The sequence below is a fragment of the Serratia sp. X10 genome (assembly GCF_017811775.1).
In the GTDB taxonomy this organism is placed as follows: domain Bacteria; phylum Pseudomonadota; class Gammaproteobacteria; order Enterobacterales; family Enterobacteriaceae; genus Serratia; species Serratia ureilytica.
Map to the genome: position 1 here is coordinate 571151 of NZ_JAEIOH010000002.1, position 55040 is coordinate 626190.

Annotated in this window: 56 protein-coding genes and 3 pseudogenes (2 of these 59 running past the window's edge); 23 read left to right on the forward strand and 36 right to left on the reverse strand. The window is 60.2% G+C overall.

All coding sequences use genetic code 11. The features are described from left to right. The 11 genes in view from paaK to paaA are tightly spaced (at most 21 nt apart) and all read right to left on the reverse strand, a layout consistent with a single transcriptional unit that may run on beyond the window. A protein-coding gene (paaK, locus tag J9788_RS08075) for a phenylacetate--CoA ligase PaaK (RefSeq protein ID WP_033635108.1) crosses the window boundary here: on the reverse strand, positions 1–848 show its 5' portion. It extends 460 nt beyond the left edge of the window; 848 of the gene's 1308 nt are visible here — the first part of the coding sequence; the start codon lies at positions 846–848; its stop codon lies off the left edge, out of view. Positions 849–863: 15 nt separating this feature from the next. After that, positions 864–2069 (reverse strand): 3-oxoadipyl-CoA thiolase, encoded by a 1206-nt coding sequence (pcaF, locus tag J9788_RS08080; protein WP_182264233.1) that lies wholly within the window; start codon positions 2067–2069, stop codon positions 864–866. Beyond that, positions 2066–2506 (reverse strand): hydroxyphenylacetyl-CoA thioesterase PaaI, encoded by a 441-nt coding sequence (paaI, locus tag J9788_RS08085; protein ID WP_046896529.1) that lies wholly within the window; start codon positions 2504–2506, stop codon positions 2066–2068. The genes pcaF and paaI overlap by 4 nt, the downstream gene beginning before the upstream one ends. Further along, positions 2503–4035 (reverse strand): 3-hydroxyacyl-CoA dehydrogenase, encoded by a 1533-nt coding sequence (locus J9788_RS08090; RefSeq protein WP_182264234.1) that lies wholly within the window; start codon positions 4033–4035, stop codon positions 2503–2505. The genes paaI and J9788_RS08090 overlap by 4 nt, the downstream gene beginning before the upstream one ends. 2 nt (positions 4036–4037) lie before the next feature. Further along, positions 4038–4829: a 2-(1,2-epoxy-1,2-dihydrophenyl)acetyl-CoA isomerase PaaG gene (gene paaG / locus J9788_RS08095; RefSeq protein ID WP_097101779.1), complete on the reverse strand. Its 792-nt coding sequence runs from the start codon at positions 4827–4829 to the stop codon at positions 4038–4040. 3 nt (positions 4830–4832) lie between these two features. After that, complete coding sequence (gene paaF, locus J9788_RS08100; RefSeq protein WP_046896531.1) at positions 4833–5606, reverse strand: 2,3-dehydroadipyl-CoA hydratase PaaF; 774 nt, start codon at positions 5604–5606, stop codon at positions 4833–4835. Between the two features lie 8 nt (positions 5607–5614). Then, positions 5615–6673: a 1,2-phenylacetyl-CoA epoxidase subunit PaaE gene (gene paaE / locus J9788_RS08105; RefSeq protein WP_182264235.1), complete on the reverse strand. Its 1059-nt coding sequence runs from the start codon at positions 6671–6673 to the stop codon at positions 5615–5617. Between the two features lie 13 nt (positions 6674–6686). Continuing rightward, positions 6687–7184 carry a 1,2-phenylacetyl-CoA epoxidase subunit PaaD gene (paaD, locus tag J9788_RS08110; RefSeq protein WP_033643609.1) on the reverse strand — a complete coding sequence of 166 codons (498 nt, stop codon included), beginning with the start codon at positions 7182–7184 and terminating at the stop codon, positions 6687–6689. A 9-nt stretch (positions 7185–7193) separates the two neighbouring features. Next, positions 7194–7952, reverse strand: coding sequence for a 1,2-phenylacetyl-CoA epoxidase subunit PaaC (gene paaC / locus J9788_RS08115; protein ID WP_182264236.1), 759 nt, complete (start codon positions 7950–7952; stop codon positions 7194–7196). Between the two features lie 8 nt (positions 7953–7960). Beyond that, entirely contained in the window at positions 7961–8248 is a 288-nt protein-coding gene (gene paaB, locus J9788_RS08120; RefSeq protein ID WP_004935173.1) for a 1,2-phenylacetyl-CoA epoxidase subunit PaaB, read from the reverse strand. A gap of 21 nt (positions 8249–8269) precedes the next feature. Continuing rightward, complete coding sequence (gene paaA, locus J9788_RS08125; protein ID WP_046896534.1) at positions 8270–9208, reverse strand: 1,2-phenylacetyl-CoA epoxidase subunit PaaA; 939 nt, start codon at positions 9206–9208, stop codon at positions 8270–8272. A gap of 317 nt (positions 9209–9525) precedes the next feature. On the opposite strand from paaA, the gene paaZ reads away from it, so the two are divergent. Then, the gene (gene paaZ, locus J9788_RS08130; protein ID WP_182264237.1) at positions 9526–11592 is read left to right on the forward strand and encodes a phenylacetic acid degradation bifunctional protein PaaZ; all 2067 of its coding nucleotides are present in this window, start codon (positions 9526–9528) and stop codon (positions 11590–11592) included. A 43-nt stretch (positions 11593–11635) separates the two neighbouring features. Here paaZ and J9788_RS08135 read toward each other — a convergent pair whose 3' ends face one another. Both J9788_RS08135 and J9788_RS08140 read right to left on the reverse strand, forming a co-directional pair. Further along, complete coding sequence (locus tag J9788_RS08135; protein WP_033650811.1) at positions 11636–12529, reverse strand: Kdo hydroxylase family protein; 894 nt, start codon at positions 12527–12529, stop codon at positions 11636–11638. 494 nt (positions 12530–13023) lie between these two features. After that, positions 13024–14577 carry a sensor domain-containing diguanylate cyclase gene (locus J9788_RS08140; protein WP_033650812.1) on the reverse strand — a complete coding sequence of 518 codons (1554 nt, stop codon included), beginning with the start codon at positions 14575–14577 and terminating at the stop codon, positions 13024–13026. Between the two features lie 160 nt (positions 14578–14737). Here J9788_RS08140 and J9788_RS08145 point away from each other — a divergent pair, with 160 nt between their 5' ends. Then, positions 14738–14932, forward strand: a complete 195-nt coding sequence (locus J9788_RS08145; RefSeq protein WP_182264238.1) for a hypothetical protein — start codon at positions 14738–14740, stop codon at positions 14930–14932. A 15-nt stretch (positions 14933–14947) separates the two neighbouring features. Here the strand turns inward: J9788_RS08145 and yjdN are convergent, their stop codons facing one another. Together yjdN and J9788_RS08155 are read right to left on the reverse strand one after the other, a co-directional pair. Continuing rightward, a complete protein-coding gene (gene yjdN, locus J9788_RS08150; RefSeq protein WP_046687369.1) occupies positions 14948–15367 on the reverse strand; it encodes a VOC family metalloprotein YjdN in 420 nt (139 codons plus the stop codon). Positions 15368–15543: 176 nt separating this feature from the next. Beyond that, complete coding sequence (locus J9788_RS08155) at positions 15544–16464, reverse strand: Kdo(2)-lipid IV(A) acyltransferase (protein ID WP_182264239.1); 921 nt, start codon at positions 16462–16464, stop codon at positions 15544–15546. A 628-nt stretch (positions 16465–17092) separates the two neighbouring features. On the opposite strand from J9788_RS08155, the gene J9788_RS08160 reads away from it, so the two are divergent. The 3 genes from J9788_RS08160 (at position 17093) to J9788_RS08170 (ending at position 18038) form a co-directional block, all read left to right on the forward strand. Beyond that, positions 17093–17290, forward strand: coding sequence for a DUF883 family protein (locus tag J9788_RS08160; protein WP_046896538.1), 198 nt, complete (start codon positions 17093–17095; stop codon positions 17288–17290). Positions 17291–17304: 14 nt separating this feature from the next. After that, positions 17305–17553 carry a GlsB/YeaQ/YmgE family stress response membrane protein gene (locus tag J9788_RS08165; RefSeq protein ID WP_019453501.1) on the forward strand — a complete coding sequence of 83 codons (249 nt, stop codon included), beginning with the start codon at positions 17305–17307 and terminating at the stop codon, positions 17551–17553. 95 nt (positions 17554–17648) lie between these two features. Then, a complete protein-coding gene (locus J9788_RS08170) occupies positions 17649–18038 on the forward strand; it encodes a YidB family protein (protein ID WP_019453502.1) in 390 nt (129 codons plus the stop codon). Positions 18039–18041: 3 nt separating this feature from the next. Here the strand turns inward: J9788_RS08170 and J9788_RS08175 are convergent, their stop codons facing one another. Beyond that, complete coding sequence (locus tag J9788_RS08175) at positions 18042–18974, reverse strand: LysR family transcriptional regulator (RefSeq protein WP_046896539.1); 933 nt, start codon at positions 18972–18974, stop codon at positions 18042–18044. 110 nt (positions 18975–19084) lie between these two features. On the opposite strand from J9788_RS08175, the gene J9788_RS08180 reads away from it, so the two are divergent. After that, positions 19085–20137, forward strand: a complete 1053-nt coding sequence (locus J9788_RS08180) for an SDR family oxidoreductase (protein ID WP_046896540.1) — start codon at positions 19085–19087, stop codon at positions 20135–20137. 43 nt (positions 20138–20180) lie between these two features. Here J9788_RS08180 and J9788_RS08185 read toward each other — a convergent pair whose 3' ends face one another. The 3 genes from J9788_RS08185 to J9788_RS08195 form a co-directional block, all read right to left on the reverse strand. Continuing rightward, positions 20181–21188: an NAD(P)H-quinone oxidoreductase gene (locus tag J9788_RS08185; protein WP_182264240.1), complete on the reverse strand. Its 1008-nt coding sequence runs from the start codon at positions 21186–21188 to the stop codon at positions 20181–20183. A 156-nt stretch (positions 21189–21344) separates the two neighbouring features. Next, a complete protein-coding gene (locus J9788_RS08190; RefSeq protein WP_004935132.1) occupies positions 21345–21554 on the reverse strand; it encodes a hypothetical protein in 210 nt (69 codons plus the stop codon). 510 nt (positions 21555–22064) lie between these two features. Then, complete coding sequence (locus tag J9788_RS08195) at positions 22065–22442, reverse strand: hypothetical protein (protein WP_182264241.1); 378 nt, start codon at positions 22440–22442, stop codon at positions 22065–22067. A 375-nt stretch (positions 22443–22817) separates the two neighbouring features. On the opposite strand from J9788_RS08195, the gene cspE reads away from it, so the two are divergent. Next, positions 22818–23030 (forward strand): transcription antiterminator/RNA stability regulator CspE, encoded by a 213-nt coding sequence (cspE, locus tag J9788_RS08200; RefSeq protein WP_004935122.1) that lies wholly within the window; start codon positions 22818–22820, stop codon positions 23028–23030. 320 nt (positions 23031–23350) lie between these two features. Beyond that, the gene (gene dsrB / locus J9788_RS08205) at positions 23351–23551 is read left to right on the forward strand and encodes a protein DsrB (RefSeq protein ID WP_046896542.1); all 201 of its coding nucleotides are present in this window, start codon (positions 23351–23353) and stop codon (positions 23549–23551) included. Positions 23552–23768: 217 nt separating this feature from the next. Here the strand turns inward: dsrB and rcsA are convergent, their stop codons facing one another. Further along, the gene (gene rcsA / locus J9788_RS08210; protein WP_019453510.1) at positions 23769–24398 is read right to left on the reverse strand and encodes a transcriptional regulator RcsA; all 630 of its coding nucleotides are present in this window, start codon (positions 24396–24398) and stop codon (positions 23769–23771) included. 794 nt (positions 24399–25192) lie between these two features. On the opposite strand from rcsA, the gene J9788_RS08215 reads away from it, so the two are divergent. Beyond that, positions 25193–25834 carry a GNAT family N-acetyltransferase gene (locus J9788_RS08215; protein ID WP_033643593.1) on the forward strand — a complete coding sequence of 214 codons (642 nt, stop codon included), beginning with the start codon at positions 25193–25195 and terminating at the stop codon, positions 25832–25834. A 12-nt stretch (positions 25835–25846) separates the two neighbouring features. On the opposite strand, the gene J9788_RS08220 is transcribed toward J9788_RS08215, so the two are convergent. Continuing rightward, positions 25847–27262 carry a pyridoxal-dependent decarboxylase gene (locus J9788_RS08220; RefSeq protein WP_046896717.1) on the reverse strand — a complete coding sequence of 472 codons (1416 nt, stop codon included), beginning with the start codon at positions 27260–27262 and terminating at the stop codon, positions 25847–25849. A gap of 101 nt (positions 27263–27363) precedes the next feature. Here J9788_RS08220 and J9788_RS08225 point away from each other — a divergent pair, with 101 nt between their 5' ends. Next, positions 27364–28239 (forward strand): LysR substrate-binding domain-containing protein, encoded by an 876-nt coding sequence (locus tag J9788_RS08225; protein WP_033650819.1) that lies wholly within the window; start codon positions 27364–27366, stop codon positions 28237–28239. Here the strand turns inward: J9788_RS08225 and J9788_RS08230 are convergent. Together J9788_RS08230 and J9788_RS08235 are read right to left on the reverse strand one after the other, a co-directional pair. Continuing rightward, on the reverse strand, positions 28236–29621 hold the full coding sequence (locus J9788_RS08230; RefSeq protein ID WP_108681026.1) for a CoA transferase: 1386 nt from the start codon (positions 29619–29621) through the stop codon (positions 28236–28238). The genes J9788_RS08225 and J9788_RS08230 overlap by 4 nt on opposite strands. Before the next feature lie 61 nt (positions 29622–29682). Beyond that, a complete protein-coding gene (locus tag J9788_RS08235) occupies positions 29683–31863 on the reverse strand; it encodes a glycoside hydrolase (RefSeq protein ID WP_046896546.1) in 2181 nt (726 codons plus the stop codon). A gap of 500 nt (positions 31864–32363) precedes the next feature. Here J9788_RS08235 and J9788_RS08240 point away from each other — a divergent pair, with 500 nt between their 5' ends. Together J9788_RS08240 and mgtA are read left to right on the forward strand one after the other, a co-directional pair. Beyond that, the gene (locus tag J9788_RS08240; protein ID WP_182264242.1) at positions 32364–33062 is read left to right on the forward strand and encodes an MgtC family protein; all 699 of its coding nucleotides are present in this window, start codon (positions 32364–32366) and stop codon (positions 33060–33062) included. A gap of 243 nt (positions 33063–33305) precedes the next feature. Beyond that, the gene (mgtA, locus tag J9788_RS08245) at positions 33306–36005 is read left to right on the forward strand and encodes a magnesium-translocating P-type ATPase (protein WP_033643589.1); all 2700 of its coding nucleotides are present in this window, start codon (positions 33306–33308) and stop codon (positions 36003–36005) included. 48 nt (positions 36006–36053) lie between these two features. Here the strand turns inward: mgtA and J9788_RS08250 are convergent, their stop codons facing one another. The 4 genes from J9788_RS08250 to J9788_RS08265 all read right to left on the reverse strand — a co-directional run bounded on the left by J9788_RS08250 (position 36054) and on the right by J9788_RS08265 (position 39034). Then, positions 36054–36827 (reverse strand): DUF3307 domain-containing protein, encoded by a 774-nt coding sequence (locus tag J9788_RS08250; RefSeq protein WP_046896548.1) that lies wholly within the window; start codon positions 36825–36827, stop codon positions 36054–36056. Positions 36828–36829: 2 nt separating this feature from the next. After that, positions 36830–37426 (reverse strand): hypothetical protein, encoded by a 597-nt coding sequence (locus tag J9788_RS08255; protein ID WP_046896549.1) that lies wholly within the window; start codon positions 37424–37426, stop codon positions 36830–36832. Positions 37427–37637: 211 nt separating this feature from the next. Beyond that, positions 37638–37817 carry a hypothetical protein gene (locus J9788_RS08260; RefSeq protein ID WP_004935085.1) on the reverse strand — a complete coding sequence of 60 codons (180 nt, stop codon included), beginning with the start codon at positions 37815–37817 and terminating at the stop codon, positions 37638–37640. Between the two features lie 95 nt (positions 37818–37912). Continuing rightward, positions 37913–39034, reverse strand: a complete 1122-nt coding sequence (locus tag J9788_RS08265; RefSeq protein ID WP_182264243.1) for a YbdK family carboxylate-amine ligase — start codon at positions 39032–39034, stop codon at positions 37913–37915. Positions 39035–39184: 150 nt separating this feature from the next. Between J9788_RS08265 and J9788_RS08270 the strand changes: the two genes are divergently transcribed. The 3 genes from J9788_RS08270 (at position 39185) to arsC (ending at position 41317) form a co-directional block, all read left to right on the forward strand. Beyond that, positions 39185–39511: a metalloregulator ArsR/SmtB family transcription factor gene (locus J9788_RS08270; RefSeq protein WP_046896551.1), complete on the forward strand. Its 327-nt coding sequence runs from the start codon at positions 39185–39187 to the stop codon at positions 39509–39511. Between the two features lie 70 nt (positions 39512–39581). Then, the gene (locus J9788_RS08275) at positions 39582–40871 is read left to right on the forward strand and encodes an arsenic transporter (RefSeq protein WP_046896552.1); all 1290 of its coding nucleotides are present in this window, start codon (positions 39582–39584) and stop codon (positions 40869–40871) included. A gap of 14 nt (positions 40872–40885) precedes the next feature. Further along, the gene (gene arsC, locus J9788_RS08280; RefSeq protein ID WP_046896553.1) at positions 40886–41317 is read left to right on the forward strand and encodes a glutaredoxin-dependent arsenate reductase; all 432 of its coding nucleotides are present in this window, start codon (positions 40886–40888) and stop codon (positions 41315–41317) included. Positions 41318–41343: 26 nt separating this feature from the next. On the opposite strand, the gene J9788_RS08285 is transcribed toward arsC, so the two are convergent. The 3 genes from J9788_RS08285 to fdhD are packed head-to-tail and all read right to left on the reverse strand — an operon-like array spanning position 41344 to position 44159. Beyond that, entirely contained in the window at positions 41344–42306 is a 963-nt protein-coding gene (locus tag J9788_RS08285; protein ID WP_033643584.1) for a Dyp-type peroxidase, read from the reverse strand. Positions 42307–42340: 34 nt separating this feature from the next. Further along, complete coding sequence (locus tag J9788_RS08290) at positions 42341–43258, reverse strand: bestrophin family protein (RefSeq protein WP_033643582.1); 918 nt, start codon at positions 43256–43258, stop codon at positions 42341–42343. Positions 43259–43316: 58 nt separating this feature from the next. Next, positions 43317–44159: a formate dehydrogenase accessory sulfurtransferase FdhD gene (gene fdhD, locus J9788_RS08295; protein WP_046896554.1), complete on the reverse strand. Its 843-nt coding sequence runs from the start codon at positions 44157–44159 to the stop codon at positions 43317–43319. Positions 44160–44454: 295 nt separating this feature from the next. On the opposite strand from fdhD, the pseudogene J9788_RS25065 reads away from it, so the two are divergent. Both J9788_RS25065 and J9788_RS08300 read left to right on the forward strand, forming a co-directional pair. Next, a pseudogene (locus J9788_RS25065) lies at positions 44455–44634 on the forward strand (DNA polymerase V); the annotation flags it as partial. 107 nt (positions 44635–44741) lie between these two features. Next, complete coding sequence (locus J9788_RS08300; RefSeq protein ID WP_152665173.1) at positions 44742–45113, forward strand: hypothetical protein; 372 nt, start codon at positions 44742–44744, stop codon at positions 45111–45113. A gap of 58 nt (positions 45114–45171) precedes the next feature. Here J9788_RS08300 and J9788_RS25070 read toward each other — a convergent pair. Next, positions 45172–45405, reverse strand: a pseudogene (locus tag J9788_RS25070) (resolvase); the annotation flags it as partial. A gap of 21 nt (positions 45406–45426) precedes the next feature. Between J9788_RS25070 and J9788_RS25240 the strand changes: the two are divergent. From J9788_RS25240 to J9788_RS25205, 4 genes and pseudogenes are all read left to right on the forward strand, one after another. After that, positions 45427–45606: pseudogene (locus tag J9788_RS25240) on the forward strand (hypothetical protein); the annotation flags it as partial. Between the two features lie 188 nt (positions 45607–45794). After that, complete coding sequence (gene umuD, locus J9788_RS08305; protein WP_080350153.1) at positions 45795–46229, forward strand: translesion error-prone DNA polymerase V autoproteolytic subunit; 435 nt, start codon at positions 45795–45797, stop codon at positions 46227–46229. Positions 46230–46231: 2 nt separating this feature from the next. Next, positions 46232–47584: a translesion error-prone DNA polymerase V subunit UmuC gene (umuC, locus tag J9788_RS08310; protein WP_227414451.1), complete on the forward strand. Its 1353-nt coding sequence runs from the start codon at positions 46232–46234 to the stop codon at positions 47582–47584. A gap of 379 nt (positions 47585–47963) precedes the next feature. Beyond that, entirely contained in the window at positions 47964–49313 is a 1350-nt protein-coding gene (locus J9788_RS25205; RefSeq protein ID WP_182264244.1) for a colicin-like pore-forming protein, read from the forward strand. Between the two features lie 52 nt (positions 49314–49365). Here the strand turns inward: J9788_RS25205 and J9788_RS08320 are convergent, their stop codons facing one another. From J9788_RS08320 to J9788_RS08335, 4 genes are all read right to left on the reverse strand, one after another. Next, positions 49366–49782: an RbsD/FucU domain-containing protein gene (locus J9788_RS08320; RefSeq protein WP_046896556.1), complete on the reverse strand. Its 417-nt coding sequence runs from the start codon at positions 49780–49782 to the stop codon at positions 49366–49368. Between the two features lie 46 nt (positions 49783–49828). Next, entirely contained in the window at positions 49829–50593 is a 765-nt protein-coding gene (locus J9788_RS08325) for an SDR family NAD(P)-dependent oxidoreductase (protein WP_182264245.1), read from the reverse strand. Positions 50594–50614: 21 nt separating this feature from the next. After that, a complete protein-coding gene (locus tag J9788_RS08330; protein WP_226772921.1) occupies positions 50615–51850 on the reverse strand; it encodes an MFS transporter in 1236 nt (411 codons plus the stop codon). A 270-nt stretch (positions 51851–52120) separates the two neighbouring features. Beyond that, positions 52121–53158 (reverse strand): LacI family DNA-binding transcriptional regulator, encoded by a 1038-nt coding sequence (locus J9788_RS08335; RefSeq protein WP_182264246.1) that lies wholly within the window; start codon positions 53156–53158, stop codon positions 52121–52123. Positions 53159–53452: 294 nt separating this feature from the next. Between J9788_RS08335 and kynA the strand changes: the two genes are divergently transcribed. After that, positions 53453–54295, forward strand: coding sequence for a tryptophan 2,3-dioxygenase (kynA, locus tag J9788_RS08340; protein WP_046896558.1), 843 nt, complete (start codon positions 53453–53455; stop codon positions 54293–54295). Between the two features lie 22 nt (positions 54296–54317). Further along, positions 54318–54785: a DNA gyrase inhibitor SbmC gene (gene sbmC / locus J9788_RS08345; protein WP_182264247.1), complete on the forward strand. Its 468-nt coding sequence runs from the start codon at positions 54318–54320 to the stop codon at positions 54783–54785. Between the two features lie 172 nt (positions 54786–54957). Here sbmC and J9788_RS08350 read toward each other — a convergent pair whose 3' ends face one another. Further along, positions 54958–55040 carry the end of a hypothetical protein gene (locus J9788_RS08350; RefSeq protein ID WP_052759895.1) on the reverse strand. It continues 670 nt past the right edge of the window, so the window shows 83 of its 753 coding nt (coding positions 671–753); its start codon lies beyond the right edge, outside the window; its stop codon occupies positions 54958–54960.

The following is a 55040-nucleotide window of genomic DNA, read 5'->3' on the forward strand; positions in this document are numbered from 1 at the left end:
CCGTCCGGCAGAGCGACGCCGGTCTCCGGGCAGATGATCTCCGGCAGGAAGTGGTCTTCCCAAATGGTGGGGCCGCCGCCGCTTTCCAGACATTCCATCGCCACGCCCGGCCCCATCACCTCCGACAGGCCGTAAATATCCAGCGCCTTGATGCCCATGCGGGTTTCGATTTCGTGGCGCAGGGCTTCGGTCCAGGGTTCGGCGCCGAACACGCCGAGCCGCAGCGAGCAGCCGCGCGCGTCGCCGCCCATTTTGCGCTCCAGTTCGTCGATCAGCGTCAGGCAATAGGACGGCGTCACCATGATGATGTCGGGTTTGAAATCGAGGATCAGCTGCGCCTGGCGTTCCGTCTGCCCGCCGGACATCGGGATCACCGTCGCGCCGAGTCGCTCCGCGCCGTAGTGCGCCCCCAGGCCGCCGGTGAACAGGCCGTAACCGTAGGCGACGTGCACCTTGTCTTTGGCGGTGGCGCCGCCGGCGCGCAGGCAGCGGGCGACGATATCGGCCCAGTTATCGATGTCGCGCTGGGTGTAGCCCACCACCGTCGGGCGGCCGGTGGTGCCCGAGGAGGCGTGGATGCGCACCACCTGTTCCATCGGCACCGCGAAGGTGTCGAACGGGTAGTTGTCGCGCAGATCCTGCTTGGTGGTGTAGGGGAAGCGCGCCAGATCGCTCAGCTGCTTAAGATCGTCGGGGTGTACGCCCGCCTGATCGAACTTGCGCTTGTACATCGGCACATTGTCGTAGGCGTGGTGCAGCGTCCACTTCAAACGCGCCAACTGCAACGCTTCAATCTCATCGCGCGAGGCGAATTCGATCGTTTCGAGGGGCTGTGGATTTATTGTCATGGTTAGCCTCAGGGGTCAGACACGCTCAATGATCATGGCGATGCCTTGGCCCACGCCGATGCACATGGTGCACAGAGCGTAGCGGCCGGCTCGCCGTTCCAGTTCAAACAGGGCGGCCAGCGCCAGGCGCGCGCCGCTCATGCCCAACGGATGCCCCAGAGCGATCGCGCCGCCGTTAGGGTTGACCTGCGGGGCATCGTCCGGCAGGCCAAGCTGGCGCATTACCGCCAACGCCTGGGCGGCGAACGCTTCGTTCAGTTCGATGACGTCCATCTGCGCCAGGCTCAGCCCGGCGATCTCCAGCACCTTGCGGGTGGCTGGCAGCGGGCCGATGCCCATCAGCCGCGGCTCCACGCCGCAGGTGGCGGTGGCAAGGATGCGCGCGCGCGGCGTCAGGCCCTGGCGCGCCGCCATCGCTTCGGAGGCGACGATCAGCGCGGCCGCGCCGTCGTTCAGCCCCGAGGCGTTGCCGGCGGTGACGCTGCCGGGCTGACGGAACGGGGTTTTCAGCGCCTGCAGCTGATCGAAGGTGGTGTCGGCGCGCGGGTGTTCATCCAGGCTAAACAGGGTGACTGCGCCTTTTTTACCGGTGAGGCTGACCGGCGCTATCTCCTGCGCCAGGTATCCCAGCGTTTGCGCCCGGGCGGCGCGCTGCTGGCTGCGCAGCGCAAAGGCGTCCTGATCGGCGCGGCTGATGTTGAACTGCGCCGCGACGTTTTCGGCGGTCTCCGGCATCGAATCGGTGCCGAACTCGGCCTGCATGCGCGGGTTGACGAAGCGCCAGCCGAGGGTGGTGTCGTACAGCTGCGCCTGGCGGCTGAAGGCGCTGTCGGCCTTGCCCATCACCAGCGGCGCTCGGGTCATCGATTCCGCGCCGCCGGCCAGCATCAGCCCGGCGTCGCCGGCTTTGATGCTGCGCGCCGCCATCGCCAGCGCGTCCAGGCCCGAACCGCACAGGCGGTTCACCGTGGTGCCGGAAACGCCGACCGGCAGCCCGGCCAGCAGCAGCGCCATGCGCGCCAGGTTGCGGTTGTCTTCCCCGGCCTGGTTGGCGCAGCCGAGGATCACGTCGTCCAGCTGTGCCCAGTCCACCTGGGGATGGCGCTCCAGCAGCACGCGCAGCGGCAGGGCGGCGAGATCGTCGGCCCTCACCTGGGCCAGCGCGCCGCCATAGCGGCCGATCGGGGTGCGCACGCCGTCGCAGATAAATGCCTGATTCATGCCCGATCTCCTAAAATGCTGTGGCCGAGGCGGTGCGCGCGGCCGCGAAACCAGGCGACGGTTTTGCCCTGTTGATTGACGATTTCGACGTCATACAGCCCGGTGGCTTTGCCCTGATGGCGCATCTGCGCGCTGGCGGTGAGGCGATCGCCGGCCAGCGCCGGGCGGATGAAGTCGATGCTGCAGCCGGAAGCCACCGCCGCCAGCCCCTGGCTGTTGCAGGCGTAGGCGAAGGCGGTATCCGCCAGGCTGAACAGCTGGCCGCCATGGCAAGTCTGGTGGCCATTGAGCATCTGCGGGCCGACGGTCATGCTGACCTGCGCGTACCCGACGTCGACGGCATCGATGTGCATCCCCATCGCCTGAGCGCAGGTATCTTGCTGGAACATCTGTTCGGCGCAGCGCTGAGCCAGCGCGCGCGGCGTATTGGCGTTCATTGTTCGTCTCCTGGGAAAGCGGCGGGGGAAGCGTAGCGGCGCAGCAGCGGCATCGGGCGATAGCGGGCCTCGCCGTAATAGCGTTGCAGGTTTTCCAGCGTCGCCAGAATATGGCGCCAGCCGAGCGTGGCGCCCCAGGCGAGCGGGCCGCGCGGATAGTTGACGCCGCGCAGCATCGCCAGATCGGTATCCTCGGCGCTGGCGACGCCTTTGTTCACCACGTCGAGCGCTTCGTTGGCCAGCATGGCCAGGGTGCGCATCGTCAGCAGGCCGGGGTAATCCGGCAACGGGATGACGCGTTTGCCGAGGGACTGCAGCAGACGGATCGCTTTGGCATTGTGTTGCGCGCCGTTTTGCGCCGCGCAGCTGATGGCGATGGCGGAGGCATGCGCATAGTCGGCACAGAGATCGAACAGCACCACGGGCGTTCCACGTTCGTCGGCCAGTTGGCCGGCGGTTTTACCATTGGTTAACATCAGTGTAACGTCGTCGATCGTGACGTGCGGGCTGGTCTGGCCAGGTTGTTTGATCGCCCCCGCATTTTCGCTTAACAGCTGCGCCAAATCGGCCAGCGAAGACCAGTCGCCGTGCAGCGTAACGCGCTGCGGCAGCGCGGCCTGCGCCGGTGGCGCAAAGGCGATCATCTCTGCGGTGGGGCGTTGTGCGTCGTAGCGGTAGAAGCCGCGGCCGGATTTGCGGCCGAGGCGCCCGGCGGCCACCAGCTCCTGCTGCACCAGCGAGGGGGTGAAGCGCGGATCCTGGTAGAAGGCCTGATACACCGAGTCGGTCACGGCGTAATTGACGTCCTGGCCGATCAGATCGGTCAACTGCAGCGGGCCCATGGCGAAACCGCCGGCGTCGCGCATTACCGCATCCAGGGTGGCGGCGTCGGCCACCCGTTCTTCCAGCGCGCGCAGGGTTTCGGCGTAGAACGGCCGCGCCACGCGGTTGACGATGAATCCCGGCGTCGAACGACACACGACGCTCTGCTTACCCCAGCGCTGCGCCAGGGCTTGCAGCGCGGCGAGGGTCTCGGCCCCGGTCTCCAGACCGCTGACGATCTCCACCAGCTTCATCAGCGGCGCCGGGTTGAAGAAGTGCAGCCCGGCCATGCGCTGCGGGTGTTGCAAGGCGCCGGCGATGGCGGTGATCGACAGCGAGGAAGTATTGCTGGCGAACAGCGCCGTGGGCGAGCAGACCGCTTCCAGATCGCGGAACAGGCTCTGCTTGATCGCCAGATTTTCCGCCACCGCTTCAATCACCAGCGCGCTGTCGGCCAGTTGCTCGAGCGAATCGGCGCGTTCGAGACGCGCCAGCAGCGCCTCGGTGGCGTTGGCGTCGGCCTTGCCGCCGTCGACCCGCTGGCGCAGGCGGCGAGCGAGTTCGTCGATCGCGCGCTGGGCGGCGGCGGGGGCGATATCGAACAGCCGCACCGGGTGACCGGCGGCGGCGGCCACCTGCGCAATGCCGATGCCCATGGTGCCGGCGCCGATCACCGCTACCTGGCCGTTAAGAAGGGACGCGTTCATGGCTATTTCCCGCTGAAGTTTGGCGTGCGTTTGGCGAAGAACGCGCTGACGCCTTCGCGGTAGTCGTCGCTGCGGCCGCCCAATCGCTGCAGATCGCGCTCCAGATCGAGTTGTTGATCGAGGCTGTTGGTGGCCGAACTGTAGATGGCTTTCTTGATTAGCCCCAGACCGTAAGTCGGCTGGGTGGCCAGATGGCGCGCCAGCGTTTGCGTGCGGTCGGCCAATTCATCCGCCGGCACCACCTGCCAGATCATGCCCCACTCCAGCGCCTGTTGGGCGCTGATTTTATCGCCCAGCATGGCCATGCCCATCGCGCGGGCGTGGCCGGCCAGCCGCGGCAGGAACCAGCTGCCGCCGGAATCCGGCACCAGCCCCAGGCGGCAGAACGACTGAATAAAGCCGGCGTTGTCGGCGGCGATGACGATGTCGCACGCCAGGGCCAACGCGGCGCCGGCGCCGGCCGCCACGCCGTTGACCGCGCACACCACCGGTTTGGGCAGGGCGGTCAGGCGACGGATCAGGGGGTTGTAGAAACGTTCGACCGACAGGCCGAGGTCCGGCGCCTGTTGATCGGCGCTGACGTTGCGATCGTTGAGATCCTGCCCGGCGCAGAAACCGCGGCCGGCGCCGGCGATCAGCAGGCAGCGCACGCTGTCGTCGCGCTCGGCTTGCGTCAGCGCCTCGCTCAGCTGGCGATGCATCTCGTCGTTAAAGCTGTTGAGCCGATCCGGACGGTTGAGGGTCAGCGTCAACACGCCGGCGTCGAGATGACTGAGAATCAATGCGTTATCCATAAATCAGCGCCCCTGATAGTTTGGCGTACGTTTTTCGAAAAAGGCGGCGATGCCTTCGCGGCGATCGTCGGTGGCGGCCAGGGTGACGAACTGCTGACGCTCCATCGCCAGCCCCTGGCTAAGGCCGGTTTCCTCGGCCTGTTTCAGCGCCTGCTTGGCGGCGCGCAGCGCCAGCGGCGCCTGACGGCTGATGCGATCGGCAATCTGCTGCGTGCGCTCCAGCGTCAGGGCATCGACGCACACTTCGCTGATAAGGCCAGCCTGCAGCGCGGTGCGGGCGTCGATGGCTTCGCCGGTCAGCACCATCTGGCTGGCGCGAGACTTGCCGACGCAGCGGATCAGGCGCTGGGTGCCTCCGGCCCCCGGCATCAGGCCGAGGGTGATCTCCGGCAGGCCGAAGCGGGCGCTTTCGCCGCCGATAACGATGTCGCAGGCCAGCGCCAACTCGCAGCCGGCGCCCAGGGCATAGCCGTTCACAGCCGCCAGCAGCGGCTTGCTGAACTGCGCCAGCCGCTGCCACAGCTGCGGACGGCTGTCCGCCAGCGCGGCCGGCAGATCCTGCCGTTGCAGCTCGTGCAGATCGGCCCCGGCGGCAAAGAAACGCGCCGCGCCGGCGATCACCACGGCGCCCACGCCGCTGTCGGCATCGGCCTGCTCCAGCAGAAACACCAGCTGTTCCAGGCAAGGGGTGCTCAGGGCGTTGCGCGCCTCCGGGCGGTGCAGCGTCAGCGTGACCACGCGGTGCTGCTGCTGGCGCAAAATAAAGGGGGTATCCATCGCGGCTCCTAGACGTCGAAGTCCAATACCACGCCGTCGCCTTTCGGCCACGACTGGCAGCTCAATACATAGCCCGCCGCCAACTGGTCCGGCTCCAGGCTGTAGTTGACGCCCATCTCCACCTGGCCGGCCTTCAGCCGGCATTTGCAGGTGGCGCACACGCCGCCTTTGCAGGCGTAGGGCAGGTCGGCGCCCTGGCGCAGCGCCGCGTCGAGAATGCTGTCGTCCTGTTCGCCGAGCTCGATATCCAATTGGCGGCCGTCGAGCAGGATTGTCACCCTGGCGGCGTTGCGATCGCCGCTGTGGCGCGGGCGGGCGACCAGGCCGCTGGTGTTGAAGCGTTCGCTGTGGATGCGGTTGGCCGGGACGCCGGCCTGTTCCAGCACGGTCTGCGCGTCGTCCATCATCGATTCCGGCCCGCAGATGAAGGCGTGGTCATAGTCGCGGAAATCCAGCAGCGCGCCGCCGATCGCCGTCAGGCGTTCACGATCGATGCGGCCGCTGAGCAGCGGGCTGTCGAGGCTCTCCTGGCTGAACAGGTACAGCGGCTGAAAACGCTGCGGGTAGCGGTTTTTCAGATCCGACAGCGCTTCTTTGAACATCATCGAACGGCTGTTGCGGTTGCCGTAGATCAGGGTAAAACTGCTGCCCGGTTCGAGCTGCAGCGTCGCCTTGATGATCGACAGCATCGGCGTGATGCCGGAGCCGGCGGCGATCGCCAGGTAGTTGCCGTGGCGCTCCGCCTGCGGCTGATAGCCGAAGCGCCCCTGCGGCACCATCACTTCCAGCGCATCGCCGACTTTCAGCATGCGGTTGACGAAGCCGGAGAAACGGCCCTGATCAATCGCTTTTACGCCGATCTGCAGCAGGCCTTCCTGCGGTGAACTGCAGATGGAGTAGCAACGCCGCAGCTCTTCGCCGTTGACCCGCGCTTTGAGCGTCAGGTGCTGGCCGGGGGTGTAGCGGTATTGGTTTTGCAGCTCTTCGGGCACCCGCAGGGTGATGGCTACGGCGTCCGGTGTTTCGCGCTCGATGGCGGCGACGTTCAGGCGATGAAAGACCGTCATGGTGTCAGCGCTCCTATATGCATTTGAAGTAGTCGAACGGTTCCCGGCAGTCGCAGCAGCGGTACAGCGCTTTACAGGCGGTGGAGCCGAACTCGCTGATCTTCTCGCTGTGGGTGCTGCCGCAGCGCGGGCAGGCGACCGGGCCGTGGGCGTGCGGCCGATCGCAGGTGTGGCCCTGCGGTGGCGCTACGCCGTATTGCCGCAGCCGCTCGCGGGCGTCGGCGTTCATCCAGTCGGTGGTCCAGGCTGGGCTGAGGCGAATGTCCACCCGCACCGGGCTGAAGCCGGCGGCCGTCAGCCGCTGCTCGATGGCGTTGAGCAAAAATTCGGTGGCCGGGCAGCCGGAATAGGTTGGGGTGAAGGTCACGCGCCAGCCGCTGCCGTCGCGCACCACGTCGCGCACCATGCCCAAATCGGTGATCGACAGCACCGGCAGCTCGGGATCGCTGATCTGCTGCAGGCAGTGCCAAATCTGCGGGATTTCGGCGGGTTGCAAACGAGTGACGTTCATCGCGGCCTCCTACCACTGACTGTTTGGATAGGCGCGCTGCAGGAACTGCATCTCCGCCAGCAGCGGGCCGAGGTGTTCGCTGTGCTGACCTTGCTTGCCGCCGTGACGGAACGCCTGCTCGGCAGGCAGCGTCAACGTCGCCTGGCGCAGCGTTTCTTCCACCAGCGTCTGCCAGGGGGCCTGCAGCTCACGCGGATCGACGGCGATGCCTTGTTCTGCCAACGTCAGCTCCAGCGCGTCGGCATGGAACAGTTCGGCGGTGAAACGCCACAGGTTATCCAGTGACTGCTGGATCTTGCGGTGGCTGATATCGTTGCCGTCACCGAGGCGGATCATCCAGCCGCGGCTGAATCGCAGGTGGTAATCGGCCTCCTTCAACGATTTGGCGGCGATGGCGGCGATCTGCGCATTGCGGCTGCGGCTTAGCGCCTGGTGCAACTGCACGTGGTAGGCATCGAGCAGAAACTGGCGCACCAGCGTGTCGTTGAAACCGCCGTTCGGCTGTTCCGCCAGCAGCAGGTTATGGAACTGGCGCTCGTCGCGGCCAAAGGCCAGGCTGTCTTCGCTGCAGGACGGGCCGGCCAGTTCGGCGGCGTAGCCCAGGAAGTGGCGCGCCTGGCCGAGCAGATCGAGTCCGATGTTGGCCAACGCCAGATCGATTTCCAGCTCGGGCGCGTGGCCGCACCAGGCGCACAGGCGCTGGGCGAGGATCAAAGGCGTGTCGCCCTGGCGAAGCAAATAGCTGATGCGCGGATCGTTAACCGTCATGGTCGCCTCTACATGTTCTTGATGCCGTCGGGGATGGTGTAAAACGTCGGATGACGGTAGATCTTGTCTTCGGACGGATCGAAGAACGCGCCGCGATCTTCCGGCTGCGAGGCGATCAGATGGCGGGATTGCACCACCCAAATCGAGCAGCCTTCGTTGCGGCGCGTATAGGCGTCGCGGGCGTTTTCCAGCGCCATTTGGTCGTCGGCGGCGTGCAGGCTGCCGACGTGGCGATGCGCCAACCCTTGTTTGCTGCGGATAAACACTTCATACAGCGGCCATTCAACGTGGCTCATGATCTCGGTTCCTTATGTTGGCTATGCGGCGGAAGCGGCGTTTTTCGCGGCGTGGGCCATGGCGCCGTCGCGCACCCAGGCGCCGTCTTCCCAGGCGCGGCGTTTGGCCTGCAGGCGTTCGTGGTTGCATTGGCCGCGTCCTTTGATCACTTCATGCAGTTCGCTCCAGTCGATCTCGCCGAAGCGATAGTGGCCGGCGGCCTCGTCCCAGGTAAGACTCGGATCCGGCGCCGTCATGCCCAGCGCCTCAAGCTGCGGCACGGTGTTGTCGACGAACTTTTGCCGCAGTTCATCGTTGCTGTGGCGTTTGATTTTCCACGCCATGCTCTGGGCGCTGTGAGGGGAGTCGGCGTCGCTCGGGCCGAACATCATCAGCACCGGCCACCAGAAGCGATCGATGGCGTCCTGCAACATCGCGCGCTGCGCATCGCTGCCGTGGGCCATCGCCATCACCGCCTCGTAGCCCTGGCGCTGGTGGAAGCTTTCCTCTTTGCAGATCTTCACCATCGCCCGCGCGTAGGGGCCGTAGGACGCGCGGCACAGCGCCACCTGGTTGACGATGGCGGCGCCGTCGACCAGCCAGCCGATCACGCCGATATCCGCCCAGTTGAGCGTGGGGTAATTGAAGATTGAGGAGTACTTCATTTTGCCGTCGAGCATCTTTTGGTAGATGTCCTGGCGCGAACAGCCGAGGGTTTCGGCGGCGCTGTAGAGGTACAGGCCGTGGCCGGCCTCATCCTGCACTTTGGCCAGCAGCACCGCCTTGCGGCGCAGCGTGGGGGCGCGCGTCAACCAGTTGGCTTCCGGCAGCATGCCGATGACTTCCGAATGGGCGTGTTGGCCGATCTGCCGAATCAGGTTCTGACGGTAAGCGTCCGGCATCCAGTCTTTGGCTTCGATAGCGATATCCGCCGCGATCTTGGCGTCGAAATGCTGCTGATACTGTGCTTCAGTTGTCATGCTTGCCTCTTGGTGATTCGTATTTTTCACATTGAATATAAAAATGTGAATCACTTTAACTAACCATAAGGCTACAAACTGATAACAAAAAGATCAAACGAGATTTATGTGGTTTTGCGAGCTCAATCACAGGGTTTGCAGTTAATTTATTGATTTAATTTAATAATTAAAGCGTTCAACTCCGCATTAATGGCAAGATGAGTGGCTTGGCGGTGCGTTTTGTTCTCTTTTTGTTAAAATTTGGCTTGGCGTAAACTGGCATTTATATGATACGTAATTAAGCTGTATGGTGAAAATTTATGAATTTTGGAGGGCACATGCAGCAGTTACACAGTTATCTTTCTGGCGCCTGGGTGTATGGGCAGGGAGAGGGCCGCGAGATCCGCCACGCCGTGACCGGCGAGGCGCTGTACCAGGTCTGCTCCTACGGCCTGCCGTTAGCGGCGAGCCTGAGCTATGCCCGCCGCCACGGCGGCCCGGCGCTGGCGCAAATGACGTTCCAGCAGCGCGCCCAGATGCTCAAAGCGGTGGCGAAACACCTGCTGGCGCACAAAGAGGCGCTGTATCAGATTTCCTATCAAACCGGGGCGACGCGCAGCGACGGCTGGGTCGATATCGAAGGCGGCATCGCCACGCTGTTCGCCTATGCCGGCATGGCCGGCCGCGATCTGCCGGATGATACCCTGTGGCCGGAGGATGAGCTGATCCCGTTGTCGAAACAGGCGCAGTTCGCCGCTCGCCACGTATTGACCTCGCGCCCGGGCGTGGCGCTGCATATTAACGCCTTCAACTTCCCTTGCTGGGGCATGCTGGAAAAACTGGCGCCGACCTGGCTGGCGGGCATGCCGGCTATCATCAAGCCGGCCACCGCCACCGCGCAGCTGACGCAGGCGATGGTCAGGCTGATCGTCGACAGCGGGCTGGTGCCGGAAGGGGCGCTGCAGTTGGTATGCGGTGGCGTCGGCGACATGTTTGCGCACCTGGATTATCAGGATGCAGTGACGTTCACCGGTTCGGCGCAGACCGGGCAGCGGCTGCGCGCGCACCCGCGGCTGTTGGAGAAATCGATCGCCTTCACCATGGAGGCGGATTCGCTCAACTGCTGCGTGCTGGCGGAAGACGTAACGCCGGAGATGCCGGAGTTTGCGCTGTTTATCAAAGAGGTGTGCCGTGAAATGACCGCCAAGGCGGGGCAGAAATGCACGGCGATCCGCCGCATCATCGTGCCGGCGGCGCAGGTGATTGCGGTGCGTCAGGCCTTGTTGCAGCGCCTGGCTGGGGTGACGGTGGGCGACCCGCAGCTGGAGCAGGTGCGCATGGGGGCGTTGGTCAGCCACGAGCAGCGTGATGATGTGCAAAGCAAGGTGGAGTTCCTGCTGCGCAACGGCTGCGAGCCGCTGTGCGGCGCGGCGCTGGATACGCTGGAAATCCTGGGCGACGGCGCGCGCGGCGGGGCGTTTTATCCGCCGACCTTGCTGTATTGCGCCGATCCGTTCACCCATCAGGCGGTGCACGGCACTGAGGCCTTCGGCCCTGTGGCGACGCTGATGCCGTATGCGGATACCGAGCAGGCGATCGCGCTGGCGTTGCTGGGGCAGGGCAGCCTGGCGGGATCGCTGGTGACCGCCGACCCGGAGCTGGCCAAGCGCTTCATTCGCGCGGCTGCCTGCGCCCACGGCCGCATGTTGATTCTGGATGAGCAGGCGGCGGCAGAATCTACCGGCCACGGTTCGCCGCTGCCGATGTTGGTGCACGGCGGCCCGGGGCGCGCGGGCGGCGGGGAAGAGCTGGGCGGATTGCGTGCGGTGAAGCACTACATGCAGCGCACGGCGATCCAGGGCAGCCCGGCGATGCTGGCGGCCATCGGCGGCGAATGGGTGCGCGGCGCGCCGGTCGCCGAGCACCCGGTACATCCGTTCCGGAAATACTTCGAGCAGCTGCAGCTGGGCGACAGCCTGTTGACCGCGCGCCGTACCGTGACCGAAGCGGATATCGTCAACTTCGCCTGCCTGAGCGGCGATCATTTCTACGCGCACATGGACAAGATCGGCGCCGCCGATTCGCTGTTCGGCGAGCGGGTGGCGCACGGTTACTTTGTGGTGTCCGCCGCGGCCGGGCTGTTTGTCGATGCCGCCGTCGGGCCGGTGATCGCCAACTACGGCATGGAGAATCTGCGCTTTATCGAACCGGTGAAGATCGGCGACACCATTCAGGTGCGGTTGACCTGCAAGAAGAAGATCCGCAAGCCGCAGAAAACCGCCGAAGATCGGCCGCACGGCGTGGTGGTGTGGGATGTGCAAGTATTGAATCAGGAACAGCAGCCGGTGGCGCTGTACAGCATCCTGACGTTGGTGGCGCGCCAACAGGGGGACTTCGAGGCGTGATGCGCGCTTGCCGCCGCCGGAGCTGCCGGCGGCGGCAATCTATTCAGATCAGCGGCTGACCGCGCAGCTGTTCCAGCACTTTCAGCGGCGAGCGCTGCGGATCCTGCATCTTGTTCACCGGCAGCAAGAAGGTCTGTTCCAGCATAAACTGGCCGCCCATCGCGGCGTGCGGCGTTTGATCCGAGAAGCAAATCCAGCTGCTGCCCGGCGGAAACGCCAGCGCCAGCTGCGGCCCCTGTTGTTGATAATCGCCGTCGGCCTTCATGGCGTCATGCAACTGCAGCATCAGGTGGTCATAATGGCTGCGGCGGGTTTTGGTGATGCGTACCCGGTGCTGCAGCCAGCTGCTGAAGGCGGAGTAGCGCGCCAGACGCGGCATGAAGCGTTGCGCCAGCTCAGGGAACGGTTCGCCGACGCGCCATTGGCGATGTTCACCGTGCGGATTGATGTTGGTGAAAATGCGCAGAATGCGTTCGCCGTAGTTCGGGCGCGACGGGAAAGCGTCGACGTGCAGCCGGCTGTCGTCTTTGCGCCAGGAGCTGCTTGCGCGCCAGGCCGAAACCGGATGCAAACGCAGGCTGCCGGTCGGATGGTGCAGCGCCTCCTGATACTCGGGCAACAGCCCGGCGATCAGCTGGCGGCAAGATTGGTAATAACGTTCCAGCAGTTGCTGAACCTGCTGCCGGCGCTCCGCGACGGCGACGCCGGTCAGCTTGCCGGACAGCGGTTGATAGCTGATGTTTTTGCGCTTCGGATCGACCAGCGCCGGATCCAGCAGCGGCATTTCCTGCTCAGACAGGGTGAAGGCCAGTTCGGGCAGAAACAGCACCTTGCCCTGTTCCAGCTCGCTGACCGCGCTGGATGCTTCCGCTGCCGCCCATTGTCGCAACGGCAGCGTCAGGACGGCCTGTTCACGCATAATATCGCCAGTAGGCATGAGATCTCCTCGCAAATCTATATCGCTTTATTCCCGCCTTTCAGGTTGCCGCGTGGTTGGCTGCACTGGCTTGCGCCGTGGCTGGCTGGAGCGACGCCAAAAGTCTTTGCGTCGGTCGCCCAAATGCAACGTGAAATTTATGGGTTCTATTATGGATGTATCAGCAGGGCGCAGTGCGCCGAAGCGTGCGATGGCTTCCTGATATATAGAATAGTCCTGATAAGGGTATCACCGGCAATGCCAATGAAAAGTAAACGGAGGCTAAACGAGGCTCGGCGTAGGCACGAATAATCAAAAATGGCACGAATTGTCCGCTGAATAGCGCATTTTTTATCTTATTGAATTGTAATGGAAATAAATATGCTGCTTATTTATTGGCGTTATTTCATTCCGAGAGCGGGGCAAATTGGGGAAATAATGTTTCGGCGGGAAATTATTTCATTTTTGTCGTGGGAATAAATCGGGCCGCCCAATTTTGGTGGCCCGATGAGTGATTAAGCGCCGTAAATGCAGTTTTTGCCTTTTTTCTTGGCCTGATACAGCGCGCTGTCCGCCTCATTGATAAAGCTGATCGGCGTATCGTTATACATATGCGGCACTTTGGCGCAGATGCCGATGCTGATGGTGACGATGCCGTGCGGGTTGCCCTGATGCGGGATCTTCAGATCGCGCACCGCCTGGATGACGCGTTCGGCGAAAATCAGCGCGCCCTGCACGTCGGTATCCGGCAGGATAATCCCCATCTCTTCGCCGCCGTAGCGCGCCAGAATATCGTTGCTGCGGCACGCCAACCCTTTCAGCGTCTGGCCGATCTGCTGCAGGCACTGGTCGCCGGCGACGTGGCCGTAGCTGTCGTTGTACTGCTTGAAGTAGTCGATATCCAGCATCAGCAGCGCTACGCTGCGGTAGTTGCGCGAGGCGCGCGCCAGCTCGTTCTTCAGCGCGATATCAAACTGGCGGCGGTTGGCCAGGCCGGTCAGGCTGTCCAGCAGCGCCAGTTCTTCCAGCATTTGGTTGATGCTGGTCAGCTGATCGCGGGTGCGCATCAGCTCGGCTTCGGTTTGCATGCTGTGTTTGATTTGCCGCAGCAGCACCGCGCCCATCGCCAGCAGGATCATCAGCAGAGAGAGGCCGCCGGCGGCGAACAGGCCGGCGTCGGTGCGCCAGTCCGCCAGCGCGTCGCGTTTCGACAGCCCGGCGGCGATCACCAGCGGAAAGCGGTTGACCCGCGAATAGCCGTAGATGCGCTCCACTTTGTCGTACAGCGAGGTGATGGTGGCGTTGCCGAATTCCGAATGCGGCAATATTTCGCTGAACAACACGCCTTTGGCGATATTTTTACCGATCGAGGCCGCCGAGTAAGGGCGGCGGTAGAGGATGGTGCCGTCCGCCAGCAGCAGATTTAGCGAGGCGTCGGTGTTGAGGGCGAAACTGTCGTAAAACTGGCGAAAATAATCGACGTACAGCGTCGCCAGCACCACGCCGCCAAAGCTGCCGTCCGGGTTGTTGAAGCGCCGCGAAACGGGGATGATCAGATCGCCGGTGGTGCGGCTGCGGATCACCTCGCCGATGTACAGACCGCCGCCATCGCGGTTTTGGTGATATTTGAAGTAATCGCGATCGGCGTTGTTGGCGTTCTTGATGAATTTGCCCGAGGACGTCGCCAGCCAGCGGCCGCTCGCATCGTAGATAAACATCCCATGCAGCTGCGGCAGGTTGCCGACTTGCGTTTGCATCACCCGTTGCAGCCGGGTCAATTGCGAGGGCCCCAGTCCGTCATTCTGGAGACGTTCGGTCAGATCGAGCAGATTGCCGTCTACCTGCATGAAGGTATCGTCGGCATGCTGCGCCAGCGAACGGGCGAGGTTGGCGGATTCATGCTCGGCGCTGCGCAGATCGCGCTGGTGCGCGTTCCAGATTTGCCAGCTGTTAAAGAGGATCAGCGTGGCGGCAACGATGATGACAAACACGCCGGCCTGAAATAATAATGGGGAGCTTTTAACGCTGCGCGGCGGCACGGCATCCTGTATGGGTTGCTGCTGAGTCATGTCACCCTTGTGGTTTGATTACTATTCAATTTGAGTTAAGAGCAATCTTATATTTTATGCATAAATGCGCCAGACCTCTAGCCCTTAACGTGGTGAGAGGGAGAAAGGCGCATCGCACCCCGCCTTTGCGGCGGCGTGAGCGCGAAGGAGTAACGGAGCCATGTCGGATTACATCATTATCGCTTTACTGACGCTGGCGGTGTATTACCCCCTCACGCTGGGGGCGCTGGCGGTGATGATGTTCTTCGCCTGGCGGCGGCGCCGGTCGCCTTACTGGCGGTTGGGGCTGGCGCTGTTGACGGTGTTGTTCGCGCTGTTCGCCAAAGCGGCGCATGACTGGCACCGCTACAGCTAGCGGCGCCATGCGGGGTTATTCGACGTTGATCATCCAGTTGACGCCGAATTTGTCGGTCAGCATGCCGAAGCCTTTGGCCCAGAAGGTGGCTTGATAAGGCATCGTCACCTGGCCGCCCTGCGCCAGATTATCGAACAGTTTGCGTCCTTGTTCCGCGTCGCTGGGGTTCAGCGACAGCGAGAAGCCTTTGTGGGAAGCGCCGCCGCTGTCATCCTGCGGACAGCCGTCGGAGGCCATCAGCACGCCGTCGCCAATCAGCAGACGCGCATGCATGATCGCTTCAGGATTGACGTCCTGCGGCCCGCCTTGGCGGGCTTCTTCGGGCATGTCTTTGAAGCGCATGACCATTTCAATTTTGGCATTCAACTGCTGTACATAGAAGTTAATCGCTTGCTCACAGTTACCGCTGAAGAACAAATAGGGTTGTACCAGCATGACATTGACCTCGGTTGTGGCCCGACAGGCAACGACCGGCCCTCGGGCGGGAAGAAATGATTGCTGGCGGCAATAATTGCCGTCGGTGACTTATTAGTGTAGTCCCCCTGACGTAGAATGCTCGTGCGAGGTGAGCGCCTTCGCCGCCGGCAGGGCGGGCGAAGGCGCGAAGGCGATTAATACAGCGAAGGTTCGCCGGGTGGGCGGGTTTTAAAGCGGCGGTGTAGCCACATGTATTGATCGGACGCCAGCAGCACCTGTTCTTCCACCACGCGGTTCATCATGGCCGCCGCGCGCGTTTCATCGTCCAGCGGGAAGTCCGTCAGCGGCGGCTGCACGATCAGCTCGTAGCCGCGGGCATTCGGCAGGCGGCGCGGCACGAATGGCACGATCGACGGCCGCCCCATGCGCGCCAGGATATAGGTGCCGGTCGTCGTGGCGGCGTTTTCCACGGCGAAGAACGGCGCGAACACGCTGCTTTGCGGGCCGTAATCGTGGTCCGGCGCGTACCACAGGATTTCACCCTGCTTCAGGTTGCGGATCATGCCTTTGATATCTTTACGATCGATCATGAATTTATTCGAGCGCAGCCGGCCCCAGGTCTGCACCCATTCCATCAGCTTGTTATTGTGCGGGCGGTGTACGCCGATGCCGGGGTTTTGCATGCCGAAGATGCGCGCGCCCAGCTCCAGAGTGAGGAAATGCAGGCCGATCAGCAGCACGCCTTTCCCGTCCTGACGCGCCAACTGCATGTTTTCCATGCCGCTCACCTTAAACCAACGGGCGATGCGCCAGTCAGGCCAGAACCAGGCCATGCCGACTTCGAACAGGCCCATGCCGACGGACTCAAAATTTTTGACAATCAGCGCCTCTCGTTCGGCGGCGGGCATCTCAGGGAAACAGAGTTGTAAATTACGGCGCGCTATTTTTACCCGGCGTTTCATCAGGGGCATGGCGATTCTGCCAAGGCCGTGTCCAAGCCGATAAATGAGCGGGTAGGGCAATAACACCAATAGATAGAGTATTCCTAGCCCTATCCACAGCAACCAATAACGAGGGCGCAAGAATTCGCGCTCAAAGCGTTGGTTTGAAATCATTTTTTCTGTTCTTCCTTTAGTTTCGCAATGGGACCTTAACCCAAATTGTTATGTGCGAAATGATAGAGCATTTTTTGTGAGGCCGGGTTTTCCATTCATGCTTTTTTTTACGCTTTATTTAAGCGCAGACGGAAAACGGAACGAAATGAGATTTTTACCGAGGGAAGGGCGGATATTCACCGCTATTTCAACCGGCTGGCGATATTGAAAAATAAGGACACAATTCAGCGCATCGCAAAAGTGACAACTGCTATGTAACCTTAGTGAAACAGCAACGCGGCGGAACCGTCCCAAACGGCAGCCAGCGCATATAGCAGCGCGAGAATCAGGACAAAAGGGGCATTGAACATCGGCGTTTCCTCCAGGAGGCTGTGTTTAAAGTTTAGTCTGCCCAGATGACAATGGGATGAAATGCGATCGCTTTTGAAGCGGTGAAATTCAGACGGACGGAAATGGGTAAACCGCTGATTTTTTACTATAGTCATAGTGTGATGTTGTGCGTTTGTCGCCGCACGCTGCGTCTTGAACGGCTGTGGGCAGAGTGTCCCGAGCAAGATCGCGGAACGGGCGGCGCCGGACGTGAAACAGGTGACGAAGTTCTCAGAGGGCGGGTCTGTAAGGATTTGACATGTCATATGAAAATGACGATCTAAGCGGTGTTGAGCAACCGAGCGACTACGTTAAAACCACCGCCTGCGAAGTGCGCAGCGGCGTAAAGGCAGCGCTCGAGCAATCATGTGCCTGCATCAAGGATAACCCTTGGGCAGGGGTAGGCGCCGGCGCCGTCGTGGGCCTGGTAATAGGGTTTCTGTTAGGCAAAAGGTAAGAGGGAGAGTAAAGATGGGCATCATTTCCTGGATCATTTTTGGTTTAATCGCCGGTATCCTGGCTAAATGGATTATGCCGGGCAAAGACGGCGGCGGATTTATTATGACCGTGGTACTGGGGGTCGTGGGCGCCGTGGTCGGCGGCTATATCAGCACCTTCTTCGGTATGGGGCGCGTTGATGGTTTTAACCTGGGCAGCTTCGTGGTGGCGGTCATCGGTGCCCTGGTGGTGCTTTTTGTCTACAGGAAGATCAAAGGCTAAGCAGCCGTTGCTCAACAGGGTCGCCGCGGCGGCCCTTTTTCGTGAAATCAATCCGGCTGTGCGGCGCGGGCCGCAGCGGCTGAAAGGGGAATATCATGGGTCTGTTCGATAGCGTATTGGGTAACATTCTGGGCGGCGGCGCCAACGGCAAAGGCATCGACTACATCGCCATTATGCAGTGGGTCGAGCAACAAGGCGGCCTGCAGGCTATTTTGGACAAGTTCCGCCAGGGGCAGTTCGGCGACATCGTCGGTTCCTGGCTCGGCAATGGCGAAAACCAGCCGATTACCGGCGATCACGTGCAGCAGGCGTTGGGCAGCGATGCGATCAATCAACTGGCTGAAAAGCTGGGCGTCGATCCGGCCCAGGCGTCCAGCACCATTGCACAGTTCTTGCCGACGGTAGCGGATGCCGCTTCGCCAAACGGTGAAGTGCAGCAAGACAGCAATGAACTGGGCGACATGGTCGGCAAACTGTTCAAATAATGATTATGCTCCCGGCGTCTGGCCGGGGGCATTCACTCCGCTAATTCCCTCGATCGCCGTCAACGCCTGTTGCAAATGCGCCACCCAGGCGCGCACTTTCTGCGGAATAAAACGTAAAGCGGGATAGACCGCATGCAGCGCCATGGGCGGGTAGCGGTATTCCGGCAAGACGGGAACCAGCGCCCCCGTCGCCAGCTGTTCGCCGATCAACGGCCGCTGCGCGCCACCGATGCCGGCTCCGGCCTCGATGGCCGCCAGCAGCGATAAGGTATTATTGGCGCGAAACGTGGGCCGCAGCGCGACCATCTCGGCGCCGTGGGGGCCGAGCAGGGTGAGCGTATCGCCATCGTTTAGGCCGCTGTAGCGAATGTGCGCATGTTTCACCAGATCCGCCGGCGAACGAGGGGCGCCATGCCTGGTCAGATAGGCCGGCGACGCGACCAGCAGGCGTTGCAGCTCACCCAACCGTTTCGCCACCATGCCGGGCGCGTGCAATTCACCGAAGCGCAGCGCCACGTCGATACCTTCGCCGATGACGTCGGCGCGGCGATCGTCCAGCAGCAGCTCGATGGTGAGATCCGGGTGACGCTTTTGGAACGCGATGGCCAAAGGGGTGATATGCCGTTGCCCGAATCCGGTCGGCGCATGCAGGCGCAAATTGCCCTGCAGCTGGTGGTGCTGGCCGTGCAACGCCTCTTCCGCTTCGTCGACCGCCGCCATAATCGGTTTGAGGCGCTGATAGTAATCATTGCCGGCCTCCGTCAGGGTGACCGCCCGCGTGCTGCGAAACAGCAGCTGCGCCCCCAAATGCTGTTCCAGACCGGCGATTTGCTGACTGACCGCCGGCTGCGTCAAACGCAGATCGCGCGCGGCGGCCGACAGGCTGCCCAGCTCCGCCACCCGCATAAAGGTTTTCATTGCGTTCAGCTTATCCATGTCGATTTTGCCTATAGATATTTCTTATTAGTGTTAGTGGAAACCCTCATCTACCGCAAGTATCGCTAATCAATAACACTCAGGGTATCGATAATCCGAGGGGTGACAAAATGAACGCAAAGCGACAGGCGCTAGTGATCGGTGCCAATGGCGTGATTGGGCGCCGATTGATTGAGGAGCTGATTGACCAAGGTTGGCAAGTGGTGGGCGTCTCGCGCCGGGGCGGCGAACCGGCGTCAGGGGTGCGCCACCTGCAGGTTGACCTGCTGGATGCGGCGACGACGCGGGACGCGCTGCGGCCGCTGAGCGCGATTAGCCACGTTTTCTATGCCGCCTATCAGGATGCTCCGGATTGGGCGGGGCTGGTGGCGCCGAACCTGCAAATGTTGCAACACGTTGTCGAAGGGCTGGAGCCGATTGCGCCGGCGTTGGAACATATCAGCCTGATGCAGGGCTATAAAGTTTATGGCGCGCATTTGGGGCCGTTTAAAACGCCGGCGCGTGAAAGCGATGCCGGGCATATGCCGCCGGAGTTTAACGTGGCGCAGCAGCAGTATCTGGAGCAGCGCCAAACAGGCAAGCGCTGGCGTTGGAGCGCCATTCGCCCGAGCGTCGTGGGGGGCTTCTCGCTCGGCAACCCGATGAATCTGGCGTTAAGCATCGCGGTTTACGCCTCGATCAGTAAAGCGCTCGGGCTGCCGCTGCGCTTTCCCGGGAAGCCGGGCGCTTACCACAGCCTTTTGGAAATGACCGACGCCGGACTGCTGGCGCGCGCCACGCTCTGGGCGGCGACCGAACCTGCGGCAGCCAATCAGGCGTTTAACATCAACAACGGCGATCTGTTTCGCTGGAGCGAAATGTGGCCGAAAATCGCCGCGTACTTCGGGCTGGAATGTGCGCCGCCGTTGCCGATGACGCTGGAAAACATGATGGCGGACAAAGCGCCGCTGTGGCGCGAGCTGGCGCAACGGCACTCTTTGACCGAGCCCGATTATCGGGCGGTGGCCGGCTGGCGTTTCGCCGATTTCGTCTTTTCCTGGGACTACGACATGTTCGCGGACGGCAGCAAGGCGCGGCGTTTCGGTTTCCATCAGTTTGTCGAAACCGAAGCCATGTTTTTCTCGCTGTTCGATGCATTCCGCCGTCGCCGCATCATTCCCTGAATGCGGCATAAATTTCCCCGCAGCCCCGCTGCGGGGAAAGGCCTCAGAACGTCAGCATGATTTTGCCGATGTGCTCGCTGGATTCCATCAGCGCATGCGCGGCGGCCGCCTGCTCAAGCGGGAAGGTTTTAAAGATTTGCGGTTTCAGCACGCCGCGCTCCAGCAGTGGCCAAACTTTCTCGTGCAACTCGGCGGCAATCTGCGCTTTGTCCGCGACGCTGCGCGAACGCAGCGTCGAACCGGTATGGGTCAAGCGTTTCAAGAGCAGCGGCATCAGGTTGAGCTCTTTTACCACGCCGTTTTGCGTGCCGATTTGCACGATACGGCCTTCCATCGCTGCGGCCTGATAGTTCTTGGCCACATAGTCGCCGGCGATCAGATCGACGATCACGTCGGCGCCTTTGCCGTTTGTGGCGTCTTTGGTGCGGGCGACAAAGTCTTCGTTGCGGTAATTAATCGCCACTTCGGCGCCCAGCGCCAGGCTCGCCTGACGCTTCTCTTCTGAACCGACGGTGGTGATCACCTGGGCGCAGAAGGCTTTCGCCAGCATGGTGGCGACCGTGCCGATACCCGAGGTACCGCCGTGGATCAACACGGTCTCGCCGGCTTTGAGGTGACCGCGCTGGAACACGTTGACCCAGACGGTAAAGAAGGTTTCCGGCAGCGCGGCGGCCTCGGTCAGGCTCAGGCCCGCCGGAACCGGCAGCGCATTGCTTTCATGCACGGCGCAGTATTGCGCATAGCCACCGCCGGCGATGAGGGCGCAAACCCGATCGCCGATCGCGAAGCGGGTCACGCCTTCACCGATGGCCACCACTTCGCCGGCAATTTCGAGGCCGGGAATATCCGAGGCGCCGGGCGGTGGCGCATAGTTCCCCTGACGTTGCAGCACGTCGGGGCGGTTAACGCCGGCGGCGGCGATTTTCACCAGAAGTTGGCCCGCTTGCGGAACCGGCACCGGACGTTCGGCGACGACCAGAACCTCGGGGGCGCCGGGTTGGCTGATCTCAATCGCTTTCATCGTGTCGGGCAGCGGTGCATTCGTTGACATGGTTACTCTCCTCATCGTGGCGGACGCGGTTATCAGGTGGCGCGTCCACAATAAAGTCTGCTGTTAGCTTAGCGAAATCGAATGAGGTGCGCGTGGTCGAATAGAGCGGTTTTGCGAGGAAGAGGAGGAGACGCCGCCGCGATGGGCGGCTGGGCATCAATCGTTAGGGGGGATGCGGAACCCTTTCAATGAAACGATAAAGTGTTCTTTTCCTTTGGAGATCTTGGCGCCTTTATCGCACCACAGGCTGGCAAGCTGGAAGAAATCGTCGCTGCCGATGTCGTAAGCCAGTTCGATTTTCTTGGCTGTGCCGGCGCGGATGAGCTTTTCTGCTTCCTGGTGGTTTGCAGCTTTAATTATGGTCATGAGCGAAATCCTTGGTGTTAAGCCAGAACGGATAATCGCTAATCATCATATGGCCATATTGTGACAGTTTTGTGATGAAAGGATGACGGTAACCGCAGGCGCGGCGTGCGGCGTGCCGCGCCTTTGCGGTGAAAATGCGTTGTCGGTTACCGATCGTGCGGGCGGACGAATGCGCTTTTCTTCTGAGATTTGAAGTGTTTATAGAGCGCATAGCCCGCAATGCCGGCCAAGACGGCCAGGAGGGCAAGAGATCCTGTGGCCATGAACATCACCTCCGAATAAGAATGGCAAGGAGGCGTATTTGTGACATTCATCACTTTGCAGGGCAATGAGACCAATCTGTAATCGGAAGGGCGTGATGCGAGAAGGGCAAAAAAAAAGCGCCTATAGGGAGGCGCATAAAGATTTGCAACACAGCTTGTCATGTTCAACACCAGGAGGAGTGGTGAACTGACGCCATTCTAAGCGGCCGTGATTGCGGGAGGTATAGGCATTACTCCGAAAGCGTCATTACCACTCATAGCCTAACTGAATGTTGTAATCGGGATCCTGGTTGGTGGAATAAGGATCGGATTGGCGGCGGCGATCGGTTTTCTTCACCGGGCCGTCATACGCGGGATAAGGTTTGGTGCGTGGCTTGCTGCAGCCCGGATGATCGCACTCGATGTCGACGCGAAAACCGTTTTTATCTCGCGCCTCTGCCCAAGTGATCGGTGGTTTCTCGGCCTTGGACGCGGGCCCAGGCGACGCCGGCGGCTTGGGCGCGGGGGCGACGCTGGGATCGGGGGCTTGATAATTCAGCTCCAGCGCGCCAAGCGGGGCGCTGTAAGCGGCAAAGGCCAGCAGGGCGGCGGCGCTGGCGGCCGGTAATGTGAGCCATCTCGGCATGGTGGATCTCCCTGGATGATTACGCCGGGCAACTATAAAACAGTAAAACGAGAATTACTATCATTTGCCTGCGGCGTAATGGGGATTCAGCTGGCGATCCCGTAGGCAGACGGGGTCAAATCCTGTGCGTTTAGCCGAGATTAACGCCCCTGCACGGCGAAAAAGGTTGCTATTGCCGCTCGCTCGTGAGTTAATGATGTCGGCCTGTGGTACAGACCTATTTATGCACGACATTTTGAGTAAAGTAGTTCAAATTTAAAGCGTTATCCCGGATAGCCCTTCTCTGACGAATTTCCTTTCCAGTGCCTCCATAAGTAACTGATGACCGGCTATCTCGCCCATGGCGGCTAACATTATTATTGAAGGAAATTAGACATGTCCAACATGATCAAAGGTCAAGTGAAGTGGTTCAACGAAGCTAAAGGTTTTGGTTTCATCACCCCAGCAGACGGCAGCAAAGACGTATTCGTACACTTCTCTGCTATCCAGGATCAAGGCTTCAAGACCCTGGCTGAAGGCCAGAACGTACAGTTCTCTATCGAGAACGGCGCGAAAGGTCCATCTGCGGCTAACGTTACCGCTATCTAATTGGCGTCTACCGCTGATTGAATAAAACCCGCCGAGGCGGGTTTTTTTATGCCTGCAATTTGACGGCGCATAAAAAAAAGCCCGCAAGTCTGCGGGCAAAAGTTCCTTGTTACTTCTTCATTTGCAAGCGCTTCTCTGGGGGGGAAACGCCTGAAGACAGGTTACGCGAGGCCGGCTTAAGATTCTGCGGTCAAACCGTTAAGAAAGTGAAAATCCAGGCGGCTGCTACGCTGATAGCAGAGACCGGCAGGGCTGGGGCGGTGTCCTTCACCCGGGGTTTTGTAATACACTGATGCCAATCGCAAAGAATGGGGAAGGGTATGCAGGTTAACGATCGAGTGACGGTAAAAACAGATGGCGGCCCACGGCGCGAAGGCGTCATTCTGGCCGTAGAGGTCTTCAACGAAGGTACCATGTATCTGGTGTCTCTTGAGGACTACCCGGCGGGCGTGTGGTTTTTTAATGAAATCGACAGCCGTGACGGCACTTTTGTGGAGCCTTGCCGCGCGCCCGGGCAGTAACTTCGAACAATCTCATTAATTTGCTAACGAAACTGTCTATTTTGAGATTATTTCAATGCGGTAAGAATTTTTTTATCGACGACATAAAAATACCCGTTGCGCTAGCGGGGGATAACGCAGCAGGTATTCTTTTGGTTATCCCAGCGTTTGAGAACCGGATTACGTTATCACCGGATATTTAACGATGGGTAAACAAAGTGGGGGCGTTCTCTACGGTTCAGCGGCTATTGACGAATATTCCACTAGTCAATGTGTCGGTCAAACGGACAACGTGGTAAATGATCTGCTTGTTGTGCGTTTTTATTTTCCGCTTGATGTTTCCCTTGTGGGAAGAGACCGTTTTGGCCTTTATTTGCATCTGGTCTGATATCTGGATGGTGCCTTGCCCGGACATCCACATGCGTAACATGTTCGATTCAGTTTGGCTCAGCGTCACCGGCGTTTGATCCAGAGAAGATTTCTCCACCCGTAGGGATTTTTTCTCGAGATAATGACTAAGTAGCTGATTCATAGTCTCTGGTTTGATGGATTTTGACGATATGATGACGTTCTTGCGAACATATAAATAATCGTCGAAATGTACATTGGTAATAGCCATGAAGATGAAGAATAACGTATCCGGGTGCAGTGAAATCACCCGTTTTATTCGCTCCGTGGCGTTTGCTTCATGGATGAAGCAGTCCTCGTTAATAAACACCAGGCTAGGATTCAACTTACTGCATTTTTCATGCAGGCTGTCAATGTCCTCGATGGCATTAATATGGCGCTTCTTCACGCCATGCGAAGTCAGATAGTCGGTTAACCCCAATCTGGTATAGCTACATGAATCCATGATAATCGTTGGCATATCGCACCCCCACTTAAATCCGTTTTACTGCGGTAATATGAGAAAAAGCCTAAAAAGCCGAAAGGCAAAATGGAACAATAATTCAGTGTAGCGAGTGTTCTATCAATAAACACGACGGCACTCAATGATATTTTCATACTAAACTTATTAATCGCATGAATCTATAAGTTTGGCTTAAGTCAGAGCGATCCGCTACCCGCCCGGCGTCGGCATGATGGGCCTGATTCGCGCTTGGCGCCCGCGCCTGCCGGCATTGTCTGCTGATAATCTGTTCATCATGTCACGAAACAAAATTTTAGTTTGCTAGGAAAAGTCTTAAAAAAAATTCATGTGTCGTTTTTTTGAAGTCTTTTAGCGTGCCTTTTAAGTGCTCAAAAAGTACTCACTCCTGGGTTCTTTTGTTTTTAATCATAAAAATCATTACCTTATGATTGTCTTGGTACCTTTCGATAATGATAAGCGCTTCTGTTTTTATCATAACAACAAACAAAAGTTAACATTATTGCTGGAATGTGTAGCTTAATTGTTGCTATAAATCACCATTTTACAATAGGTTATGTGGATATTTATTTCGCATGAAATCATTTGTGTGAATGTTTATCGGTGATTGAGTGATTTTTCTAAACTATCGTCTTGCCAGCCGGTCGGCAGGGGCGGCGGCAGGTCGCAGTTGTTTCTGACCCGCGCCGGTTTTAATTTGCTTTTGCACCTTTCAAAAACAGGATGTCGCGGTGAGACAAAATCAATATGGGCAGCCGATAGGCGATGCCCTCCCTCATTGGCAGCCGGCAGGCATGCCCGGGCAAGCGTTACTGTCAGGGCGGTTTTGCCGCCTGGAACCGCTGAACCTCGAACGCTGGGGCGACGAGCTTTATCAGGCTTATCAAACCGCCGAGGACGACCGCGACTGGACCTATCTGTTTTGGGCGCGGCCGCAGACGCGCGAGGATTTTCAGCATTACCTGCAGGCCCTGGCGTCCAGCGCCGACAGGCGCACGATGGTGGTGATCGATCAGGCGAACGGGCGCGCGGTAGGAACCTGCGCTTTTTTGCGCATCGATCCCGCCAACGGTGCGGCTGAACTGGGCACCATCAACTGGTCCCCGCTGATGAAGCGCAGTGCGCTCGGCAGCGAGGCCATTTTCCTGATGCTGCGCCATTTGTTTGACGATCTGGGTTACCGGCGCTGCGAATGGAAATGCGATAGCCTCAATCTGCCTTCGCGTCAGGCCGCCGAGCGTTTTGGTTTTCGCTATGAGGGCACCTTCCGTCAGGCGGTCGTCGTCAAAGGACGCACGCGCGACACCGACTGGCTGTCGATCATCGATGGAGAATGGCCGGCGCTGCGCTCGGCGTTTGCCGCCTGGCTGTCGCCGGATAACATCGGCGACGACGGGCGGCAAGAACGGCGTTTGCAGGCCTTTCAGCCCGGGTGACGCGCCAGGCGTTTAGGCCGTCTCCGCCAGGCAATGGCGCAGCGAGTCCAGCGTCAGGTGAATGTCCTGTTCCTCCGTCATCCAGTTGACCAGCGCGGCGCGGATCCCCGGCTGGCCGTTATAACGCGTAGGGGTGCAACGCACCACCCCATGCCGGCTAAGGCGTTCGAGAAAGCGATCGCGCGCCGCTTCGCTGTCGCCCTGTGGATGACTGAGGGCAAAGCACACCACGTTCAGATTCACGGGCGCCAACAGATGGAAACCGTCCTCGGCCGCTAACGCCGCTCCCAGCGCCTGCGCCAGTTCGACATTGCGCTCGACGATATCTCGTATGCCGCTGCGGCCATAGGCTTCCAGCGTCAGCCAAAGCGGCAGGGCGCGGAAGCGGCGCGAATTTTCCGGCGTCAGATGCAGATAGTTGTCTGGTCGCAGCGTCGGTGCTTCCAGGTAGGCCGAATGGTTCTGAAATACCTGCATCTGCAGATCCAGATGGCGGGTAAATTGGATCGCGCTGTCATAAGGCACGTTCAGCCATTTGTGCGCATCGACGGTGATGGAATCGGCATGCTGCCAGCCCTCGAGCCTTGGGGCGTAGAGCGGCGAGCAGGCCGCCACGCCGCCGAATGCCGCATCGACATGCAGCCAAAATGGATAACGCTCTCGCAGCGCCAGCAGTTGCGGCAGGTCGTCGAAAGCGACGGTATTGACCGTGCCGGCACTGGCCAGTACCAACGTTGGCTGGCCAGCGCCGGCGGCGAGCTGCCGCTCCAGCGCCGCCATATCCATGGCTTCAGACTCCGGCAGGCTGGCGACGATCGTCAACGCCTCGCGGCCGATACCGAGCATGCTGAGCGCCTTCACGCTGCTGGAATGCGGATTGGCTCCCAGAATCCGGATCGGGCCCAGCGCCGCCAGGCCTTGTTGGGCGATATCCACGCCGCGCTGTTGCCCCAGCCATTGGCGACCAATGGCCAGCCCGGTGAAATTGGCCATGGTCGCGCCGCTGACCAGGCTGCCGCTGAACGTTTCCGGCAGGCCCAACAGGGATTTCAACTGCGTCACGGCCGCCAGCTCGATCGTGGCTGCGATGGTATCATGGCTGAGCAGGCTATTTTGGTCTGTCACGCTAACCAGCCAGTCCGCTGCGACCGCCGCCGGGGTGCCGCCGCCGGTGACGAAGCCGAAATAACGCGGGCCGGCGCTGGCGGAAATGCCGGCCTGATAACGTTGCCAAAAGCGCTCCAGCGCCGCCAGGGCGCCTTCGCCGTTTTCGTCGAGCCGATCGTCGCCCGGTTGCAGCTGCTGATGCTCGAGCGGTGGGCAGACCGAGCGTTGCTGCAGCCCAGCCAGGAAATCTTCCGCCAGTTGGCGGGTGCGATCGAGGATCTGCGGAAACTGTGCGAGGTCCTGTTGTAAACGTGGGTGCATGGCGGCTCCGAAAGCGTCAGGGATGATGGGGTAAACATAGAACATTTGCCTGCCGGTCAAAATCGATGAAAAATAACCTTTTTGGATAGCCTGGTTAACCAATGATGAGTGAACGCATTCCCTTGCATGTCTTGCCGACCTTTGCGATCGCCGCCAGGTTGGAAAATTTGCGCGCTGCGGCGCAACAGGTGCATTTGACGCACGGCGCGGTCAGCCAGCAAATTCAACTGCTGGAGCAGGCGGTCGGCTATCCGCTGTTTGAACGGCGCGGGCGCGGCGTGCGCCTGAATGCCGCCGGGCGAGAGTTGCTGGCGGCGGTAGAGCCGGCGCTGCAGGCGCTGCAGCAGGGCGTCGCCCGCGCCCGGCGAGCGGCGGCAAGCCAGACGCTGCGCATCAGCGTGTTGCCGTCTTTTGCCCATTACTGGCTGCTGCCGCGTCTGTCGGCTTTTCATGAGGCCTGCGCCGATATTGCGCTGGATATCGATGCGTCGTTGGCGCTGCAGGATCTGTCGCAGCGGGGGTTCGATGCGGCGATCCGCATCGGCAGCGGTCAATGGGCGGGGCTGCAGGCGCAGCGCATCGCCTCGGGGGACGTGTTGCCTGTCGCTTCGCCGGATATGGCGCGAGAATGGGGGGCGGCTTTCGAGAACGGTGGCGATATTCCGTTGCTCGAGCACGACGTCAGCCCCTGGCGCGACTGGTTCAACGCGCAGGGGCGCCCGTTATGCGGGCGGCAACAGGCGTTGTTCAACGATGCCGGATTATTGATTCGCGCAGCGGAGCAAGGGTTTGGCATCGCGTTGGCGAAAAAGCTGCTGGTGCAGGATGCCCTCGACGCGGGGAGGCTGGTGGCCTTGGCCGCGCCCTGTCGCCTGAGCGATGACGACGTTTATCTGGCATGGCCGCAGACCGCCGGGTTGACGCCGGCGGTCACCCGCTTGCTGCAGTGGCTTCAGCAGCAGTTGGCGGCGATTTAGCGGCGTAGCCATTCCGGTTGCGAGGTGCCGAGCGTGGTCGCCGGCAGCGCCCATTGCAGCGCCGTGCCCTGCAGACTCAACGGCGCGCGCAGGCGTTGCGCGGCCCCCCAGTAAGTCAGTTCCGTTTCAGGGTTCTCGTCGGCGCTTCCGGCCGGTGTCAGCGGTTCCGGCCGATAATGCGTCGGGTAGGGATGCGCCAGCAGCAGCTGCGCCGTCCGCGCCAGCGACAAGCGCGCGCGATAGCCGGTGCCGCGGCTCAGACGCTGCGTCATACCGGTCAACACCGCCGCCGCCATCAAATAGCCGGTGGCATGATCCAGCGCCTGTACCGGCAGCGGCACCGGCAAACTGGCGCTGCGCCAAACCATGCCCGCCTCCGCCAGCCCGCAGCTCATCTGCACCAGACTGTCGAAACCGCGCCGGGTGCGCCACGGCCCGCTCCAGCCGTAGGCATTCAGGCAGACGTCGATCAGGCCCGGCGCCAGCGCGTGCCTTTCCTCCGCGCCATAGCCCAGTTTCTCCAGCGCGCCGGCGCGGTAGCCGTGCACGATCACGTCGGCGTTTCTCAGCAGGTGCTCAAACGTATGGCGATCGCGCGCATTGGTCAGATTGAGGCGCGCGCTGCGCTTGCCCAACATCACTTCGTGTTCGACCCCGGGCTCATCCCACCCGTAAGGATCGATACGCAGCACGTCGGCGCCCAAGCCGGCGAGAAAACGGGTGGCGATCGGCCCGGCGAGAATGCGCGTCAGGTCCAGCACCCGCACGCCGTGCAGCGGCCGGGCGACGGGCAGCGTCCAGCCGGGCGATGGCGCTTCCGGCTGCAATGCGGTGTGGATCAGCGGTTCGAGCGCCACGCTTTTACCCTGAATATGTTGCCGCCACGCGGCCGCCGAACGCATTTGGGCTGCGCAGCCGCCGGCCGCGATCACCGCTTCCTCCAGCTCGCTTTTTTTCCAGGCCAGCACACGTTCCGCCAGCGCGCCTTTCTTCGATGCCGGGCCCAGAACCTGTTCCACCGCTCGCCGATGGTGCGGCGCATTGGTATGCAGGCGTATCCAGCCGTCCGCCGTGGCGTAATCGCCGGCCAGCGCGTCCCAGGCTGCGGGCAGCGTCCAACCCAGCGGGCGCAGCGTCCAGCCGAACCAAAGCGAGGCCAGGCGTTGATCGACCCAAACCTGCTGCGCGGCGGCGCCCTCGCGCCGCAGCAGCTCGGCGCAGGCTAAACCTGCGGCGCTCCAGGCGGCGGTGGCTAATTCGGTCACGGGAAAAGCCGAAGGCAATGCGCCGGTGCCGCTTACGGTGAGGCGATCGGCGGGGGCGGGGCATTGCCCGAGGCTTTGCCAAATCTCGTCGAGCAGAGTGTGGATCAGGGGAGTCATCGGCCGCTCCTTGTGGGTAAACGAAAATATAGCCTAGCGTAGCCCACTGCCGGCGGCCTTGCTAAGGTGCGATATCGAGAGTGCGACCGTCGGCCAGTTTGGCGCGCACGCTGTGGGGCGCCACGCCGCCGAAAGGCTGCGCGCTGAAATTGGCGGTCAGGGTCGATCCGTCGCTGAACGTCGTCTGTTGCACCCAGCCGTCCCGATCGAGCCAGCGGAAGTCGGTTAACGCTTTGTCCCACAAGGCCTGATGCAGCGGCCGGAAGGCGGCGTCGGCGCGTTTTATCGCCGGTAAGCGCGCCGCCAGAGTGGCGCGGCTCAGGTGGAACATCGGCGCGGTGTTGTACAGCTGGCTGAGCAGGCTGCGGGTGGTCTGAACGTCGCTGAACTTCAGATTGTCGTAATTCCAGTGGTGACTGCTGACGATAGCATCGTGGAAAACGGCCTGGTACAGCGGCAGGCGGTAACGCGGATCGAATTCGACGGTACGGTAGGGCTGTTTCACTTTGGCGGGGCGGAAGAAAAACGCCGGTTGGGCGTTGGGCCACCAAGCGCCGAGATAATAGGGCGAGGATTTATCCTGATTCATCTGTTTATCTCCCCAGCCGAATCCCCAGGTTTCCATGCCGTGGGCGAACATCAGGCTGCGCGCGGTCACTGCGTTGCCATCCTCTGAGCCCAGCGGCAACTTAAGGGTGGCGCTGAACCAGGCGAGCCGGGCGTTGCGGGCTTCGGCCATCTGCGCCGCGCCGGTTGGGTGGTCGGGCTGATAGTCGTCGGACACCATGCCGGTGCCGTCCACATCGAGAAACAGGCTATTCAATCCGGCCAATTGCACCAGTTCGCGCATGCGCTGTTGAGAATAGGGCAGGACACAGCCTGGATTGAGGTAATAACCCTGTTTACCGAAGCCGGGTTTCCTGCTGCCGTCTGCGCGCACGATGGCGCAGGATTCCCGCAGCGTCGTCGGCAACTGCGCGGTGAGCCAGCTGTCGTTGACGCCGCGCGCGATGGCGGTATCGTAGGAGTCGTAGCTGGCGATCAGATAACCGGCCGCTTTGGCGGCGGCTACCGCTTGCGGGTGCAGGAAGGCGGCGGTCCAGTTATCGGTGCCCAACCACAGGCGCGGCAAACCGGCCTGGCGCAGCGCGTCGATCACCGGTTTGGCCAACCCTTGCCCCCAACCGTCCGCTGGGGTTAACCAGCGTCCCAGCTCCCGTTGCGCCAGCGCCCGCACTGCGGCGGCCTGGCGCTGCTGCGCCTGCAGAAAGTCGGCGTCATCCGGCGTTGCGCCTAGCGCGAACTGCGCCGTCAACGCCCGGTTGATGCCGTCCATCAGGGGTTGTTGTTGCCAGCCCTCCGGCGTTTTTCCCGCCAGCCGCAGCAGCAAGCTTCTGCTCTCGGCGTCCATCTTCTGCCGCAGCGCTTCGGCGGCGGGAGAGGCGAGGTAGTGCAGTAATCCCGGCCAATCCTTGACATCTTCCGCCGCCAGCAATTGGTCGCCCCACAGATAGATATGGGTAGCGCCGATCAGTTTTTCGCCTTCGGGCGCCTGCTTGATCTTCTCGCGCAGGCTGCTGAACCGGCCGTTTTGTTGCAGATAGTCGCGGTAACGGCGGGCGCCGGACAGCGGGGCGTTGCCGACGTGCAGCAGCACCTCGAATGCCTGTTGTTGATTGAAGCGATTGAATTGGTGGCTGGCGCGCATCGCCAGCTTTTCCTGCGCGGCGGCGAAGGCTATCTGGTTACTGAACGGCGTCAACATCAGCCAGCTGTAGACCTTACCCTGGTGTTGCAGGCTCCACAGCGGCAGTTTCAGATCCCAGTTGGTATCCAGCGGCGTCATTTCCGTCGTCAGGTAATGACGCCAGACCGCGTTGTCCAGCGGGATGCGGCTGCCTTCGCCGATCGGCAACAGCAACGTTTCCCCCTGTGGCATACGATACCAGTTCAGGGTTTGCGGCCGATCGCTGCTGAAGCTCAGGCGCAGATCGCCGCCTTCCAGACGGGCGCTGACGTTGATTGCGCGTTGCGGCCATCGCCAGCTGGCGCGTCGTGGCGTTGCGGTAAGATCCGTTACCTGCTGCGCAGGCTGCGCCAGATTGATCGGCACCGGGCCTGCGGCGATATGCAGCGTGGCAGGGTCGAGTTCAAATTGCACGTCGCCTTGCTGCAGCAGTAAGGCATCGGCGGGAAAACTGATGAGCAGCGCCAGCGCGAGCGCGGAAAGCCGTTGTTTCATCGGGGCGTCCTTGGAAGATGAAAGAGGGCAGTTTACCGATAAGCGCACTGTCGCCCAATGTCGCCATCTTCTATTTGTGACATCGAAATATAAACGCCGTATTCCAGTTTATTTTTCGTTTAATAAATTAGCCTTTACTTCATTACCCGACGTCACTATACTCAGCCAAAATTTCAGTGGAGAAACCCAATTGGACAGTTGTAGTTGTAATCAAACAAATAAGGCAAGCTGACCAATTCTCTTCTGATTTGTTGCTTGCCGTTATCGGCGGGCAGCACCCCTCTCCAGTTATTTCTGAGCTGTGCATACCCGAATAAGAAACGTTTCCTGATGCTTGACGGTTTCAGGTGAATTGAGTTGGACGTTATTATGGTATTCTGCAGCCACAGCCTTTTCCCTCCAGGCGCGACACGCTGATTCGCTGATTTATTTTCAGCGCGATTTCGCGTGTGCTAAACAGCACATGATTTTATCTCCTGCGGTTAATTAAGGGGACAGTCATGGCTATGACTCCTTTCGTTTTGAATTTATTGCTGGCGATGTGCCTGGGCGCGGTCATTGGCGCCGAACGCCAGTGGCGCCAACGCATGGCCGGCCTGCGCACCAATGCGCTGGTGGCGACCGGCGCGGAGGTCTTTATTCTCAGCTCCATGTCCACCGTTCCGGCCAGCGCCGGCCGCGTGGCGGCGCAGATCGTATCCGGTATCGGCTTCCTCGGCGCCGGCGTGATCATGCGTGAAGGGCTTAATATTCGTGGCCTCAACACCGCCGCCACGCTGTGGTGTTCGGCGGGGATCGGCGTACTGTGCGGCCTGGGCCAGCATTGGGATGCGGTGGTCGCTACGCTGGTGATCCTGTGCGCCAATATCCTGCTGCGCGAAGCCGCGCAGCGCATCAATCTGCAGCCGCAACAGCAGGCGACCGATCTGGAACTGTGCTATCGCATTCAGGTGACCTGCGGCGAACAGGACGAAATTCTGGTGCGCACCCTGATCCTGCAGGCGCTGAACGGCGTCGCCTTGCGGCTGCAATCCTTGCGCAGCGCCGATATTTCCAGCCCGGGGCAATTGGAAGTGTGCGCGGAAATTACCGCTACGCCGGCCGCGCAAAAAGAAATCGAAGGTATTGTCTGCCGCGTCAGTCTGGAAAAAAGCGTGAGTGCTGTTCGCTGGCGCGTCGCGTCCGAATTACCGGTCTGATTAATGATATAAATATTGATTAACTTGATTATATGTTCAGGTTTATTCATGCACGCCTTGAATAACGCTGAGCATTAAGGAGGCGTTATGGACGATGACCCCGGAAGGAAAATGATTCCAGCGTGGCTGACAGGGTAATTCCGCCATTTAGTCACGCTAATAAAAAATTCCAAGCTGCGCATAGTCACCTGTTTATCGGGCGGGGCTTCGCTGTGCGCAGAACTAAAATAAGAGAATAGCGTTATGACTCAGATTAATGAAAGAACGCGTCGCCGTGATAAAGACGCGGTGACCTACGCCATTGCGCAAGAGGCCACCAACAGCATCGCTCAAACGCTGGCGAACCTGAAGTGCAACCGCAACGGCTTGACCCAGGACGACGCCGATGAGCGGCTGGAGCAGTTCGGCGCCAACCAGGTCGCCCATGACAAGGCGCCGCATGCCCTGATCCAGCTGATCAAGGCCTTCAACAACCCGTTTATCTTCGTGCTGATGGTGCTGGCTGCGATCAGTTTCTTTACCGATTATTGGCTGCCGCTCCAGAGCGGTGAAGAAACTGAACTCACCGGCGTCATTATCATCCTGACCATGGTCACGCTGAGCGGGCTGCTGCGTTTCTGGCAGGAATACCGCACCAACAAAGCGGCGGAAGCGCTGAAATCGATGGTGCGCACTACCGCCACGGTGCTGCGCCGCAGCAGCTACAGCGCGCATCCGCTGACGCTGGAAGTGCCGATCCGCGAACTGGTGCCGGGGGATATCATCCAGCTCTCCGCCGGTGACATGGTGCCGGCCGACGTGCGTCTTATCGCCTCGCGCGATCTGTTCATCAGCCAGGCGATTTTGACCGGCGAGGCGATCCCTATCGAGAAATACGATGCGATGGGCAACGTGGCGCAGAAGTCGAGCGAAGGGGAAGTGTCCAGCGAGAACGCGCTGCTTGAGCTGTCCAACATCTGCCTGATGGGCACCAACGTCGCCAGCGGTACCGCTACGGCGGTGGTGGTGGCGACCGGCGGGCGCACCTACTTCGGCTCGCTCGCCAAGTCGATCGTCGGGACACGGGCGCAGACTGCGTTCGATCGCGGGGTGAACAGCGTCAGCTGGCTGTTGATTCGCTTCATGCTGGTGATGGTGCCGGTGGTGTTGCTGATCAACGGCTTCACCAAAGGCGACTGGAGCGAAGCGGCGCTGTTCGCGCTGGCGGTGGCGGTCGGCCTGACGCCGGAAATGCTGCCGATGATCGTCAGCTCCAACCTGGCGAAAGGGGCGATCGCCATGTCGCGTCGCAAGGTGGTGGTGAAGCGTCTGAACGCCATTCAGAACTTCGGCGCCATGGACGTGCTTTGCACCGACAAGACCGGCACGCTGACCCAGGACCGCATCATTCTCGAGCACCACATCGACGTCAACGGCGCCAGAGATAACGAGGTGCTGCACCTGGCCTGGTTGAACAGCTTCCATCAGAGCGGCATGAAGAACCTGATGGATCAGGCGGTGATCCGCTTTGGCCGCGGCAAACCGGGGATTGAAGCCCTGGGGCGTTTCAGCAAGGTGGATGAGCTGCCGTTCGATTTCGTGCGCCGCCGTTTGTCGATCGTGGTGGCGGATGAGAATGGCCGCCAGCAGCTGATCTGTAAGGGCGCGGTGGAGGAGATGCTGGAGATCGCCACCCACGTGCGCGAAGGCGATCAGACGCTGGTGCTGGACGACGCGCGCCGTGCGGCGTTGCAGGCGCTGGCCCGAGAATATAACGAAGACGGTTTCCGCGTGCTGGTGCTGGCGACGCGCGAGCTGGATGCGCAGCGTCCGGCCGAACCGCTGAGCGTGGCCGACGAACGCGATATGGTGGTGCAAGGGCTGCTGACCTTCCTCGATCCGCCGAAGGAGAGCGCTCAGCAGGCGATCGCCGCGCTGCAGGAAAATGGCGTGACGGTGAAGGTGCTGACCGGCGACAACCCGGTGATCACCTGCAAAATTTGCCGGGACGTCGGGCTGGAGCCGGGCGAGCCGCTCTCCGGGCTGCGGATTGAACAGATGGATGACGAAGAACTGGCGCGCGAAGTGGAACAGCGCACGGTCTTCACCAAGCTGACGCCGCTGCAAAAATCGCGGGTGCTGAAAATGCTGCAGGCCAACGGCCATACCGTCGGCTTCCTCGGCGACGGCATCAACGATGCGCCTGCGCTGCGCGACGCCGACGTCGGCATCTCGGTCGACACCGGTACCGATATCGCCAAGGAGTCGGCGGACATCATCCTGTTGGAAAAGAACCTGATGGTGCTGGAAGAGGGGGTGATCAAAGGGCGCGAGACCTTCGGCAATATCATCAAGTACCTGAACATGACCGCCAGCTCCAACTTCGGCAACGTGTTCTCGGTGCTGGTGGCCAGCGCCTTCATCCCGTTCCTGCCGATGCTGGCGATCCACCTGTTGATTCAGAACCTGATGTACGACATTTCTCAGCTGTCTCTGCCGTGGGACAAGATGGACAAAGAGTTTCTGCGCAAACCGCGCAAGTGGGACTCCAAAAACATCGGGCGCTTTATGCTGTGGATTGGGCCGACCTCGTCAATCTTCGATATCACGACGTATGCGCTGATGTGGTACGTGTTCGCCGCCAACAGCGTGGAACACCAGGCGCTGTTCCAGTCCGGCTGGTTCATTGAGGGGCTGCTGTCGCAAACGCTGGTGGTGCATATGCTGCGCACCCAGAAGATCCCGTTCATTCAGAGCACGGCGGCGTTGCCGGTCTTGCTGACCACCGGGTTGGTGATGGCGCTCGGCATCTACATTCCGTTCTCGCCGCTCGGCGCCCTGGTTGGCCTGCAGCCGCTGCCGTGGGAATACTTCCCGTGGTTGGCCGCAACGCTGGTCAGCTACTGCGTGGTCGCACAGTTGATGAAGCGTTTCTATATCCGCCGCTTCGGCGAGTGGCTCTAAGCCGCCTCGGCGTTCACTTCGGGGGCGAAATTCGTCGCCCCCGCACCGCTACAGCAGTTTGTTGACCAGCAGGCCGAGCATGATGGTCAGCGTGAAGGAAAACAGCGTGCCGAGCAGCACATACTCGGTACGCATCTTATCGTCACTTTGGCGCAGATCGCCGAAACGGAAGATAGATTTGGCCGCCAGCAAAAAACCGATCGCCGGAATTTGCCCCAGCAGCACAAAGGTCAGGATCAGCGTTCTTTCCAGATAGCCAATCTGTTTGCCCGCGCGCAGCAGCGAATCGTTGTCGGCCTTGGCCGAAGGCGGCATTTGCGGCGTCCAGCGCGCCAGCAGTTGCCCAATCAGCAGGCTCATCGGCAGATAAATCAGGCTGTAGGCCACCAGCACCAGGCCGGTTTGCCAACTCCCCAGTTGCCGTCCCAACGCCGCGAGCAGTTCACCGGCATTCGGCGTCAGCCCCAGCCACAGCAAGGCGATCACCGCCAGATGAAATCCCTGATCGAGCAGAAAGCTGCGGGCCGGGCTCAGGCGGATCATGGCGGTGACTTTCAGCAAATCGATCAGGTAGTGGCTGACGGCGATAACCAGCAGGCTGACCAGTACCTGCAGTGAAGACAGTCCGCCATGCAGCAGGCCGAAACCGGCCACCACCCAGGCGGCCAGCACCCCGTGCAGCAACGCGTGCAAAAGCAGAAAACGCGAACGTGCGCGATGTTGGATTTTATCTTCCACCCAACTCAGCGGCTGCAGCGGAAAATCCGCCAGCAGATGGACGATCAACAGCCAGGCCAGTAAAGGCGCATAGGTCAGATCCATAGTCAGACGATCCTGTTAATGGCGTGAATAAACCGCATGATCTCCTCATAGGCCGCGCGTTTGAGCGTGGCGGAGACCGTGGAAGCGGCTTTTTGCAGCTGCTCGGCTACCGCCGCGCCGCTGTCGGCGAACATTCTCGCCTGGACGATGCGCGCTTCGGTCTGCGACAGGCGGCCAATGACATGATCTAACATCGGCAGCAGATCGCTGACAATGGCGTTTGTCCGATCGTTGTCGGTTTTCAGAGCCAGGCGGCAATTTTTCGTCATGGCGTCCAGCGCGCTGCCGGAGTTGATAAAGGCACTGCCGTAACCGGCGGCGTCCGGCCGTTGGCTACCCAGCCCGACGGCGATGCGCGCATCCCAGTGCGCGGCGCCCATCGCCCGCAGCGCAGTGCGAATATACACCGCCAGCAACAGCCCGTCCTCCGGCGCGGCCTGCGCCTGGAAGGCATCGCCGCGAAAGATTTCCACCTGGCGCAGCCGCCCGTCGTGCTGCAGCCGCTCGAGCAGGCTGTGCAGCCCGTTGAGGTAGTTGACGGTGTCTGACCGGCGAGAATCGACCAGATCGCCGCTGATTACGCTGATTGGCGTCGGCATGGCGTGATCCGTTGTGGATGGGGGATGACTATAAATTCGCACCTGAATACGAATATGTCAATAATTCGTCTCTAAAGGCGAATTTTCCGGGTGTTGGTCGGTGGAGGTGAAACGTCGGGGGCGAAGAGAAAGGAAGAGACGGCCGGGAATGCGCGGACCTGTCAGGCCCGCCACCGGCGGCGTAGACGGAAAGAGGCCGGCGACCGGCCGTTCAGAAGCTTTTGACCAGCACGTCACGCGGCATTTCACTGCCGTGTTTCAGCAGGTGCTCAAACGATCTTTCGCTGCTTTTCAGCTGCTGCAAAAACTCTTGCGGCGACAGATCGTGCTTTTTGCCGCTCATGTAAGCCAGCGCCAGTTCTTTTGCCTGATAGCGGGAGAAATTGTACATAGCGTCCTCGATACGGTGAATGTCAGTGCTCACGATTGTAGCGAAAGAGCACATAATGAACAGCCGCTTTGGCGTATGGAATCGATAGCCGAAACTTAACTTGCCGGTTGCAACAGCTCATCGCACAGGCGTTTGATGACCTGGTTTTGCGGCAGGCCGTTGTGCAACATCTGGCGGATATGCTCCGAATCGCTGATGCCCCGGCGTACATGGCGCTCGACCGCCTGCAGCACGGCCCGATCCACCTGCCGCTCGGCGAAGCCGCTCAGCGTGTCGAGGGTGTGCAGGATATGTGCGGTCAGGCTGCAGCGGCGCAGCGTGACGGGATCGACGTATTCGGCGGCGAAACCGCTGCGATAGGCGTTGATCTTGTTGTAGTTGGTGAAGGCATCGTACTCCGGCGCGATCGGCGTGCGGTGTTGCAACAGAAAATCGGCCAGCAGACGGCAGTAGCCGACCAGCAGCGTGGCGTGCGCGAGGCGCAGCGGCGTATCGCAGATGCGAATCTCTACCGTGCCCAGCTCCGGTTTCGGCCGCGCATCCCAGTAAATATCCTTGACGCTGTCGATGACGCCGGCGGCATGCAGCCGGTCATAGTAGGCGTTGAATTCGCGCCAGCTGTAGATGTGTTCCAGGCAGCCGTAATTGGGGAAAGAATTCTGTGCGCTGAAACGGGAGCTGGCAAAGCGCGTATCGACGCCCTGGTACAGCGGTGACGAAGCGCTGAGCGCGATCAGCTGCGGAAAATAGGGCGTCAGCGCATGGCACAGGTACATCGCCTCGTCTCCGTCGTTGACGCCGAGGTGGATGTGTTGGCCGAATACGCAGGCCAGCTTGGAGAGATAGCCAAAGCGGCTGGCCAGCTGCCTGTAGCGCGCGTTGTCGCTGATGACCTGCTTGCGCCAGTCGTTGCTCAGGTGGCGGCCGCCGCCGCAGACGTCACAGCCCAGGCGCCGTGCGCTGCGCCGTGCGCTGCGCCGGACGGTATCGGTCAGGGCGCGCAGCTCGGCGTGCAGCGCATCGAGATCGCGGTGCACCGAGCTGTTCAGTTCCACCATCGACTTGGTGAGCTCATGTTTGACGCGTCGGCGGTCGCCGACCGCGCTGACCACCCGATCAGCCCGATCCGTAAGATCGTAGTGCTCGTCATCGACCAGCTGCAGCTCTATTTCGGTGCCGATGGAGAGTCTTTCCGACGGTTTGAATGTGAGCGGCATGGCGCCTCCTTCCCATAAAAACAGCGTAAGATAAGTATAAGTTGTTGGGCAGGGGATAACGCCTTGCGTTTTATATTTGATTTTTCGAATATGAAGATGGTATTTTCACGACCGATTTGTGGAGCAGATAAAGGTTAACGGGAGTGCGACATGACGTCATTGACGCCGCTGAAGCTGTTTAAAAACTTGTCGGACGAGACGCGTCTGACGCTGGTGCTGGTGCTGCGCCACGCCGGCGAGCTGTGCGTATGTGAGCTGTCGGGCGCACTGGCGCTGCCGCAGCCCAAAATATCAAGACATCTGGCGATGCTGCGTGAAAGCGGGCTGTTGCTCGATCGGCGCGATGGCAAGTGGATACATTATCGCCTGTCGCCGCATATGCCGGCCTGGGCGGCGGCTATTATTGAGCAGGCTTATCAGTGCCGATCAGAACAGATGACGGAATTGGCGCAACGTGCGGCGAAAGGTTGCCCGTAACGATAAAAAAATTTGCCCAAACACATTCGAAAATACATATATGTAAACCTGAAGAAGCAGCGAGGCGGCGATGATAGTGGCAGGGACAATCTTTATTCTGACGTTGATTTTGGTGATTTGGCAACCGAAAGGGCTGGGCATCGGTTGGAGTGCGTCGATCGGGGCGGGATTGGCATTAGTGAGCGGCGTGGTGCATGTCGGTGATATTCCCGTGGTGTGGCAGATAGTCTGGAATGCGACCGCGACCTTCATCGCCGTCATTATCATTAGCCTGCTGTTGGATGAAAGCGGCTTCTTCACCTGGACCGCCTTGCATGTCGCACGTTGGGGCAACGGCAAAGGTCGATGGTTGTTTACCTACATGTTGCTGCTGGGAGCCGTAGTGGCGGCGCTGTTCGCGAACGACGGCGCTGCGTTGATTCTGACGCCGATCGTGATCGCCATGCTGTCGGCGCTCGGTTTTCGTCCTGCTGCCGTGCTGGCGTTCGTCATGGCGGCGGGCTTTATCGCCGATACTGCCAGTCTGCCGCTGGTGGTGTCCAACCTGGTAAATATCGTTTCAGCGGATTTCTTCCGTCTGGGCTTTACCGAGTATGCGGCGGTGATGGTGCCGGTCAACCTTGCCGCCGTCGCGGCGACGCTGGTGATGTTGCATCTGTTCTTCCGCAAGGATATTCCGCAGCGCTATGCATTGACGCGTTTACCGGTGCCGCGGGAAGCGATTCGCGATCGCGCGACGTTTCGGACCGGCTGGGCCGTATTGGCGCTGCTGTTGATGGGTTTTTTCGCCCTGGAGCCGCTCGGCGTGCCCGTCAGTTTGGTCGCCGCTTGCGGCGCCCTGGTTTTGCTGGCGGTGGCGAAACGCGGGCGAGCGATCGATACCGGTAAAGTGTTGCGCGGGGCGCCCTGGCAGATCGTCATTTTCTCATTGGGCATGTATCTGGTGATCTACGGGCTGCGCAACGCCGGTTTGACCGATTGGCTTTCCGGTGTGCTGGACGCGTTGGCACGGCAGGGGCTGTGGGCGGCGACGTTCGGCACCGGTTTCCTGAGCGCATTTCTCTCTTCCATCATGAATAACATGCCGACGGTATTGGTGGGGGCGTTGTCTATTGACGGCAGCAGTGCGGAAGGCGTCATCAAACAGGCGATGATTTACGCTAACGTTATCGGCAGCGATCTCGGCCCCAAAATTACCCCGATTGGCAGCCTGGCGACGTTACTGTGGCTGCATGTGTTGGCACAAAAGAACATCGTCATTACCTGGGGCTATTATTTCCGCGTGGGGCTGGTGATGACGTTGCCGATTTTGTTTGTCACCCTGGCCGCGCTGGCATTGCGGCTGTCCGTTTTGTCCTGACCGGAGAAACCGTCATGAGCGACATCAAGATTTACCATAACCCGGCCTGCGGCACGTCGCGCAATACGTTGGCGTTGATCCGCAACAGCGGCGTTGAGCCGGAGGTGATTTTGTATCTGGAAACGCCGCCAAGCCGCGAACGATTGATTGCGTTGCTGGCCGAAATGGGCATGACGCCGCGCGCATTGCTGCGCAAAAACGTCGAGCCTTACGCCGAGCTGAAACTGGACGAAGCCGGCTGGCGCGATGATCAACTGATCGACTTCATGCTGCAACAGCCGATCCTGATCAACCGCCCCATTGTGGTGACCCCGCTCGGCACGCGTTTGTGCCGTCCGTCGGAGGCGGTGTTGGAGATTCTGCCGGATCCGCAGCGCGGCGCCTTCAGCAAAGAGGACGGGGAGCCGGTGATTGATGCGCAGGGCCACAGGATAACCAACGGCTAATCGCTGCGGCCCCGCATTTCATCCAATCAGTGCAGTTCGGCGCCGCTGCGATCGGCCAGCGCTTCCAGCAGCGGGGCGGAAGGCACGAAGAACAGGGTGCCGGTCACCGCGTGGCTAAAATCGAGCAGCCGATCGTAGTTGCCGGCCGGGCGGCCGATAAACATGTTTTCCAGCATCTGCTCGATCGGCTGCGGGGAGCGCGCATAGCCGATAAAGTAGGTGCCGAACTCGCGCAGGCCGGGGCGGCCGAACGGCATGTTGTCGCGCAGAATTTTCACCTCGTTGCCTTGTTCGTCGGTGATGGTGGTCAACGAACTGTGCGACGACGACGGTTTGACCGCTTCATCCAGCTCGATGTTGGACTGTTTATGGCGGCCGATGATCTTCTCCTGCGTTTCCACGCTGAGCGAATTCCAGCCCTGCATGTCGTGCAGGTATTTCTGCACCAGCACATAGCTGCCGCCGCTGAACGCCGCGTCTTCGTCGCCGATCACCGTGTAGTCGAAGGCTTCGTGCCCCTCCGGGTTCTCCGTACCGTCGACGAAGCCGATCATGGCGCGCTGATCGAAATAACGGAAGCCGTGCACCTCCTCGATCACCGTCACGGCGTCGCCGAGCTTGGCGGTCAACTGAGAGGCCAGTTCAAAACACAGATCCATTTCATCGGCGCGGATATGCAGCAGGATATCGCCGGGCGTGGCGACCGCAACGCGCTCCCCGCTGCCGATCGGGCTGAACGGATGCAGCTGGCGAGGGCGCGGCGCGCCGAACAGCGTATCCCAGGCCTCGGAGCCGAAGCCGCAGACGCAGGTGAGATTGCCCGCCGGCGCGCGTTTGCCGACCGAACGCACCACGGCGGCGATATCGCCGCACCAGGCGCGCACCGCCGCCAGATGGGCGGGAACGGGCGACAGGGTGGCGACGATGAAAATGGCATGGCGCGTCACCGGCGTGAATACGGCTTGCGGCGGGGTGTTATTTGCATTCATTGCATTCGGCTCCAGTGTGTTCGGGTGAAATAGATCAGATCAAATTAAAGTGCTCGTCGGGTTTCATCGGCGGTGGCAGCGGGCTTTGGTCGTTCATTTCCAGCAGGTTGCGCTCGATGGTGTTGCAAATGGCGTTTAACGGCAGATGGTTGGCCGACACGCCGAACGGATCCTCCAGCTCTTCGGCCAGTGAGTCCCAGGATAAGAAGGTATAGGAAATGAACACCGAAACAAACGGTGTCATGTAATGCAGATCGGTCACCAGGGCAAAAGGCAACAGGCTGCAGAACAGGTAAACGGTGCGCTGCAGGATCAGGGTATAGGCGAACGGCACCGGGGTGCTGGCGAGCCGTTCGCAGCCGCCGAGGGTGTGAGACAGTTCGCTCAGCTTATCGTCGATCAGCCCGAAGGTGATGTCGCTCAGCAGGCCCTGACGGCGCAATTTGCCGATTTCCTGGCCCAGCATCAGCAGGATGCGGTTGGTCGGCATCGGGCTGGCGATCACCTCTGCCAGCTCGTTGCCGGTGAGATTGTGGTACAGATCGGCGGTGGGGTCGGTGCCGCGCAGCTGATGCTTCAGGCTCCAGCTAAAGGCGATCAGCAGCTTGGCGACCTTTTGCTGCACCGCCGGTTCGTCCGGCAGCAGGCTTTTTATCTGGCGCAGCAGGGTGCGTTCGGTAATCAGCAGCGAGCCCCACAGGTTGCGCGCTTCGACAAAGCGGCTGTAGCCGGCGTTATTGCGAAAGCCGAGAAAAATGGCGATGGCGATGCCCAGCAGGCTGAACGGCGCGATGGTCAAATGCACGCCGAGCTGTTCGTACCATTGGTAGCTGATCACCGCCACTATCGACATCAGCACGTTCAGCGACAGGCGAAAGGTAATTTTTGACAGCACGGAACCGTGCCAGGCGAACAGGCGAAAAAACCAGTTCTGGTGCGGGCGAATTATCATAACGTGGGTGCTTCCAGGTGTCCTGCTATTGAGAATAGTCGATTCTTATCCGGCGGCGCTATGCCACCGTTGTCGATTGCCAGAGCCGTTGCGGGTGCGTATAGACGGTGGCGCGCCCCGGTTTGCTGAAGCCCACCAGCGTCAGGTTGCTGCGCTCGGCCACTTCCACCGCCAGACGGGTGGCGGCGGAGACGGCGAACAGGATCTCGACGCCGCACATGGCGGACTTTTGCACCATTTCATAGCTGGCGCGGCTCGAGACCAGCGCCGCCCCTTGCGACCAGGCCTGTTGGCTGCGGTAACCCAGCAGTTTGTCGAGCGCCACATGGCGGCCAACGTCTTCACATCCGCCGCTGAGCGCGCCGTCCGGTTGGATCCAGGCCGCCGCATGGGTGCAGCCGGTCAGTTTTCCCACCGTTTGCACTTCCTGCAGTTGAGCCAACGCCCGGTCGAGCTGGGCCAAATCGAAACGTTGGGTGAAGGGCAGCGGCGCGATGGGTTGAGCAACCTCCTGCAGCTGCTCGACCCCGCAGACGCCGCAGCCGGTGCGGCCGGCCAGGCTGCGGCGCTTCTCTTTCAGCTGCATAAAGCGGCGGCTCGAGAGCTCTACATGCACTTCAATGCCGTTGCAGGCCGGTTGTTGACGGATGTCGTAGATATCGTCGGGGGAGGCGATGATGCCTTCGGACAGCGAAAAACCGATGGCGAAGGCCGCCAGATCTTTTGGCGTCGCCATCATCACCACGTGGGAAATGCCGTTGTACACCAGGGCGACCGGCACTTCTTCCGCCAGCCAATCCGGCTGCGCCTGAGCCAGATCGGTGCGCTGCCAGACCGCATGGCGAGACAGGCAGGCCTGTTCGATGTCGTCGGTTTCTGCGAGGAGTAGGTGCTTGTTCATAACGTTCTCGTGACCGTCGGTGACGAGGCGCCGACGGGGATGAATGCTTATTGAGCAGGTGTGGGGATTATACAGGATTCTGATCCCGCTCGCGTAGGGAATCACGCCCTGCAGGTTATCCACAGTTTTAGTGGATAACGTGTGTGCAAGGCAGCGTGAAACCGTTAGCAGGCGTAAAAAAAAATCGCTCAGAAAATTATTATATTACGCGGCAAAGCGCGATCCGTCGGGGAATAGGGGGTTGCACGCGTTCGCGTTTTGTTTATGCTTTACTGTATAAATATACAGTTTGCTTATGATTATGCTGAGTACTTTAAGGTTGTATGCTTTTTCACCAGGCGAGCCCCTGACGTTACCGCTGTTTGCCGATCGCGTGGCCTGCGGTTTTCCCTCCCCGGCGCAGGACTATGTCGAGAGTCGGCTGGATATCGGCAAGTTGTTGGTGCGGCATCCTAATGCCACTTATTTCGTGCGCAGGCCTTCTATAAAGAAGTTGAGACTGATTAAAAAGCAGCCTTAATGTACAATAATTTTCGATATCCAAACTGACCCCATGAACAATCAATGAGTGAGAGGTGAAAGATGATTTCATACAAAAAAACCATATCTGCTCTTGTCATATTCGCTTTATCTAATGCTGTGGCATATGCGAATGATTTCGACAAATCAAATGAAGCGATGGCAATTTCAGCAATAGGTTTTTCTGGCTCAAATGCTCGTGTTGCACATGATGTTTGTGGGGCAACCAATGAGAAAATTGATAAATATAAAAAACAAATAAAAGACTCATTAACTAGAACATTAAAGTATGAACAGTCAGGATTCGATACGCATTGGGATAATGGTTGGAAAAATGCTGATTTTTTGGTTAAGTCATTAAGTAATGATGAAGCCTATAAAAAAGAATATTGCCGAGAGGTTTTAGATGGAATTAATAATCCTGAAATGAATTAAGGATTATTCCTTATTCGGGGGGCTACGCCGGAACCCCAGATTTTTCCGTCCGCTAAAATTATCCCCGGTTGAGCAGCTTTATACCGTCAGCTCGCAGTGGACCATCAGGGGAAATGTGGCGGTACAGCGTTTGTCGGGTTATCCCAAGCTCCTGGCATAACGTACTGACTTTCGTCTCTGGCCGTCCCATTGATGCCATTGCCAGTCGCAACTTTATTGGCGTCATTTTGTAAGGCCGTCCGCCGTTCCTCCCGTGGGCTCTTGCTGAGGCAAGGCCTGCCGCTGTTCTTTGCGGCGCTGTACGCAGCAGAGACCGACGGCCGCGCGCGACTGGCTCGACACCCGCTTAGTCCCGCCCTATGGTCAAATGCAGGCTGACGTGTACAGCCTGCAGGCAGAGGATTTCGTCTGGCAACCGATGTCGCCCGCCGTCGGCGCCGTTCGCAATGACAATCCCTCACTCATCCTGCCCATCGATACGCCAACGGTCTGAGTGTCGCATTATCCACAGTTTTGGTGGATAACGTGTGCGCAAGGCAGCGTGAAACCGTTAGCAGGCGTAAAAAAAAATCGCTCAGAAAATTATTATATTACGCGGCAAAGCGCGATCCGTCGGGGGGTAGGGGGTTGCACGCGTTCGCGTTTTGTTTATGCTTTACTGTATAAATATACAGTTTGGTTATGATTATGCTGAGTACTTTAAGGTTGTATGCTTTTTCACCAGGTGAGCCCCTGACGTTACCGCTGTTTGCCGATCGCGTGGCCTGCGGTTTTCCCTCCCCGGCGCAGGACTATGTCGAGAGCCGGCTGGATATCGGCAAACTGCTGGTGCGGCACCCCAACGCCACCTACTTCGTGCGCGCCAGCGGCGAGTCGATGATCGACGGCAATATTCAGGATGGCGATCTGTTAATTGTCGACAGCGCCCTGACGCCGGAGCACGGCAATATCGTGATCGCTGCGGTGGACGGTGAATTCACCGTCAAAAAGCTGCAGCGCCACCCCGACGTGCGGCTGTTGCCGATGAATCCCGCCTACGCGCCCATCGTGTTCGACGACGAAGCGCAGCTGGAGATCTTCGGCGTGGTGACCTTTATCGTCTACGCGGCGCTGTAACCATGTTCGCCCTGGTAGACGTCAACAGCTTCTACGCTTCCTGCGAGACCATCTTCCGGCCCGACCTGCGGGGGCGGCCGGTGATTGTGTTGTCCAACAACGACGGCTGCGTGATCGCCCGCAGCGCCGAGGCGAAGGCGCTGGGCGTGCCGATGGGCGCGCCTTATTTCAAGATCAAAGAGGAGATGCGCCGTCGCAACGTCGCGGTGTTCTCCTCCAACTACGCGCTGTACGCCGATATGTCCCGCCGGGTGATGGACACGCTGGAGGAGATGGCGCCGGCGGTGGAGGTCTATTCACTGGACGAAGCCTTTCTGCGGCTGGACGGCGTGGCGCGCTGCGAGGCGCTGGAACCGTTCGGCCAGCGGGTGCGCGATCGCATCCGGCGCGAGCTGCATTTGACCGTCGGGGTCGGCATTGCGCCGAGCAAAACGCTGGCCAAGCTGGCCAACTTCGCGGCCAAGAAATGGCGCGGCACCGGCGGCGTGGTGGATTTATCCGATCCGGCGCGCCAGCGCAAACTGCTGGCGTTGCTCCCGGTGGAAGAAGTGTGGGGCGTGGGCCGCCGCCTGACGCGCCAGCTGCAGGCGATGGGCATTCACACCGCGCTGCAGCTGGCGGACTGCGATACCCGACTGGCGCGTAAAACCTTCAGCGTGGTGCTGGAGCGCACGATACGTGAGCTGCGCGGCGAGTCATGCCTGCAATGGGAGGATGAGGCGGCGGCGAAAGAGCAGATCATCTGTTCCCGCTCGTTCGGCCAGCGGTTGACGCACTACCCGCACATGCGCGAGGCGATCTGCAGCTATGCCGAACGCGCCGCCGAAAAGCTGCGACAGGAAAAGCGCTATTGCCGCAACGTGTCGGTGTTTATCAAAACCAGCCCGCATTCGGCGGGCGAAGGCTATTACAGCAATATGGGTACCGCCCGGCTGCAAACGCCGAGCAACGACAGCCGCGACATCATCGCCATGGCGGTGCGCGCACTGGAGAGCATTTGGCAGGAGGGGCGGCGTTATCTGAAGGGCGGCGTGATGCTGGGGGATTTCAGCGCCGCCGCCATGGCGCAGATCGACCTGTTCGACGACTGCCCGCCGCGCCGCAACAGCGAGCGCCTGATGGCGACCCTCGATCGCCTGAATCAGGAAGGGCGCGGGCGCGTATGGTTCGCCGGGCAGGGGATCGTCAAACCGTGGCAAATGAAGCGCGAAATGTTGTCGCCGGCTTACACCACCCGGCTGGCGGATATCCCGCTGGTGCGGCTAGGGGAGCGGGAGCCGCGTGATGCCCCACGGGCTGCTGTGCGGCCCAATCCGTCGAGACCTAAGGGAATAGGCGATAATAAGGCAGGGTAAGCATGGCATGATCTGTGCGCCAACGATCTTCACCGCGTCCACCCCCCCGAGTTCAGAATCCGGATGCGTCGCTGGCTGCCTGGCGGCAGGGCGCTTATGACCTCTCTTTATTCGCCATTCACCGTTTTGCGCCATCTGATCACATAGGTTCCTTGGATATTTCAGTCTCTAACGCCTGTATTGCAAAAGGCGCGCATGCGTTGGCTCGTTGATTGTTTCACCGACCAGACAGCCGCCATCCGTTGTCCTTATTTCTGCGGTTTTTTATAAATGACGGGCAGCTAAAAACGGTTTGCCGATAGGGATAATGCGCGTGTCAATCCGCGTTAAACGAGAATATCGGCATCTTAAAAATAAAACGAAATAAGGATGAAAGCATATGCCTGGATTTAATTATGGTGGTAAAGGAGATGGAACTAACTGGAGTTCTGAACGCGGTACGGGCCCTGAGCCGGGGGGCGGCGATAAAGGCCATTCCGGCGATCGCGATCGCGGCGGCGCCGGCGTTGGCAACAGCCCGGAACAGCAACAGATAGCGGCGATCCAAAACGATCCGGCGCTGCGCATGAAGCTGGAGGCGGTGATTAAGGCGGCGCGCAGAATTAACCCGGATGCGAAATTGCATATTGAAAGCGTCAGCCCATCCGGCACGCTGAGCCTTTCCGCCACCGGTTTGACGGCCGATCAGGCGAAGCACATTGGCCTGGGGGGGCTGGTGATGGGGGTCAACGCCAAGGGGGTGACAGTGGCGATCGGGGATATCGAAACCGGCCATGCGCGCAAGCCCTCACCCCCAGGCAAAGGCGGCAACAATGGCCTGAATGCCGGGCAGATCGGCGCCTCTTCGTTAGGCAATTTCGTGACAGACTCGCATCGCGACCGGCCCGTCAGCGGCTGGCATGGCAACGGCAAAACCGGCGAATTCTCGACGACCCGCACGACCGGGAGTTACTACGGTTTTCATCATTTGAAGGTGGAAAAGCAAGACGGAGTGGCGACCTACAGCCTCTACTATAAGGCCAATAAGAACCGGCCCGCGTTTATCGCCGTGGTGAGAGGGGATAACCTGAATGCCATGGAGGTGAAATATGCCAACGGCAAGCCGGTAAAATCGCCTGGCTCGGTAAAAACGGTCGTTAAGGAATTCGTCGAATATCAAAATGCGGAATTAAAAGCCATCAAGGATGGCGTCAGCCTGGCCGCAGGTATCAATAAAGATATCGCGGAAAAGATCGGCGCGAAATACGCCAAACTCGCCAAGGATTTGGAGGCGGGAATTCAAGGAAAATATATCCGCAACGTGCAAGATGCGGAGAAAACCTACGAGCAATTGACGAAGGGCCTGAACAAAAAGCTCAAGGCGCAGGACAAAGCGGCGATTGTCGCCTGGCTGAAAATGATCGATGCGGAACAGTATGCCCGCAATGCGCGGGTATTGGGCAAGGTCTTCACCGGGGTGGACTGGGCGATCAAGGGCGCGGATCTGGTAAACGCCGCGATTGAAGGTTTCTCAACCGGCAACTGGAAAGCGTTCCGCAACCAGCTCGAAGCGCTCGGGTTGTCGATCGGCGCAGGGTATACGCTTTCCGCTATCGCCGCGTTTTTCGCGCCGACGCTGGTGTCGTCGACGGTGGGCATTTTCGCCTTCGCTTACCTGTTTGGTTGGGCCACCAGCTATATCGATGCGGAACGTGCGGGGGAGCTGGAGAAGTGGGTCGCTGACCTGTAACGGCATGAGGGGGCTAGCCCCCTCATTTTACCCCTCACACCCTCTACCTCTTTCACACCACCGGCGCTACCGTCAGCAGCAGATTGGCGAAGCGGCGCCGTTCACCGGAGGCGATCACCAGCAGCGTCCGATCCGATTTGACCGCGGCGTAAAACGCCTCGCGCGGCAGGTGCTCGAGCGGGCAATGTTCTGGCAGCAGTTGCCGGTATTCGGCTTCGACAGTGTTGGTGAAGTCCGGCGGGCAGGCCATCAGCGCCGCGCTTTCCACGTTGATGCAGGCCAGCAGTTTTTCCAGGATTGGCGGGGCGGCGAGCGTGCCGGGCGCCAGATTCAGATAGACCACGGTGGCGTCTTTCGGCGCGTGCGTCACGCAGGCGTAATTGCCGTCGGCGATCAGCACCTGGGTTTTATGCCCGCATTGCGCCAGCGCGGCGAGCAGCGGCGGGTGAGTGATGGCGGATTTGATCATAAAGCGATTCCTGAATAGGGGGGCGGCCGTGCCGCCCGCAGCTGAACTACATGCGGAAGATGCCGCCGTTGATGTCGAGAGTGGCGCCGGAGATGAAGCCGTCGTATTCCGCCGCCAGGAAGGCGATGGCGCGGGCCACGTCGTCCGGCGTGCCTGCGCGGCCCAGCGGGATGGCGCGAACGGTTTCCTCCGCCGATGCCTGGGTGGTGTGGCGATTATGAAAGCGGGTGCCGAGGATCAGGCCGGGCGCCACCGCGTTCACCCGGATGCCGTGCTCGCCCAGCTCCGCCGCCAGCGAGCGCGTCCAGGTGAGCACCGCCCCCTTGGTGGAGGAATAGACCAGCGAGCCGGCGTGCCCGCCGGCGCGGCCGGCCAGCGAGGCCAGGTTGATGATGCTGGCGCCGTTCGGCGCCGCCTTCAGGTGCGGCAGCGCGCTCTGGGTTACGTTCAGCATGGTGGTCATGTTTACGTCGATCACGGTTTGCCAGAAGGCGCGATCGATCTCGCCCAGCCATTTGCGCCCGACGATGCCGCCGACGTTATTGATCAGAATATCGATGCCGCCGAGAAACGCGGCGCCGGCCGAGACGCAGCGCAGCGTTTCGTCGGTGTCGATGAGATCGGCGTAGCCGTAGGCGGCCTTTTGTCCGAGTGAATGGGCCAGCGCCACCAGCGCTTTGGGGCCGCTTTCGTCGCTGTGGTAGTGAAAATAGATGTCGCACCCGGCCTTGATCAGCCGCTCTGCGGTGGCGCGGCCGATGCCCTGTTCCGCCCCGGTGATAAAGACCTTTTTGCCCGCAAGATCGCCCATGATTGACTCCTTATTGGTTCGTTAAGAATTGATGACGCCTTCACGCTGTTTGGCGCAGTAGAAAATGCAGATCAAACCGGTCGCCAGCAGGCACGAGGCCAGGAAAAACAGCCCCGGCGCGCTGCTGCCGGTCAGATCGTTCAGCACGCCCACCGCATAGGGGGCGACGAAACCGCCGATATTGCCGATGCAGCTCACCACAGCCAGCCCGGCGGCCGCGGCCGCGCCGGTGGAGATATTGGCGGGCATGGATAAGAACGGCGGCACGGCGGTGTAGATGCCGATGGCGGCGATGCACAGGAACGACAGCGCGACGAACGGGTCGTATTTAAAAAACGTCACCGCGCCCATCAGGCCGATGGCGGCGATCACCATGCTGAGGCCGGCGAACACGCCGAGCTTTTTGGTTTTGCTGGCCCACAGGCTCCACGGATAGACCAGCAGCGCGGCCAGGCCGTAGGGAATGAGCGCCAGCAGGCTGACGCGAAAGATATCGCTGCCGGAAATGGCGCTGATGATCGACGGCAGCCAGGTGCCGAAGCCGTAAATGCCGCATACCATGCCGAAGTTGAGCAGCGCGTAGAGCAGGTACTTTCTGTTTTTAATGCCCTTGAGGAAGTCGCCCAGCGTGATTTTTGAGCCGGATTTGGAGCGGCCGGCGTTGCTCATCAGCCAGGCTTTTTCCTCCACGTTCAGATAACCGACGTCCTTGGGCGAGTTCTTGATCAGGAAGGGGATCAGCAGGCCGATGACGATCGGCGGCAGCCCTTCGAGGATGAACAGCAGCTGCCAGGGGGCGAAGCCGAACCAGTCATGCTGAATATTGAGAATAAAGCCGGAAATCGGCGAGCCGACCGCGTTGGACAGCGGCTGGACGATGATGAACATGCCGAGAATTTTGGTGCGGTATTTTTCCGGGAAGAAGACCGTGAAGTAATACACCACCGAGGGAAAGAAACCGGCTTCGCACACGCCCAGCATAAAACGGCAAATATACAGCTCCAGCGGCGTGCGCACAAAACCGAGCAGGGTCGCGAAGATGCCCCAGGAAATTAATATTCTGGCGAACCAGATGCGCGGGCCGAATTTAATGGTGCCGGCGTTGCTGGGTATTTCAAACAGGAAATAGCCGATAAAGAAAATTCCGGAAGCGAAGCCGAAAGCCGAGGCGGTCAATCCCAGATTATCTTCCAACGCTTTGGCGGCGTAGGCCATATTGTTGCGGTCGAGAAAGGCCAGGAAATACAACAAGATCATGAGGGGGACAATATGCAGCGTCAATTTCCTGATGGCGCTGCGTTCAATATCCTTTGGCATTGTTTTTTTCATCATGGTTTTTCCCCATGTGGTTAATCGGAATAATAGCGGCCCGGCCCAAAGTCATGAGCGGCGTGCTGAATAACGACGTTGCGTGCATAAAGCGTCGCGCCGTTTATTTATTGCGACGACGCTGTTTTTTCTGATTTTGGCTGCGGCGAGCCGGACGATGCCGGCTGCGCATCGTCTGGGTAAGCCGTTTTTACCGTATTAACCGGCGGTTTTGACGGAACGCCGGCTGATGACCGTCGGCGGGAAGAGAAACTCGCCGGGCGGTTGCGAATCATGGTTGATGCGGCCGATCAGGCGTTCGACCATCAGCTGCGCCATCTCGGCCAGCGGCGGGCCGATCGACGTCAACCCCGGTTCGGCCAGGCCGGCAAGCGCGATATTGTCGATGCCGACCACCGAAATCTCTGCTGGCACCTGGACGCTGGCGGCGCGCAGCCCCACCATCAGCCCGATGCCCAGCGCATCGTTAATCGCCACGATGCCGTCCGGGCGCGGCGTCAGCGCGAGGATGCGGGATGCCAGCGTCAGCCCCAGTTCGAACATCTCCGTGTCGCCGTAGGCGCTGGTGGCTTTGCCTTCGATCACCCGTTGGCGTTCGCTCAAGTTGTGCCCCAGCGCACTCAGAAAACCGTCGATCTTGTGGCTGCGCCCCACGGTCAGCGCCGCTTCGGTGGCGAACACGATATGTCGGCAGCCGCGTTCGAGCAGGTGCTGCGCGGCCAGACGCCCGGCGGCGAGATTGTCCATCGACACGCTGTCGAACAACCGGCTGTCGGCGGCCATCGGCTCGGCGAACGGGCTGTCATAGCTGACGATCTTCATGCCCCGCTCGGCCGCCCGGACAAAATGGGTCTGGCGGATGTCGCTCGCCGCCACGATGATGCCGCGCACGCCATGCAGAAACATATCGTCGATAAACGCGGCTTCCTCCTGCTCCTGCCGGTAGGCGTTGCCGAGCAAGACGCGGTAGCGGTGAGCGCGCGCCGCGCTGTCGACGGCGTGCGCCAGCGCCGAAAAACTCGGGTTAACGATCGACGGCAGCAGCAGGCCGATGATCTTCGCCTGTGGCGCGAGGTTCACAGCGGTGCGCGCCGGACGATAGCCCAGGGTGTCCATCGCCTGTTCGATGCGCTGACGGGTCTGTGCACTCATCTGGTGGCTGCGATTATTCAGCAGGTTCGACACGCTGCTGATGGACACGCCGGCCAACCGCGCGACATCTCGTATATTTGCCATTTGCCGATCCCTTGCTGCCTGCCGTTAGCCTGCAATCTATAAGGGAAGGCGGGCGCAGGCAAGCCGCAACCGGGGCGAAACCCGCACGGGATCGCGCATTTGTGAGAGTCGTCAGGCGCAGGGCCGGTTGTTTACTAAACAGCTAAGGGCGGCGGCCATGGGGTGACGCGGATGAGTGAGAACTGCGAAGCATCTCTCGTTTATCGCCCTTCGGGGCGGCGGGTTCTGTACTATTGTTTTCTCTTTGCGGCACGTTCCAGGCCGATGGGGCGCTGGGCGCAACGGAGATCACAGATGAACAAACGGGAATTAGAAAGCGCGATTGTCACCGATTTTTCCAAACGCATGAGCTATGGCGACTACCTGTGCCTGGACCAACTGCTGGACTGCCAGCACCCGCTCTCCAATCCGCCGCATCATGACGAAATGCTGTTCGTGATACAGCACCAAACCTCCGAACTGTGGATGAAACTGATGCTGCACGAGCTGCAGGCGGCGCTGCGGCTGGTGCAGCAGGACAAACTCAGCCACTGTTTCAAAATCCTCGCGCGCGTCAAACAGATCCAGCGGTTGCTGTTCGAACAGTGGGCGGTGCTGGAAACGCTGACGCCGTCGGAATACGTCGAGTTTCGCGATGTGTTGGGCAGTTCCTCGGGTTTCCAGTCGCATCAGTACCGGTCGATCGAGTTTCTGCTCGGCAACAAGAATGCCGCCATGCTGGCGGTGTTCAGCAGCGATGCGGAAAAACACGCGGCGCTGAAGGCGATCCTCGAAGCGCCGAGCCTGTACGACGAATACTTGCTGTACCTGGCGCGCCACGGTTTGCCGATCCCGCCGGAGTGCCTCAAGCGCGACTGGACGCAACCCTATCAGCGCAACCCGGATCTGCTGCCGGCGTTCAAAGTGATCTACGACAACCCGCAGACCTATTGGGAAGCGTATGAAATGGCGGAGAAGCTGGTGGATATCGAAGAGAGTTTCCATCTGTGGCGCTTCCGCCATATGAAAACGGTGGAGCGGATCATCGGCTTTAAGTCGGGCACCGGCGGTTCCAGCGGCGTCAGTTTCCTGAAAAAGGCGTTGGACCTGACCTTTTTCCCCGAACTGCTGGACGTGCGTACCGAAATCGGTGCCTGAGACAATATGAGGGGGAAGGGCGATGAGCGTGAGGATTATCGATAAGGCGGCGGAGAAGGTGGTGGGAGTAAGAGTGGTGGGGCCGTATCCGCAGACCATCCCGCAGGGCTCGCAGCAACTGCTGGCATGGCGGCAGCGTCACGACGTGCCGTTCGGCAAATGGCTGGTGTTGTACTGGGACGATCCGGCGGAAGTGGCGCCGGAAAAGCTGCGCGCCGACGTGGTGATGAGCGTGGCGGACGATTTCGCGCTGCCGACGGGCAGCGAGGGTGTGACCGTGCAGACGCTGCCCGCCGGGCAGTACGCGGTCTACCGCGTACGCATCAGCGATGGCGATTTTGAACGGATATGGGGCGAGTTTTACCAGAAGCTGCTGCCGGCCAGCGGCTATCAGCCGGTTGAGGGGGTGAGCTATGAACACTATCTCAACGACTGCGAGGCCGACGGCTATTTCGACCTCGAGATTTACCAGACGGTGAAGAAGTGGTGAAGGGGAAATGATAAAGAAGGCTGAATCGACAGGGGATCTCGATTCAGCCTGTGATTGTCACTTCGGTTCGGGGACGCTGGAAATAGGGGGAAAGTGTAAGTTGTCCTGTGTTATAGGGGGAACCCCTGTAACGGGATGGGGGGTATAGGTCAACTCCAATCTTATCGTGTGGTTATTTCACCCACTTTCCTTTTTGATTCATTAATATCTTACCGTCCTTTATGACTGTCAGAGTGTTATCAATTTTACTGAGCA

Bases quoted from the DNA above. Each gene is read 5' to 3' on its own strand.
- paaC (WP_182264236.1), bottom strand. From the start codon at position 7,952: ATGACGGTTAACGATCCGCGCATCAGCTATTTGCTTCGCCAGGGCGAC.
- sbmC (WP_182264247.1), top strand. From the start codon at position 54,318: ATGAGCGTGAGGATTATCGATAAGGCGGCGGAGAAGGTGGTGGGAGTA.
- J9788_RS08330 (WP_226772921.1), bottom strand. From the start codon at position 51,850: ATGATCTTGTTGTATTTCCTGGCCTTTCTCGACCGCAACAATATGGCC.
- paaD (WP_033643609.1), bottom strand. From the start codon at position 7,184: ATGAACGTCACTCGTTTGCAACCCGCCGAAATCCCGCAGATTTGGCAC.
- paaF (WP_046896531.1), bottom strand. From the start codon at position 5,606: ATGGATACCCCCTTTATTTTGCGCCAGCAGCAGCACCGCGTGGTCACG.
- paaG (WP_097101779.1), bottom strand. From the start codon at position 4,829: ATGGATAACGCATTGATTCTCAGTCATCTCGACGCCGGCGTGTTGACG.
- paaE (WP_182264235.1), bottom strand. From the start codon at position 6,673: ATGACGGTCTTTCATCGCCTGAACGTCGCCGCCATCGAGCGCGAAACA.
- J9788_RS08135 (WP_033650811.1), bottom strand. From the start codon at position 12,529: ATGCCTACTGGCGATATTATGCGTGAACAGGCCGTCCTGACGCTGCCG.
- J9788_RS08170 (WP_019453502.1), top strand. From the start codon at position 17,649: ATGGGTCTGTTCGATAGCGTATTGGGTAACATTCTGGGCGGCGGCGCC.
- J9788_RS08195 (WP_182264241.1), bottom strand. From the start codon at position 22,442: ATGCCGAGATGGCTCACATTACCGGCCGCCAGCGCCGCCGCCCTGCTG.
- J9788_RS08285 (WP_033643584.1), bottom strand. From the start codon at position 42,306: ATGAATGCAAATAACACCCCGCCGCAAGCCGTATTCACGCCGGTGACG.
- J9788_RS08235 (WP_046896546.1), bottom strand. From the start codon at position 31,863: ATGAAACAACGGCTTTCCGCGCTCGCGCTGGCGCTGCTCATCAGTTTT.
- rcsA (WP_019453510.1), bottom strand. From the start codon at position 24,398: ATGCCAACGATTATCATGGATTCATGTAGCTATACCAGATTGGGGTTA.
- fdhD (WP_046896554.1), bottom strand. From the start codon at position 44,159: ATGAACAAGCACCTACTCCTCGCAGAAACCGACGACATCGAACAGGCC.
- umuD (WP_080350153.1), top strand. From the start codon at position 45,795: ATGATTATGCTGAGTACTTTAAGGTTGTATGCTTTTTCACCAGGTGAG.
- J9788_RS08155 (WP_182264239.1), bottom strand. From the start codon at position 16,464: ATGATTTCAAACCAACGCTTTGAGCGCGAATTCTTGCGCCCTCGTTAT.
- J9788_RS08230 (WP_108681026.1), bottom strand. From the start codon at position 29,621: ATGACTCCCCTGATCCACACTCTGCTCGACGAGATTTGGCAAAGCCTC.
- J9788_RS08090 (WP_182264234.1), bottom strand. From the start codon at position 4,035: ATGAACGCGTCCCTTCTTAACGGCCAGGTAGCGGTGATCGGCGCCGGC.
- J9788_RS08290 (WP_033643582.1), bottom strand. From the start codon at position 43,258: ATGATAATTCGCCCGCACCAGAACTGGTTTTTTCGCCTGTTCGCCTGG.
- kynA (WP_046896558.1), top strand. From the start codon at position 53,453: ATGAACAAACGGGAATTAGAAAGCGCGATTGTCACCGATTTTTCCAAA.
- umuC (WP_227414451.1), top strand. From the start codon at position 46,232: ATGTTCGCCCTGGTAGACGTCAACAGCTTCTACGCTTCCTGCGAGACC.
- dsrB (WP_046896542.1), top strand. From the start codon at position 23,351: ATGCAGGTTAACGATCGAGTGACGGTAAAAACAGATGGCGGCCCACGG.
- J9788_RS08180 (WP_046896540.1), top strand. From the start codon at position 19,085: ATGAACGCAAAGCGACAGGCGCTAGTGATCGGTGCCAATGGCGTGATT.
- J9788_RS08255 (WP_046896549.1), bottom strand. From the start codon at position 37,426: ATGCCGACGCCAATCAGCGTAATCAGCGGCGATCTGGTCGATTCTCGC.
- mgtA (WP_033643589.1), top strand. From the start codon at position 33,306: ATGACTCAGATTAATGAAAGAACGCGTCGCCGTGATAAAGACGCGGTG.
- J9788_RS08320 (WP_046896556.1), bottom strand. From the start codon at position 49,782: ATGATCAAATCCGCCATCACTCACCCGCCGCTGCTCGCCGCGCTGGCG.
- arsC (WP_046896553.1), top strand. From the start codon at position 40,886: ATGAGCGACATCAAGATTTACCATAACCCGGCCTGCGGCACGTCGCGC.
- J9788_RS08215 (WP_033643593.1), top strand. From the start codon at position 25,193: ATGCCCGGGCAAGCGTTACTGTCAGGGCGGTTTTGCCGCCTGGAACCG.
- J9788_RS08175 (WP_046896539.1), bottom strand. From the start codon at position 18,974: ATGGATAAGCTGAACGCAATGAAAACCTTTATGCGGGTGGCGGAGCTG.
- J9788_RS08300 (WP_152665173.1), top strand. From the start codon at position 44,742: ATGATTTCATACAAAAAAACCATATCTGCTCTTGTCATATTCGCTTTA.
- J9788_RS08185 (WP_182264240.1), bottom strand. From the start codon at position 21,188: ATGTCAACGAATGCACCGCTGCCCGACACGATGAAAGCGATTGAGATC.
- yjdN (WP_046687369.1), bottom strand. From the start codon at position 15,367: ATGCTGGTACAACCCTATTTGTTCTTCAGCGGTAACTGTGAGCAAGCG.
- J9788_RS08145 (WP_182264238.1), top strand. From the start codon at position 14,738: ATGTCGGATTACATCATTATCGCTTTACTGACGCTGGCGGTGTATTAC.
- paaA (WP_046896534.1), bottom strand. From the start codon at position 9,208: ATGACAACTGAAGCACAGTATCAGCAGCATTTCGACGCCAAGATCGCG.
- J9788_RS08260 (WP_004935085.1), bottom strand. From the start codon at position 37,817: ATGTACAATTTCTCCCGCTATCAGGCAAAAGAACTGGCGCTGGCTTAC.
- J9788_RS08265 (WP_182264243.1), bottom strand. From the start codon at position 39,034: ATGCCGCTCACATTCAAACCGTCGGAAAGACTCTCCATCGGCACCGAA.
- J9788_RS08140 (WP_033650812.1), bottom strand. From the start codon at position 14,577: ATGACTCAGCAGCAACCCATACAGGATGCCGTGCCGCCGCGCAGCGTT.
- J9788_RS08270 (WP_046896551.1), top strand. From the start codon at position 39,185: ATGACGTCATTGACGCCGCTGAAGCTGTTTAAAAACTTGTCGGACGAG.
- paaI (WP_046896529.1), bottom strand. From the start codon at position 2,506: ATGAACGCCAATACGCCGCGCGCGCTGGCTCAGCGCTGCGCCGAACAG.
- J9788_RS08275 (WP_046896552.1), top strand. From the start codon at position 39,582: ATGATAGTGGCAGGGACAATCTTTATTCTGACGTTGATTTTGGTGATT.
- J9788_RS08160 (WP_046896538.1), top strand. From the start codon at position 17,093: ATGTCATATGAAAATGACGATCTAAGCGGTGTTGAGCAACCGAGCGAC.
- pcaF (WP_182264233.1), bottom strand. From the start codon at position 2,069: ATGAATCAGGCATTTATCTGCGACGGCGTGCGCACCCCGATCGGCCGC.
- J9788_RS25205 (WP_182264244.1), top strand. From the start codon at position 47,964: ATGCCTGGATTTAATTATGGTGGTAAAGGAGATGGAACTAACTGGAGT.
- paaZ (WP_182264237.1), top strand. From the start codon at position 9,526: ATGCAGCAGTTACACAGTTATCTTTCTGGCGCCTGGGTGTATGGGCAG.
- cspE (WP_004935122.1), top strand. From the start codon at position 22,818: ATGTCCAACATGATCAAAGGTCAAGTGAAGTGGTTCAACGAAGCTAAA.
- J9788_RS08250 (WP_046896548.1), bottom strand. From the start codon at position 36,827: ATGGATCTGACCTATGCGCCTTTACTGGCCTGGCTGTTGATCGTCCAT.
- J9788_RS08225 (WP_033650819.1), top strand. From the start codon at position 27,364: ATGATGAGTGAACGCATTCCCTTGCATGTCTTGCCGACCTTTGCGATC.
- J9788_RS08165 (WP_019453501.1), top strand. From the start codon at position 17,305: ATGGGCATCATTTCCTGGATCATTTTTGGTTTAATCGCCGGTATCCTG.
- J9788_RS08325 (WP_182264245.1), bottom strand. From the start codon at position 50,593: ATGGGCGATCTTGCGGGCAAAAAGGTCTTTATCACCGGGGCGGAACAG.
- J9788_RS08190 (WP_004935132.1), bottom strand. From the start codon at position 21,554: ATGACCATAATTAAAGCTGCAAACCACCAGGAAGCAGAAAAGCTCATC.
- J9788_RS08240 (WP_182264242.1), top strand. From the start codon at position 32,364: ATGGCTATGACTCCTTTCGTTTTGAATTTATTGCTGGCGATGTGCCTG.
- J9788_RS08335 (WP_182264246.1), bottom strand. From the start codon at position 53,158: ATGGCAAATATACGAGATGTCGCGCGGTTGGCCGGCGTGTCCATCAGC.
- J9788_RS08220 (WP_046896717.1), bottom strand. From the start codon at position 27,262: ATGCACCCACGTTTACAACAGGACCTCGCACAGTTTCCGCAGATCCTC.
- paaB (WP_004935173.1), bottom strand. From the start codon at position 8,248: ATGAGCCACGTTGAATGGCCGCTGTATGAAGTGTTTATCCGCAGCAAA.